The following is a 57,245-nucleotide window of genomic DNA, read 5'->3' as shown; positions in this document are numbered from 1 at the left end:
GGGTGGTTCGGGCATCAACACCAACGGCAAGACCAGCATCGACGTGCTGCCGCAAGGTTTGAACCTGGGCTACGTCAACGGCACCGTCGATATCCCCGGCATCGGCAAGATTCTTGACCTGAAAGTGCTGGCCCGGGCGTTGAAGAGCAAGGGCGGCACCAACGTGTTGTCGACGCCGAATCTGTTAACCCTGGACAACGAAGCGGCGAGCATTTTTGTCGGCCAGACCATTCCGTTTGTCAGCGGCAGTTACGTGACTGGCGGTGGCGGCACCAGCAATAACCCGTTCCAGACCGTGACCCGTGAAGAGGTGGGTTTGAAGCTAAACGTGCGCCCGCAGATTTCCGAGGGCGGCACGGTCAAGCTCGATATCTATCAGGAAGTCAGCAGCATTGACGAGCGGGCTTCGGCCAGTGCCAATTCGGCGGGGATCGTCACCAACAAACGCGCGATCGATACCAGCATCCTGCTGGATGACGGGCAGATCATGGTGCTCGGCGGGTTGCTGCAGGATGGCTACAGCCAAAGCAACGACGCGGTGCCATGGCTGGGCAGTCTGCCGGGGATCGGCGCGCTGTTTCGCAACGAACGTCGGGCGATCACCAAGACCAACCTGATGGTGTTTCTGCGCCCGTACATCATCCGTGACAGCGAGGCGGGGCGCAGCATCACCCTCAATCGCTACGACTTCATGCGTCGCGCCCAAGGTGGTTTGCAACCGGAACGCAGCTGGGCAATGCCGGACATGCAGGCGCCGCAGTTGCCGACGGCGGCGCAGGGAGTTCCAAGTTCGGTTCCGGCTTCGGGCCCCCGTGCGACCATCAAAGCCGTGCCGATTGAGGGAGGCCCGCGTCTGTGAGTCTCTTGCCTTACGCCTGGGCCAAGGCGCAGCGGATTTTGTTGTGCGATGGCGTGCTGACGGTGTGCCCGTCGACGCCGGGCTGGTCGATCAGTGAAGCGCGGCGTCAGTTTGGCGCGACCACGATTCAGCGGGTGCGCGATGACGAACTCGATGGCTTGCTCGCCAGCGCTTACGCCGATACCGGCAGTGCGGCGGCGGTGGTTGGCGCGGCGGAAAACGAAGTCGACCTCGACCGGCTGATGCAGGACATGCCGGAAATCACCGACCTGCTCGACACTCAGGACGGCGCGCCGGTGATTCGCATGATCAACGCCTTGCTCACGCAAGCGGCGCGCGATGAGGCCAGCGACATTCACATCGAACCGTTCGAAACCCATTCGGTGGTGCGCTATCGCGTCGACGGCACCCTGCGTGACGTGGTCTCGCCGCGCAAGGCTTTGCACGGTGCGTTGGTGTCGCGGATCAAGATCATGGCGCAGCTCGACATCGCCGAAAAACGCCTGCCGCAGGACGGCCGCATCGCTTTACGCGTGGCCGGGCGGCCGATTGATATTCGTGTTTCAACCGTGCCAACCGGGCATGGTGAACGCGTGGTGATGCGCTTGCTCGACAAACAGGCTGGGCGCCTGCATCTGGAAACGCTGGGCATGGACGCGCAGGTGTTGGCCAAACTCGATCACCTGATCCGCCAGCCTCACGGCATCGTGCTGGTCACCGGGCCGACCGGCAGCGGCAAAACCACCAGCCTCTACGCGGCACTGGCGCGGCTCGATGCAAGCACCAGCAACATCCTCACCGTGGAAGACCCGGTGGAATACGACCTGCCGGGGATCAGCCAGATTCAGGTCAACGCCAAGATCGACATGACTTTTGCCTTGGCGCTGCGGGCGATCCTGCGCCAAGACCCGGACATCATCATGATCGGCGAAATCCGCGATCTCGAAACCGCGCAAATCGCCGTGCAGGCGTCGCTGACCGGTCACTTGGTGTTGGCAACGCTGCACACCAACGACGCGGTGTCGGCGGTCAACCGCTTGATCGACATGGGCGTTGAACCGTTTCTGCTGGCGTCGTCAATGCTCGGGGTTTTGGCGCAGCGACTGGTGAGGCGGCTGTGCAATCAATGCAAGGAAGAAGACCCCACCGCGCCCGGCACCTGGCGCCCGGTCGGTTGCGCAAACTGCAATCAAACCGGCTACAGCGGCCGCACCGGCATTCACGAATTATTCTGCATCGACGACGACATCCGCACGCTGATTCACCAAGGGGCAGGGGAACAGGCCTTGCGCGCATCGGCCGCCAAAGCCGGGATGTTCAGCCTGCGCGAGGACGGTGAACGCTGGATCCGCAGCGGCGCCACCGCGCCTGAAGAAATCCTCCGTGTGACACGGGACGCCTGATGAATCGCTATCGTTTTGAAGCCGCTGATGCGACCGGCAAGATTGAATCCGGGCACCTTGAGGCGGACAGCCAGGGCGCCGCGTTCAGCGTTTTGCGCGGGCGCGGTTTGACCGCGTTGTCGGTGCATAAGGAAAGCAACGTCGCCCAGCACGGCGGCGGTGGATTGTTCAGCGCCAAGCTCTCGGACAACGATCTGGCCTGGGCCACACGGCAACTGGCGAGTCTGCTCGGCGCGAGCCTGCCATTAGAAGCCGCGCTGAGCGCTACGGTCGAGCAGGCCGAGAAAAAACACATCGCCCATACGCTCAGTGCCGTGCGTGCGGATGTGCGCAGTGGCATGCGTCTGGCTGAATCGCTGGCCGCACGACCTCGGGACTTTCCCGAGATTTATCGCGCGCTGATTGCGGCGGGGGAAGAGTCCGGCGATCTGGCGCAGGTCATGGAACGGCTGGCCGACTACATCGAAGAACGCAACAACCTGCGCGGCAAGATTCTCACCGCGTTCATCTATCCGGGCGTGGTTGGATTGGTCTCGATCGGCATCGTGATTTTCTTGCTCAGTTATGTGGTGCCGCAGGTGGTCAGCGCGTTTTCTCAGGCGCGACAGGATTTGCCGGGATTAACCCTGGCGATGCTCAACGCCAGTGATTTTATCCGCAGTTGGGGCTGGCTGTGTGCAGTGATCATGGCCGCCAGTTTCTGGAGCTGGCGCCTGTATCTACGCAATCCAGCGGCACGTTTGAGTTGGCATCATCGGGTGCTGAAATTGCCGCTGTTCGGGCGCTTCATTCTGGGTCTGAACACCGCGCGTTTTGCCTCGACGCTGGCGATTCTCGGCGGCGCCGGGGTGCCGTTGTTGCGTGCACTGGAGGCAGCGCGGCAGACGCTGTCCAACGACCGCTTGAGCCTGAGTGTCACTGAGGCCACGGCCAAGGTGCGTGAGGGTGTGAACCTGGCGGCGGCGTTGCGGGTGGAGAACGTGTTTCCGCCGGTGCTGATTCATTTGATCGCCAGCGGCGAAAAAACCGGTTCGCTGCCGCCCATGCTCGAGCGCGCGGCGCAGACCCTGTCGCGTGATATCGAACGGCGGGCGATGGGCATGACCGCGCTGCTGGAGCCGCTGATGATTGTGGTGATGGGCGGGGTGGTGCTGGTGATTGTGATGGCGGTGTTGTTGCCGATCATTGAGATCAATCAACTGGTCCAGTAGTGGTGCGTCTGAAGTATTGATGCTGTTTGGGCCGGCCCCTTCGCGAGCAGGCTCGCTCCCACAGGGGGAACGCATTTCAAATGTGGGAGCGAGCCTGCTCGCGAAGAGGCCTGTCCGGGCAACAAGAAATCCAGATTTTTTTCCAGGGCTTCAGCATCACCCGACCCTCAAAAGAACCATCCTCGGGTTCTCCTTTCTGTCATCTGCAACCACCCGCCACAGCCTCCAGCCCGATTCCGCCAAACCCCTGATCCAGACCCTGCGCTGCACCCGACAAACTCCCGAGAAAATCCCTTCAGAAACAGCTCGCAGCTCCCGAGGTTTTTTCCTTTATCTGTCACCGGAACCTGCGAATTTCTCAGTGCGACTTAACCAAGGCCAACGCTAGCGAGGGCCCCGGTGAGTCCTCCCAGTGTCATGCAAGTCACCCGAAAACCTGTGTTCACAACCTAGTTGAAAAGGAGATTCTTCATGTTCAAGCGCACTCTGATCGCAGCTTCCCTGACCGTCGCCGCTCTGGCTTCCGCTCAAGCCATGGCCGTTACCGGTGGTGGTGCAACTCTGCCTGCCGCTCTGTACAAAGGTTCTGCCGACAGCATCCTGCCAGCCAACTTCACCTACGCGGCTGTGGGTAGCGGCGCTGGCAAAACGGCTTTCCTGACCAACGTTGCCACTGGCTTCGGCGCCACCGGCACTGTGCACTTCGCCGGTAGCGACTCGGTACTCAGCGCTTCGGACATCAGCACCTACAACAGCGCGTTCGGTGCTTCGTACGGCCCGCTGATCCAACTGCCGTCGGTGGCCACGTCGGTTGCCATCCCTTACAAAAAATCCGGTCAGACCGCTCTGAACCTGACCAGCGCGCAACTGTGCGACGCTTTCTCGGGCACCGTGACCACTTGGGGCGGCCTGCTGGGCACTGCTGACACCACACCGATCCGCATCGTTTATCGCAACGTTTCCAGCGGCACTTCGGAAATCCTCACCCGTCACCTGAACGCTGTCTGCCCAACCAAGTTCACCACCAACTCGACGTTCGTCAACGCCCGTCCAGCCGGTTCGACCTTGCCGTCGAACTGGGTCGGCGTCGCTGGCACCGCTGACGTGGCGCCTACCGTTGCCGCTGTTGACGGTTCGCTCGGTTATGTCGGTCCGGATGGCGTAGACGCTACCAGCAACGCCCTGGTTTCGCGCATCAACAACGTACAGCCAACCTCGGCCAACGTTGCCCTGGCACTGGCTTCGGTGACTCCACCGGCGACCGCTGCTCTGGCCGCTGACCCGACTCGCTGGTCGCCAGTGGTGGCTAACCCGGCCATCGGTTACAAACTGGCTGCCTACACCAACCTCATCGTCGGTCAGTGCTACAAGGATGCAGCCGTGGCCAACGACGTGAAGGCGTTCCTGACCACTCACTACAACACCACCACCAACGACCTGGCCGTCAAGAACCACGGTTTCGTGACTGTGCCATCGGCCTGGAAAACCAAGGTGTATGAGACCTTCGTTTCCAACGCTACCGGTTACAACCTGAACATCAACAACACCAGCGTCTGCAACACCATCGGTCGTCCTTTGTAAGGCTCCCGATTCACACCGCAACACGAATGGCAGCCCCTTGGGGCTGCCATTTTTTTTGATGGCGCAGAACGGTCCGCCGCGAATACTCCCCCAACATGAAGTTTGTGTGACATCCGTTCGGTCGCGACCGCCGCCAACTGCCTATGACGTAACAGCAGGTTTTTGCACGCCTGCGGCATGTGTGGCAACCAACGTGTGGCAACCCAAAAGGATCTCGTAGTGATGCTCGCTCGCCCATCCCGTCGTACCAACGTCCAGTCGTTCAAACGTGAAGCCGTGGAGCCGGCGCTGTGGTTGCTCAAACCGCTGGCGCACGCGGTGGCGTTGTGTCTGGTGGCGGGCAATGCGCACGCAGCAACGGCGTTCAGCTCCAACTGGTTCGCTGCCAAGGGGGCCGCGCAGCAAGCCGCTGCCGCACGGCCGAGCACTGGCGGTTTGCCGGGGATGACGCCGCCACTGGCGCAGCAGCAGAAAGCCAACCAGCAATTGCAGCGCTCGATCCAGACCCTGAACAACACCGTCGCCGCGATTGCCGCGCAGCAGGCGGCGCAGGCGGCCGGTCGTGCCGCTGCGTTGGGCTCGGTGCAGTTTGTCCCGGACGGTCTGGGCGAGGGCGGTCTGAAGGTCGATAACAGCCTCACCCAAGGTTGGCAGAATGCCAAAGGCCCGCAGCAAACCCAGGCTGACGGCAAGACTACCGTGAAGATCGAGCAGACTGCCGACAAGGCCATCCTCAACTGGGAGACCTTCAACGTCGGGCGCAACACCACTGTCGAGTTTGCCCAGCAGGCGAACTGGGCGGTGCTCAACCGGGTCAACGATCCGAATGCGCGGGCGAGCCAGATTCAGGGGCAGATCAAGGGTGACGGCACGGTGATGCTGATCAACCGCAACGGCATCGTCTTCAGTGGCAGCAGTCAGGTCAATGTGCGCAACCTGGTGGCCGCGGCCGCCAACATCACCGATATCCAGTTCCGCGACCGTGGCCTGTATTTCGACAGCAGCGCCACTCAGCCGACCTTCACCGATGCCGCCGGCAAGGTGTTGGTGGAGCGCGGTGCGAGTATCACGACGCACAAACCGGCGACGTCGACCGATGCCGGTGGCTATGCCTTGCTGCTCGGCAGCGAAGTGCAGAACGACGGCAGCATCAGTACCGTCAAGGGCCAGACCGTGCTCGGCGCCGGTGATCGTTTCTATATCCGCAAAGGGGCGGGCACCGAGGGCAATGCGCTGTCGACCACGTTCGGCAACGAAGTCACGCCGGGCTTCAAGGCCGGCAACGTCAGCGGCAAGGTCAGCAACAACGGCTTGATCCAGTCATCTACCGGCGACATCACTTTGACCGGCCATGAAGTCGTGCAGAACGGCGTATTGCTCGCCAGTACGTCGGTGGCGTCTCGCGGCACGATTCACTTGTCCAACCCCGCGAGCGACAGCGGCGGCAGTGTCACCCTGGCGCAAGGCAGTGCCACGGCGATCATGCTCGACAGCAGCGACCTGACGGCGCTCGACAGCCAGCATCAGGCCGCCTTGAGCGCGGTCACTGCGAACAACCGGATTCGCGGCGATCAGTCGCGCATCGAGATACAGAGCGGCGGCAGTGTCGAGTTCCAGAACGGCTCGATCACCCTCGCCACCGGTGGCCAAGTGGCGGTGACGGCGCAGCGCCGCAGCCTGGTGCGCGATGGGGCAATGATCGATGTTTCCGGTGCCCTCGGCGTCAAAGTGGCGATGGAAAACAACAACATCAAGATCAACGTGCAAGGCAACGAGCAGCGCGACGCGTCGGTCAACCGCGACAAAGGCGCGCTCAACAGCAATGACATCTGGGTCGATGTGCGCGAACTGGTCTACGTGCCGGCCGGCACCAACGGCTATGCCACGGATCGCTGGTACACGGCCGGCGGATTGCTGGAAGTCGGCGGCTATCTCGGCACCCAGGCGCACAGCGTCGGCGAGTGGATGGCGCAGGGCGGCACGGTGAGTTTCGCCGGTAACGATGTGGTCACCGAGAAGGGCTCGTTGATCAATCTGTCCGGCGGCACCATGGACGTGCAGAGTGGCGAGATCCGCCAGAGCTGGCTGCGCGGTGCCGACGGCAAGCTGTATGAAGTGTCGCGTGCGCCGGGTGATCTGCTTTACACCGGGCTGTACAAAGGTTTCGAGGACAGTAGCGAACGCTGGGGCCAGACCCGCTATTTCTACAATCCGCTGATTGCCCCGCGTTCGCGTTTCGAGTCGGGTTACACCGTCGGGCGTGACGCCGGGCAACTGGTGATTGCCACGGCCAACGCCGTGCTCGAGGGGCAGATGCTCGGCGAGGTGTATCAGGGCGAGCGTCAGAATCAGGCGCCGAAACCGGTGCTTGATGGTTATGCGCAGAGTCAGACCGCGCTGGCGCGCCGCGCGCAATTGATCGTCGGCAGTTATGACCCTGCGTATGTGGCGGCCGCGGGCGGCGTGTTGTATGCGCTCAACCCGTTGCTGGATCAGGTGCAGATCGGCGGTCAACGGCCACTTGCCGGCACTGATCCGGACCTCGCCGGCGCCGTGTCGCCGGCGCGCCAGGGCAAGCTGTTTCTCGATAACGATCAGCTCAACGGCTTCCGTCTCGGTGCGCTCAAGGTGGCGGCCAGGGATCAGGTGGTCGTCGCTGGCGCGCTCAGCGTCGATACCGCTGGCGACATCACCCTGTATGCGCCGGATGTGCAGGTCGACGCTGACCTGACCGCGCGCAGCGGCAGCCTGCGTCTGGGCAACGTACTCAATCAGTTCAACGGCACCGTGAGCAGCGACACCCGACTCACGGCGAACACCGGCAAGCCGACGCAAGTGTCCGTGGCTGAAGGCGTTCATCTCGATACGCGCGGCGTGTGGAGCAACCTGCGCACCCAGCCCGACGATGGCGCCAGTCTGGCCTCGCTCAACGGTGGCTGGGTGTCGATCCGCAGCAGCGGCGATATCAATATTGGCGCCGGCAGCCTGCTCGATGTGTCGTCCGGCGGCGCGATCCTCGCCAACGGCAAGACCCGCGGTGGCAAGGGCGGTGACCTGACCGTGGAATCCAGCGCAATTTCCGCCCCCGGTCAATCGCACCTGCGCCTCGATGGCGAGTTGCGTGGCTACGGTGTCACCGGCGGCGGCACCTTGACCGTGCAGGCCAACAAGATCCTGATCGGCCAGACCGACAAAGCGTTGGCCGACAACACCCTGCGACTGTCCACCGATCTGTTCAACAAGGGCTTCTCCGCGTACAACCTGATCGGTTTGAGCGGCCTGGACGTCGCCGAAGGCAGCGTCGTTGACGTCAGTCTGCCGGTGTACCGTTTTGGCGACGCCGCGCCGAATCAGCTCAGCGGTGCCGACCCACACGCGGCGCTGGAGCTGTGGACGCCGGGGTTGTTCCAGGAAAACCCGACCCAGGGCGCGCTGACGCAACGCGCCGGTGCCAGCCTGACGCTGCAAGGCGGGGCCAGCCTGCTCAGTCTGATCGATGCGGCCAACAGCAGCCTGACCCTCGGCCGTGGTTCGCGCATCAGCGTCGACCCGGGGCAAACCATCAAGTTGCGCGGCGCCGGGCAGATCACCGTGGACGGTGAACTCAATGCCTGGGGCGGCACCATTGATATTCGCCAGCAACAGTTCGGTGCGATCAAACCGGCCACCTCCGATCAACTGGCCGAGCCGAACGCACACAACCGTTCGATCTGGATCGGTGAATACGCGCGGCTGGATGTGGCGGGGCGCGCGAACACCGCAGTGGATGCTTTGGGTCGCACCTACGGGCAGGTCGGCAAGGGCGGCAGCATCATCCTCGGTGGCGAGATCGACGCGAAGCTTGCCACGGCCACGGCCGCCGATGCCTACGTGGTGGTGCGCCAGGGCGCGCAGCTCGATGCGTCTGGCGCCGAGGCGCTGCTGGACATCGCCGGGCAGGGACTGACGCGTGTGACCACCGACGGCGGACGCATCGCCATCGGCTCTTACAATGGCTTGTTTATCGACGGCGATTTACGTGCGGCAGCGGGCGGTGTCGGGGCAGCCGGTGGTCGTCTGGAAGTGGCGCTGGAGACGCCGTTGTACGCCGATTCGGCGGCCAACAACGTGCGCACGCCACGCGAGTTGATTATCGACCAGACATCCACCGGGCAGACGCTGGCCGCCGACCTGCGCCCGGGCGAGGGTGACGACGGTTTGCGCTACGGTCAGGCCCGGGTGCATGCCGACAGCCTGATGGCCGGTGGCTTCGACACCTTGAGCCTGTTGAGTAACGGCCTGTTGTCGTTCGACGGTGACGTCAATCTGCACATGCAGCAAAGTCTCAGCCTGTACGCCGGGGCGCTGTCTCTGGCCGAGTCAGGCAAAGACACGGCCCGGGTCGATCTGAGCGCGCCATATCTGCGCTTGTCCGGTGTCGGCAGCTATTACAGCGTGGTCGGCAGCGTGCGCCCACGCCTGACGAACAGCCCGACCGGCCAACTCGCGGACGCCCGCTTCACGGCGTCGGCCAACTTGCTGGATCTGGGCAACGGTCTGTCGTTCGGGGCACAGGGTTCGATCCTGCAACTGAAGGCACCGGCCGCCGAATACAGCCGCCGTGGGTTTGCCGAGGTGAGTCTCGACAGCAGCGGTGATCTGCGCTTTCTGGCGCCGACCGATGGCGCGGATAAAAGCCGTCTGTGGACACCGGGTGACTTGAACCTGCGTGCGGCGCAGATTTATCCCGCCAGTGATGTGCAGGCCGAAGTGCGTGTGGGTTATCAGGGCGCGCAGTCGGTTGCCGAACATACCCTGCGCATCAGCGGCCACGGCGCGGCGCCGGCTGCGGCGCCTTATTCGGCGTTCGGCAAGCTGACGTTCTCGGCGGCGTCTATCGAACAGGGCGGCGTGTTGCGTGCACCGCTGGGCAAGATTGTCCTCGGCGACGACTTGTTGACCACCACCCGTGAGGTTCGTCTGCTGCCGGGCAGCGTGACGTCGGTCAGCGGTGCCGGGCTGGTCATGCCGTATGGCGGCACCACCGACGGCATCGACTACCGCTACGGCGGCAAGTCAGTGGTGTTGAACGGCGTCACCGGGGAAGCGACCGGCGTGTCGATGAGCACCCAATTCATCGATGTGCAGAGCGGTGCAGTCATCGATTTGTCGGGCGGCGGCGACCTGCGTGGCGCCGGTTTCATTTCCGGGCGCGGCGGTTCCACCGATGCCCGTTTCAATCCGCTGGTGCGCAACGCCATCGACGGCAGCTTCAGCCTGCCGGGGCTGGCGAGCAACCCGGTGTACGCGATCGTGCCGGGCAACCAGAGCACTTACGCGCCGGTGCTGGCCGAGGCAGGCGCGGTTGATCCACGGATCGGCCAGCAGATCACCCTCGGCGCCGGAGTGCCGGGCTTGGCGGCCGGTACTTACACGTTGTTGCCGTCGACGTTTGCCTTGCTGCCCGGCGCGTTCCGGGTCGAAGTCAACGGTCAGGCCACGCCGGGCGCCAGCACGGGTGTGTTGCCGATGCGCAATGGTTCGTGGACCGGCAGCGGGCAGATGTCGATTGCCAACACTGGCCTGCGCGACAGCCTCGCTCGACAGGTCATCCTGACCCCGGCGCAGGTGTTGCGCGGTTACTCGCAATACAACGAAACCAGTCTCAGCCAATTCATCCAGAGCGATGCCGTGCGGCGCGGGGTTCCCCGGGCGCTGGCCCCGCAGGACGGCAAGACCCTGGACCTGCGCCTGATTGACGGTGGCGAGCAGGACATCGCGTTGCAGTTCAATGGGCAGGCGCGGTTCGGTGCCGCGGCCGGTGGTCTGGTCGGCACGGCCGTGGTGCGCAGCGGCAACGCCCGCAGCAGCTTCGAAATTCTCGGCAGCGGGCAGGCACCGACCGAGGGCTTCAACGGTATTTCGCTGTACGCCGAAACGCTCAACAACCTTAACGCCGGACGTTTGACCCTTGGCGCGATGCCTACTGTCAGCTACAGCACCGCGGGCAACATCATTGGTTTCATCGGTGACACCTCCAGCATCGTCTTGCGTGACGGGGCGTTGCTGTCGGCGCCGGAAGTGCTGTTGCGCAGCAACTCGATCAATGGCGGCATCACCATCGAAGCGGGCGCCGGGATCAACGCCTTGGGGCGTGGCAACGCCGCTTATGACTCGACGGCCGGGTACATCTATCAGCCGGGCGCGTCCAGTGTGGTGGTGGTCTCGAACGGCTGGACCAATGTGCTGGCGCCGGAGGCGGGCGGCGGTTTCACCGGTGCCGGCAGCATTCGGATCGGCACCTGCGCCACGGCAGTTTGCGCCAGCCCGGCGCTGCTCTACTCAAACGGCAGCATCACCGCCGCCACGGATAATCAGTTCGAACTGGGTGAAGCCGTGCGTTTCGGCACGCGTCATCTGGCCCTGGCGGTGGGCGCGGTCAACGCTGGCAGCGCCGAAGCGTTGGCGGCTGCGGGCAACCGCGTACCGGCCGGCCTGACCCTGAACCAGAATGTGCTGGACCGGTTGCTGCGCGGTGATCGCCAGTTCGGCGCGCCGGCTCTTGAGACACTGAGCCTGACCACGCGTGATGCTTTCAATCTATACGGCAGCGTGACCCTCGATACCTTCGATGCGCAGACCGGTCAGAGCAAGCTGCAAAACCTCGTCCTCGCCACCCCGGCGATTTATGGCGCAGGCACGGCCGAAGATATCGCGACGATCCGCACCGCCAACCTGATCTGGAACGGTGCCACTCAGGACCCCGGCAGTGTGATCAGCGGCGGCGCCGGTACCGGCAGCGGCACCCTGGATATTCAGGCACAACGCATCGAATTGGGTTACGGCCCGATGCCACAGCCCAACGGCCTCGATCAGAACAATCGTCTGGCGCTGGGTTTTGCCAACGTCAACCTCAGCGCCAGCGAACGCATCACTGCCAACCACAAGGGCAGCCTGGCGGTGTATCAACAGCAGGGCGCTTACGACCCGCTCAAGGGTTACGCCTACACTGGCGGCAATCTCACTTTGCACACACCGTTGCTGACCGGTGAGGCAGCGTCGGTCAATCTGCTCAAGGCCGGCAATCGTCTGACGCTCAGCGGTGCCGGTGCTGCGGGTGTGGCCGATGCCCTCGGTGCAGAGTTGAATCTGCAAGCCCGCGACATCGTGCTCGACAGCCGCATCGCGTTGGCCAGCGGCAAGCTCACGGCCAAGGCCGAGCACGACTTGACCCTCGCTGGCGGCGCGCAACTGGACATGGCCGGACGCACCTTGCCGTTCAATGACGTAAGCAAGTACAGCTGGGGCGGCGACGTGTCGTTGTTGAGCAACAACGGCAACATCCGCCAGTTCGCCGGGTCGCGCATTGATCTGTCGGCGAAAAACAATCAGGCCGGCAACCTCAGCGCCGTTGCCTTGGAAGCGGATGCTGGCATCGTCGATCTGCAAGGCGAGATTTTCGGCGCCAGCAGCGGCTATTACGATGCCGGCGGCACGCTGGTGCCGTACAAGGCTGGGGGCGTGGACATTCGCGCTCAGCAGTTGGGCGGTGATGCCAGCGCGCAGTTCGCGGCACTCAACCAACGCCTGAATGCCGGGCAGGTGTTCGGCAGTCGCAGCTTGCAACTCAAGCAAGGCGATTTGCTGATTGGCGATGGGCTCAAGGCTGGCGAGGTCAATGTCTCGGTGGACAATGGCAGCCTGACAGTCAACGGCTTGATCGATGCCAGTGGCGAACGGGTCGGCAGCATTCGGCTGTCGGCGCAGAACGGCCTGACCCTGGCCAGCAACAGCGTGCTCGATGCCCATGGTCGGGTGTTGCGCGTCGACAGTTACGGCAAGATCATCGACGCGCCGAACCGGGCCATGGTCGAGCTGAATTCCGGGGCCGGTGTCTTGACCCTGGCGTCCGGCACGCGCATCGACTTGCGCCATGGTACTGATGCGGTGCCGGGGTTCCTCGCCGGTCAGCATGACCAGATGCTGCGCGGCACCGTGGAACTCAACGCGCCGCGTCTGGGCGCCGGCGACATCGCCATCGATGCCAGCGGCACTGTGAATATTCAGGGTGCGCGTTCCATCGGCCTCAATGGTGTGCGCCGCTATGATGATGCGCGTGATGGTGTCGACCTTGCGGTCAGCGGCCGGCCTTATCAGGTGATTGATCAGGCCCTGGTCAGCCGTATCGACGGCGACAACAGCACGTTCGTCGACGCTGCGCTGAACAACGCCGATCTGTTGCAACGCAAACTGGCCGGCCTGAACAATGCGGCTTACGCCGATGCTTTCCACCTGCGCCCTGGTGTCGAGATTGCCAGCAAGACGGCTGACGGCGACCTGGTGGTGGAGGGTGATATCGACCTGTCGCGTTACCGCTATGCCAGCCTCAACCCGCACACGCGCAAGGTCGATGGCGTCTACGGTTCCGGTGAATCCGCCAGCCTGGTGATCCGTGCCGGCGGCAACCTTGATATCTACGGCAGCATCAACGACGGCTTCGCGCCGCCACCCGAGACGGTCGACGATGCTGGCTGGAAGCTGTTGCCGGGTGTACAGCCGTTCGGCGGTGATCTGGTGGTACCGGGGACCGGGGTAACGTTGGCGCCGGGTACGCAATTCCCGTCGGGCGTGACCCTCAATTACGACCTGCCGATTCAGGCGACGACGCTGGTCAGCGGCACGCTGTTGCCGGTGCAGGTGGAACTGGCGGCGCCTTATACCTTCAGTGCCGGCACGGTGTTGGCGGGGGCGGTGCATGACGCCTCGGGTAATCTGCTGTACGCCGCCGGGACGCTGTTGAGCAGCGATGTGACCGTGCCCGCCAGCAGCCGTTTGGGTGCGGGTATTCGCTTGAACCGCAACACCGCGTTGCAAGCCATGAACTGGCCCAAAGGTGTGCCGTTGCCGGGCGCCTTCGATGCCGACACCGGCAGCAGCAAGCATTTGATGTTGAGCAGTTCGCTGGCGCTGTTGCGCGGGTCGTTGATTCCGTCGATGACCAATGTGGTGCTCGCTGACGGTGTCGCATTCATCGAGTTGCGCGCTTTGAATGGCGCCAGCCAGGGTGCCAACTGGGCAATCGCGCCGATGTTGCCGTCGGGTAGTGCTTCATGGTCGATCCGCGCGGTGGCGGGGGCTGATCTTTCCGCCGCCGATAGTCGTGCAGTGAAACCGCTCACCACCGAAGGCAATTTGCGCCTCGCGGACACTCATTACGGGGCGAAGATCACCGAAGGCAATCCACGCGCGGTGTGGTCGGAAACCAACCAGTATGGTTTCCCCGCCTTCGAACCGGTGCCCGAGGAATACCTGATTCTCTGCGAAACCGATCCCGGTGCCTGTGCACCGATGGCGCGCTGGACCTGGGCCCCCGGCAACCAGTTCGGCTTTCAGGATTACGCGCCGATTCCCGAGGAATACCTGACGCTGTGCGATAGCTATCCCGAGGTGTGCGTCGAAAGCAATCCGGCGAAAAGCGCCAGTATTCACAGCCAGATGTTCAGCGTCTTGCGCACCGGTACCGGTGATCTGGATTTGATCGCCGCCGGTAACTTGAGCATGGCCTCGCCGTTTGGTGTGTACACCGCTGGCACCCAGTCGGCCGATGTCGATCCGCGCTTCAATCAGAAACGCGCACACCTGTCTGATAACGGTTCGGTGCTGGGCAGTGCCGGTGGCGACGTTGAAAAATGGGTCGACGGTGGCGCCGACAGTCTCTATCAGGCCTGGTATCCGCAGTTCGGTGGCAATCTGACGGTCAATGCCGGCGGCTCTGTCTCCGGTGACACCCTCGGGCGCAAGGCCGCGAATAGCGGCGGCTACCGTGAGCAGGTGCCAGGTGTCGCGGTGGGCAATTGGTTGTGGCGCCAGGGCGATGGCAGCAGTGACGTGCCGACCGCATGGTGGATCAACTTCGGCAGTTATGCCACTCAGCCGCTGCCGGATGCCGACATGGACGCGGCGCCGTACCTGGTGGGTTTTACCGGTTTCGGTACCTTGGGCGGTGGCAACATCAGCCTGCGCGCCGGTGCGGACGCCGGCATGCTCAAACCGATGGGGGATGCGCGGACCAACCCACGCAGTCAGGGGTTGATCGTGGCGGTGGGCAGCAGCGGTCGTGTCGGCAGCGACGGCAGTCTGCAATTGACCGGTGGCGGCGACATGGACATTCGTATCGGTGGCACGCTCAATCCGTCCCTGCAAGCGCGCGCCGGCAACGATGGGATCACGCCGCCCAAGCACGATCTGCAAGGCGCGTTGATCAACCTGCGCGGCGCGGCACAAGTCAGCGGCAGCGCGGTGGGCGGGATCAATCTGCAATATGGCGCCAACAGCGTGTTGCATGATGCGCGCGAAACCCGTGCGCTTGATCCGTTTACCGCAACCACCAGCAATGCCTCCGGCGGGCTTGTACTGATCCCCGGTGACTCGGGCATGCGCATCAACACCCGTGGCGATCTGGTGCTTGGCGGCGCAGCGGACCCGGGCCGGGTGCGCTTGCAGAACGCCACGCCGCTGTTTGACGAGGCGGGGAACGTCAGCCAGGGCGGGATTTTGAGCGGCTTTTCGCTGTGGACCGAGCACACGGCCATCGATCTGTTCTCGGCCGGTGGCAATCTCACCCCGAGTACCCAATTGGCCGAGACCGACACCAACGGGCCACTCAAAGGGCAGAACACCTCGCCAACCGACAGCCGTTTCGTCTATCCATCGATTCTGCGCGCAGTGGCGGGGCAGGGCTCGATCTACGCCGGTTCGTCGGCGGCTTACAGCGTCGGCAACACCGCCCCGGCGACCGCCTATTCGCTGTTGTTGGCGCCGTCGGCGTCGGGTCAACTGGAACTGCTGGCCGGTGATTCGATTTATGCCGGTGGCTATGCGATCAACCAGTCCGGGGCCAGTCCACTGGCGATTGCCACGCCGTTCGCTCCGGCGCTCAACGGCTATGCCAGCAACTCGGCGCAAACGCCGTTTATTTCCAACAGCGGCAGCGATGGAGTGCTGGCTGAACCGAACCTGCGTTATCCCTTGTTCGCTTTCGGCAGTAACTCGTACGCCGGCCTCAGCGATGTCATGGGCCCGGCGCGAATCTACGCGTTGACCGGTGACCTGGTCGGTATCCGCAGTGGCGAATCGTTGCGGGCGAGCGATTCGCTGCGCACCTGGTACGAAGCGGCAGGGCCGGTGTGGATGATGGCCGGTCGCGATATCGTCGCCTCTGGCACCAATCTGGGCCAACCGACGATTTCGCCGAAGGATGGCGTCGGCACCAGCAAGGACACGATCTACTCTACCGGCAACCTGTTCGTGCACAACGACCCGAGGGATGTATCGAAAGTGTCGGCCGGTCGCGACATTCTCTACAGCAGCTTCGACATCGCCGGTCCCGGCACCCTTGAGGTCAATGCCGGGCGCAACCTCCTCATGGAGGACCGGGCCAGCATCACCAGCCTTGGCTCGTTGCTGGCTGGTGATCAGCGGACGGGCGCCAGCGTGGTCTTGCAGGCGGGCGTCGGCGCGCAGGGGCCGGATTATTCACGGTTCATCGCGCGCTACTTGAACCCGCAGAACGTCGCCAGTGCGGATGCCTCTCTCAGCGCGCAACCGGGCAAAGTGGTCAAGACTTACCTCGACGAATTGCAGAGCTGGCTGACCTTGGGCTACGGCTTCAGTGGCAGCGCAGAGCAGGCGCAAGCGTTCTACGCCGCACTGCCGAGCAGCGCACAGGCGGTTTTCGCGCGGCAGGTGTATTTCGCCGAGTTGCGTGCCGGTGGCCTGGAATACAACGATGTCGACGGCCCCCGTCAGGGCAGTTACCTGCGCGGTCGCAATGCCATTGCCGCGCTGTTTCCAACCACTGATGTGGCGGGCAATCCGATCCGTTACGACGGCGATATCACGATGTATGGCGGGGCAGGGGTCAAGACCCTGTTCGGCGGCGACATCCAGATGCTCACCCCGGGCGGCGGTCAGGTGTTCGGCATCGAAGGCGCGGCACCGCCGTCCACGGCGGGGATCATCACTCAGGGCTCGGGCAACATTCAGCTCTATTCGCAGGGCAGCATTTTGCTCGGCCAGAGCCGGATCATGACCACCTTCGGCGGCTCGATTCTCGGCTGGTCGGCCGAGGGCGATATCAACGCCGGTCGCGGCTCGAAAACCACCGTGGTCTACACCCCGCCGAAACGGGTTTACGACACCTGGGGCAACGTCACACTGTCGCCATCGGTGCCGAGCACCGGCGCCGGTATCGCCACGCTCAACCCGATCGCCGAAGTGGCGCCGGGCGACATCGACCTGATCGCGCCGCTGGGCACCATCGATGCCGGCGAGGCAGGGATTCGTGTCTCGGGCAACGTCAACATCGCCGCGCTGACGGTGGTCAATGCCGCCAACATTTCGGTGCAAGGCAAGGCGACCGGTGTGCCGGTGGTGTCGGCGGTAAATACCGGCGCGATCACTTCGGCCAGTTCCGCCGCATCGTCGGCGACGCAAGCAGCAGAGGACGTCGTGCGTCAGCAGCAAGCGGCTTCGCGACAGAATCAGGCTTCGGTGTTCACCGTGCAGGTGTTGAGCTTTGGCAACGAACAGCTCGCGCCTTCACGTGATGGCGCCAGCCGCGCACCTGCGGCGGGCTACAACCCGAACAGCCCGGTGCAGGTGTTGGGCGCCGGGACGCTGGATGAACAGGCGAAACAGCAGTTGACCGAGGAGGAGCGCGGGCAACTGACGCTGTAAAAGACTCTCGTGCAGTACGTTTGGGCGACCTGTTGGTCGCCCTTTTTTATATTTATGAGGTTCGTGGGTATTGTTGTCTGGTGTGGACTAACGTCAGTATTTTGATGCGCCCGTTCACTCGATAGACCAGCAGATAGTTTGGATTGACCACCATTTCCCGGGTGCCTGGCACTCGACCGGATCTGTAACCATAAGGGATTGATGAAAGCCTTTGCGTTGCTGCACCTACCTTGTGCTGCAGAGCCGCTGAAGCGTTGGAATTGTATTGTTCAATGTAATCGATAATGTCAGCCAGATCGTCCAGAGCCTGATCGCTCCATTCAAGCGGCAGCGCGTCGATTCTTGCGTTTCTCTTCTAATAATTGGTCGAGCCGCACCATGGCTTCCTCATGGGGAATGCCCGGGCGAGGATCATCCAGTGCAGCCTGCACCTTGGCACGAAACCAGCGATCGTAGCTCTCGGCCTCTTCTTCGGATTCGAAGTCAGAGTAAAACGGGGAAAGTAATATGCTCATAGTGATCTCCGTGATCAATCTCGGCAGTCTAAGGGGGGAACGGCCCGTTGTCGTCACTGGCTGACGATGCACCCCATGAGCCCTTGAGGAACCATGGGATAACGGAGCCCAGTATCTGCAAGCGCCCCCTTTAAATCTGCCAGACGTTTCCCCCCGTTGTCCGGTAATCTCGACCGCCGCTGTAGGCGTATTCCACCCATGCGGTTTTCAGGTTTTCAGGCTACAAATCCAGGTGCGCTTTCCTACAAATGCACTCAGAACGCATAGGGAATACTCACCTTCGCCCAAAGCATTTCACCTTCCGGCCGGTTCTCCACATCAAACTCCTTGGCCCAGCGAATCTCCGCGCTGGCGTACTTGAGAAAGGTGAAGTGCAGCGCCGGGCCAATCGCGAACACCTTGCCACGCACACCATCATCGACGTCCTGCCCGGCGAACTGCACGGTGTGGCCGAACTGTTTGTCGTCGGTGGTTTGTTGGAGGAAATAGCCGTTGACGCCGAGCATCAGGTCGTCGGTGATCTTGTAGCTGGCTGAATAGTCGAAGTGGAAAATCTGTCCCGATTTGTAGTCGGTGTCCTTGTTCTTCTCGTTGAAGCTGTAGGTGGTCTTCATCGAGACTTCGGTCTTGTCCGTCGGTAACCAAGTGAAGGAGAACAGCGGCTTGTAGGTGTAGAAATTGTTGCTGGTGTTGGCCAGCCGATCGACGCTGTATTCGCCAGTGGGTACGGTAATTTCAACAGCGGCGCCGAGGGTCAGGTTTTTGCCCATGTCCCACAGAATGATCGGCGCGACGGTGGTATCGCCCATGCCTTCGCGGGTGTCGCTCAAGCCGAACACCGAGACTTCCTGCTTCAACCACGGCTGGGCGATGTAACCGGCCAGGCGTCCGCCGAACACGCGCACGGGGCTTAAATAATCGAGACGCGGAATCACCGCGGTGGATTCGATTTCGACATTCGGCACCTTGCCCCCCAAGGAGCTGATGTTGAGCTTGGTCGATTTGTAATGGTTGTAGTAGAGGTTGAACGCGACCATGTTCTCCGGAAGGCTGTCGACTTCCAGCGGCAGCATGAAGAAACCGTCGGTGCCGGGGCCGATGTTGTCGACGCCGGCTTCGGTGGCCAGCGCCGGTACGGTCACGGCGCAGCCCAGCAAGGAAAGGGTCAGGCGCAGGGGCAATGTCGCGCGGTTCGGGTGCATATCCGTCCTCATTATTATTGTGTTTTGGCCGCAGCGCCGGCACGCAGCACGCCCGGCACTATAGAAATAAGCGCTTGGCGCCCGGCGGGGCAGGGTATTGGCGGACAGTTAGGGGGACTTCTGCGGACAGTCGGCCAACCCTGTGCTAACTTCCTTCGACATAACCGGTTACAAAAATAACAATCAAGCGTGATCCGGAATGTCAGCCCCCATGAACGTAAAAGTCCAAGACCCGACCTTTGAATTGGCGCTGGTCTCGCCGTTTCTTTTGCAAACCCTCGCTGAAGTCGCGCAGAACAAAGGCATCGAGCCAGAAAGCCTGTGCCGTGGGCTGGGTTTCACCCTCGAAGACCTGCAGGATCCGACGCAACGGATTTCCTACCGTCAGGCGGTGGCAATGATTCAACGCGCGCTCAAGGCGCTGCCCAATCAGGGCCTTGGCCTGTGGGTGGGTGCACAGAATGTGCTTGGCACACTCGGTTTGCTCGGGCACGTGCTGTCGTTGTGCAAAACCCTGCGCGATGCTTTTGCCTTGGGCATCCGTCATCAACACACCTCTGGCGGGATTGTGGTGTCCAGCGTCGATGTGGTTGGCGAGCAACTGCATCTCGATGCCGAGTGCCGCTTGCCGTTTGCCGATGTGCAGGTGTTCGCGGTCGAGGAGTTTTTCGCCAGTTTGCTGGTGTATGGCCGAGCGTTGGCGGGGGCTGATTTCAAGCCGATTGCCGTGGAATTCATGCATGCCGCGCCGGACTATCTCAGTGAATATCAGCGCTTGCTGGGGCCGGAGGTGCGCTTCGGCTGTCTGCACAATCGCATGCTGATCGACGTGCAGTGGCTGGACGTGAATCTGCCCAATCACCATGCTTTGGCGTTGCGTCAGGCGGTTGCATTGCTGGAGCTGGAAGCGGCGCAGGTGCATCAGAAACTCGATCTGATTCAGGCCGTGGAACGGGCAATTGCCAGGGATCTGAGCAGTGGCAGTCACATTGAAAAGATTGCCGGCGATTTGAACATGAGCAGTCGCACATTGCGCCGGCGCTTGACCGAGCATGCGTTGACGTTTGAAGCGTTGCTGGAGCAGGTGCGGCAGGCGCGGACGATGAGTTTGCTGGGCAATCCTGATATGCCGATCGAGCGGATTACCGAGGAAGTCGGCTACAGCGATGTGCGCAGTTTTCGCCGGGCGTTCAAGCGCTGGACGGGGATGAGCCCGAGTGCTTGGCGTAATGACGCTAACCCTCACCCCAGCCCTCTCCCGGAGGGAGAGGGGGCCGACCGCGGTGTCTTGTGTCATGCATCGACCTGAAAGATTTTTGTCGATTATGGATTCGGTACAGCACTTTCAAGTCGGCGTAGCTCTTCAATATCCCCGAATCAGTTCCCTCTCCCTCCGGGAGAGGGCTAGGGTGAGGGGCTTTTGACTTTCCATCCAAACCCCCACAAATCCTCCGGCCACAGGTAAACTCCCGCGCACTTTCCCAAGGAGTTCACATGAGTTACTACCAGCCGGGCATTCTCGCCACCCCAGTTCCTGCGCAAGCACGTCACCTGTTTTTCGCCCTTGAATCGGTTGAAGCCCTGCCGCAGGCGATCGACAACCTGATCAATCAGGTGGATGGCAAGTCGGCGGTGGTCGGTTTCGGCGAATCCCTGGCCAAGGCCCTCAACGTGCAGATCGACGGCCTGCGCAGCTTCCCGGCGATGACTGGCGTTGGCGTGGAAAACCCGTCGACCCAGCACGCGCTGTGGGTATGGCTGCACGGCGTCGACCGGGGTGAACTGCTCAACCGTTGTAACGCCCTCGAAGCCGCTCTGGCGCCAGCGCTGCGCCTGGTCGAGATGCAGGAAGCCTTCCGCCACAAGGACGGCCACGACCTGACCGGTTACGAAGACGGCACCGAAAACCCGCACGACGAAGCGGCCATCGCTGCTGCCCTGCAAAGTGCCGGCACGGACGGCATGGTCGGTGGCAGCTTCGCCGCGATCCAGCAGTGGCAGCACGACCTCAAGGGTTTCCACACACTCTCGGCCGACGACAAAGACAACATCATGGGCCGTCGCCTCAGCGACAACGAAGAGATCGACGACGCGCCAGTCTCCGCCCACGTCAAACGCACCGCGCAGGAAAGCTTCGCGCCTGAGGCGTTCGTCGTGCGCCGCTCGATGCCGTGGATCGAAGGTGATCGCGCCGGTTTGATGTTCCTCGCTTTCGGCTTCTCCCTGGACGCTTTCGAAGCGCAACTGCGGCGCATGAGCGGCCTGGAAGACGGCATCACCGATGGCCTCTATCGCATCAGCCGCCCGATCACTGGCGGCTACTACTGGTGCCCGCCGCTGAAGGACGGTCACCTCGATCTGCGCGCTCTGCGCATCGGCTAAAGGAAGAGATATGGACGTGGTGCGCTGGGGCATGATCGGTTGTGGCAGCGTCGCTGAACGCAAGAGCGGGCCGGCCTTCTACAAGACGCCCGGTTCGGCGCTGGTGGCGGTGATGGGCCGACGCCTGGAGGCCGTGACCGACTACGCCGCGCGCCACGGCATCGCCCGCGTCTACACCGACGTCGATGCACTGATCAACGATCCCGAGGTGGACGCGGTGTACATCGCCACGCCGCCCGACAGCCACCACGCCTACAGCCTGAAAGTCGCCGCCGCCGGCAAACATTGCTGCGTGGAAAAACCCATGGCGCTGAATGCCGGGCAAAGCCGCGACATGCAGCAGGCGTTTGCCGAGGCGGGTGCCCACCTGTTCGTTTCCTACTACCGCCGTTCGTTGCCGCGTTTTGCGCAGGTGCGGCAGTGGTTGCAGGAGCGGCGCATCGGTGATGTCCGGCATTTGAGCTGGACCCTGACCAAAGCGCCGTCAGCGGTGGATCTGGACGGCAGCAATAACTGGCGCACCGATCCGGCGGTGGCCGGTGGCGGCTACTTTGCCGACCTCGCCAGCCATGGCTTCGACCTGTTCCAGTACCTGCTCGGCGACATCGTCGAAGTCGCCGGATTCACCGCGCGTCAGGCCGGGTTGTATGCGGCGGAAGATGCCGTCAGCGCCAGTTGGCGGTTCGCCTCCGGCGCGCTGGGCATGGGCTGCTGGAGCTTTGTCGCGGATCGGCGTGAGGATCGGGTCGAGATCATCGGCAGCCTCGGGCGGATCAGTTTTTCCGTGTTTGATGAGCATCCCGTGCAATTGCATGCCGATGAAATCATTAGCCTGGAAATCCCCCATCACCAACACATTCAGTGGCATCACGTGCTGGGCATGAACGCTCACATTCGTGGCGATTCACAACATCCCGCCGTCGCCGAGCAAGCGCTCAAGACCGATTGGGTCATGGATCAGATTCTCAAACGCCACTAATCCTCCATGCGTACACCGTCCCCTGTGGGAGCGAGCTTGCTCGCGAAAGCGTCCTGTCAGTCAATAATTTGGTGACTGATACACCGCCTTCGCGAGCAAGCTCGCTCCCACAGGGAATCGCGTGTGTCCTGCATCTAAGGTTATGCCCAAACAATATTTCTCAACCTTGTCATAACAACCCTAAGATCACGTCATAACTCGTTATAACAAGCGATCCCGTGATGACCGATAACGTTCTCTCCCTCAGTAGCGTCCCGCTGCACACCCAACTGCGCGACGTCCTCCGCGCGCGCATTCTCGACGGCGAATACCCGCAAGACAGCCAGATGCCCTCCGAAAGCGAACTCGGCGCGTTGTTCAAAGTCAGCCGCATCACCGTGCGCCAAGCCTTGGGCGATCTGCAAAAGGAAGGGCTGATCTTCAAGATCCACGGCAAAGGCACCTTCGTCGCCAAGCCGAAAACCTTCCAGAACGTCAGCAGCCTGCAAGGCCTCGCCGAGTCCATGACCGGGCGTGGCTACGAGGTGATCAACCGCCTGCGCAGCTTCAAATTCATCCCGGCCGACAAGCGCGTCGCCGAACGTTTACAAGTTGCCGAAGGCGAAACCGTGGCGCAGATCAAACGTGTGCGGCTGATCAACCGTGAGCCGATCTCGCTGGAAATCACTTACCTGCCCAAAGCCGTCGGCGAGCGCCTGGAGAAGGCCGATCTGGTCACCCGCGACATCTTCCTGATCCTCGAAAACGACTGCGGCATCGCCCTCGGTCACGCCGATCTGGCCATCGACGCGGTGCTGGCCGACAGCGACCTGACCCAGGCGCTGAACGTCGAAGCCGGCTCGCCGATCATGCGCATCGAGCGTTTGACTCACGACGCGCAGGGCCAGCCGCTGGACTTCGAACACCTTTACTACCGTGGCGATGCGTTCCAGTACCGCCTGCGGATCGACCGGCAAAAAGAGGAGCAGGCATGACCCGCAACGTTCTCGAACAGGAATACGACATCGTCGTCATCGGCGGCGGCACCGCCGGGCCGATGGCCGCAATCAAGGCCAAAGAAAAGAACCGCGATCTGCGCGTGTTGCTGGTCGACAAGGCCAACGTCAAACGCAGCGGCGCGATCAGTATGGGCATGGACGGCCTGAACAACGCGATCATCCCCGGCCACTCGACGCCGGAGCAGTACACCAAGGAAATCACCATCGCCAACGATGGCATCGTCAATCAAGCCGCCGTTTACGCCTACGCGACCCACAGCTTCGAAACCATCGAACAGCTCGACCGTTGGGGCGTGAAGTTCGAGAAGGACGAAACCGGCGATTACGCAGTAAAAAAAGTCCACCACATGGGCGCCTACGTGCTGCCGATGCCGGAAGGGCACGACATCAAAAAAGTCCTCTATCGCCAGTTGAAACGTGCGCGGGTGAGCATCACCAATCGCCTCGTGTGCACGCGGTTGCTGACCGACGAGGAGGGCACCGTCAACGGGGTGATGGGCTTCGACTGCCGCACCGCCGACTTTCATGTGATCAAAGCCAAAGCGGTGATCCTTGCCTGCGGCGCCGCCGGACGACTCGGCCTGCCATCGTCGGGTTACTTGATGGGCACCTACGAAAACCCGACCAATGCTGGTGACGGCTACGCGATGGCCTATCACGCCGGCGCTGAACTGGCCAACCTCGAATGCTTCCAGATCAACCCGCTGATCAAGGATTACAACGGCCCGGCCTGCGCCTATGTCACCGGCCCGCTGGGCGGCTATACCGCCAACAACAAGGGCGAACGCTTCATCGAGTGCGACTACTGGAGCGGGCAGATGATGTGGGAATTCCACCAGGAACTGGAGAGCGGCAACGGTCCGGTGTTCCTCAAACTCGATCACCTGGCCGAGGAAACCATCCAGAACATCGAGGAAATTCTGCACAGCAACGAGCGCCCGAGTCGCGGCCAGTTCCACGCCAATCGTGGCACCGATTACCGCACGCAAATGGTCGAAATGCACATCTCCGAAATCGGTTTTTGCAGCGGTCACTCAGCTTCCGGTGTGTGGGTCAACGAGCGCGCCGAGACCTCGGTGAAAGGTTTGTACTCGGCGGGTGACATGGCTGCCGTGCCGCACAACTACATGCTCGGTGCGTTCACCTATGGCTGGTTCGCCGGGCACAACGCGGCGGACTTTGTCGCCGGACGCGAGTTCACCGAGCTGGATGGCGAGCAGATCGAAAAGGAAAAAGCCCGGGTCTACGCACCACTGGATCGCGAACACGGTCTGCCGCCGGCACAGGTCGAGTACAAACTGCGACGCTTCGTCAACGATTACCTGCAACCGCCGAAAGTCACCAAAAAAATGCAGATCGGCCTGCAACGTTTCAGCGACATCGAACGCGATCTCGAGCAGATGAAGGCCAACAACGCCCACGAACTGATGCGCGCGATGGAAACCAGCGTGATTCGCGACTGCGCCGAAATGGCCGCGCGCGCCTCGTTGTTCCGCGCCGAAAGCCGCTGGGGCCTGTACCACTATCGCGTCGATCACCCGCAACGCAACGACAGCGAGTGGTTTTGCCATTGTCATCTGAAGAAGGGCGATGACGGCCAGATGACCAGTTTCAAGAAAGCCGTCGAGCCCTACATCATCCCGCTCGATGCCGAGGAAATGCAGGCGTACGACCGCTTGCGGGTCGGCGCTTTTGCCGCTTGATACATCAATAAATCAAAGAGTCCGAACCATGGCCTATCAAGCTCAGGAAATCTTCTTTCGCTCCAACGCCCCCGTCACCGTGGACGAGGACAAATGCATCGCCGAAAAGGGCTGCACCGTGTGTGTCGACGTTTGCCCGATGGACTTGCTGGCGATCAACCCGGCGACGCAGAAGGCCTACATGGCGTTCGATGAATGCTGGTACTGCATGCCGTGCGAGAAGGATTGCCCGACGGGTGCCGTCAAGGTCGACATCCCCTATCTCCTGCGTTGAAACCCGGACCACTGTGGGAGCGAGCCTGCTCGCGAATGCGGTGGGTCATTGCGTAATGATGTCGACTGATACGCCGCTTTCGCGAGCAAGCTCGCTCCCACAGTGGATCGAGTTACTGCACAAATTGAATACGCCAGAAATCCTGTGGGAGCGAGCTTGCTCGCGAAGAGGCCACCCCAGACAACCCAAAGCCATCCGGAAAACCCCGGACGCTGAATTGAAAAACACCCCTCGTTTCCCACCGCGCCCTGATCGCGGCGGAGACGAACTCAAATAAATGATTCGAGGGGAAACAACCATGTTGCGTGCAGCAATCGCCGGTCTGGTACTGGCTTCGTTTACCGTCTCGGCCTCGGCCGAAACCATCCGCATCGCCATCGGCACCCAGGACACCACCATCAACTGCGCCGCCGGCGGCTTGTTGATTCGTGAACTCGGTCTGCTCGACAAATACCTGCCCCACGACGGCGCCTACAAAGACGCCAAGTACGACGTGCAGTGGAAGAACTTCACCAGCGGCGCACCGCTGACCAACGAGATGGTCGCCGGCAAACTCGACTTCGGCGCCATGGCCGATTTCCCCGGTGCGTTCAATGGTGTCGCGTTCGAAACCGCCGGCAAACACAGCCTGTTCATCAGCGTGCTGTCGGGCAGCATCAAGGGCAGCGGTAATGGCATCGTTGTGCCGAGCGCGTCGGGCGTGCAGGCGCTGAGCGAACTCAAGGGCAAGACCATTTCTGTGCCATTCGCTTCTACCGCGCACGGCATGTTGCTGCGTGCCGTGGCGGCGCAGGGCTGGGATCCGCTCAAGGACGTCAACATCATCGCCCAGCCACCGGAAGTCGCAGGCTCTGCGCTACAGGCCGGCAAGATCGACGCTCACGCCGATTTCGTGCCGTTCGCCGAACTGTTCCCGAGCCGTGGTTTCGCCCGCAAGATTTACGATGGCGCCCAGGCCAATGCGCCGACGTTCCACGGTGCGCTGGTCGATCAGGCGTATGCGAAGAAATACCCAGAGATTGTCGTCGCTTATCTGCGCGCCAGTATTGAGGCCAATCAACTGCTCGCCGCCGAGCCTGAGAAGTACAGCGAGCTGATCGCCAAAGTCACCGGTGTCGATGCTGAGGTGAATTACCTGTTCCACGGTCCGCTCGGCGTGCAGACCCGCGACCTGAGCTGGAAGCTGGAATATCGCCAGGCGGTCGGCACGGCTATCGATACGTTGAAGTTGCTGAAGAAGGCTGATCGCGGGCTCGATCTGAACAACTTCATTGACGATCAATACATCCGTGCGGCGTTCAAGGCATCGAATCTGGATTACACGGCGCAATTGGCCAATTACGCGCAGACGCCGTTGAAGGCTACGGATGCGGCGACGGGCAAAGCGATTACTGACGTTAGCCATGTTGCCGAGATTTGGGTGCGGGGCGAGGACAAGGTGCGCCAGTACGCGTCGGCGGAAGCAGCCTTTACTGCGCTGGCTGCTTTGAAGCAGGAAGGCAAAAACGTCCGTGCCGTGTATGCACAGGCCAGTGATAGCGGGATCAAGTTGCTCGCGGAGCAGGCTTGGTTTGCCAGTGATGGCAAGGGACGGTTGAGTGCGTTTTTGCTTAAGGGTCAGGCCCAGCAATATGCCTCGGCGCAGGGCGGCAAGGTTTTTGATTTTACTGATGCCACTACCCAATCCGTCGCTGCGCGATAAAAACAGATCAAGAGCCCCTCACCCTAGCCCTCTCCCGGAGGGAGAGGGGACTGATCGCGGTGTTTGGGCGAGGTACGCCGACTTGAAATACCGAGTTGAACTCAGGTTTTGAAAAGACGCTATCGAGCCGAACTCAGGTTTTGAAAGGCATGAAGATCGGCTCCCTTTCTGGCCGAACTCAGGTTTGCAAGCAACGAAGATTGGCTCCCTTTCTCCCTCGCCCCCCTTGGGGGGAGAGGGCTGGGGTGAGGGGGGAAAATATCAGCCACCACACAGATCCATAACCGGAAACCCGATCCATGAATTCACCCACCCTACGCTGGACATCAAGAGCCGCCTCACTGCTGCTCTGCCTGCTGTTCTGGCAACTCGCCGCCAGCCACCACTGGAACCTCGGCCTCATCACCTTCGCCAACGTGCCCACCCCTTTGGCCGTCATCGAAGCCGCACTCGGTTTGGGCGACTCCGGCAAGCTCTTGCAACACCTGACCGCCAGCCTCAGCCGCGTCTTCGCCGGTTACCTCGGCGCATTGCTCATCGGCATCGCCCTCGGTCTGGCCATCGGCCGCTCGAAATGGGCCGAAGACCTGCTGCTGCCCCCCCTGGAAGTCCTGCGCCCAATCCCCGCCGTCGCGTGGATCCCGCTGGCGATCCTGATGTTCCCGTCCTCCGAACTGTCGATGGTCTTCATCACCTTCACCGGCGCGCTGTTCCCGATCCTGCTCAACACCGTGCACGGCGTCGAAGGCGTCGACCCGCGCCTGATCGCCTCAGCGAAAAGCCTCGGGGCAGGGCGCCGCGCGATTCTGCTGGAGGTGATCCTGCCCGGCGCCGCGCCAAGCATCATCACGGGTCTGGCGATCGGCATGGGCACCTCGTGGTTCTGTCTCGTCACGGCGGAAATGATCTCCGGCCAGTTCGGTATCGGTTACTACACCTGGGAGTCCTACACGATTCAGAACTATGCCGACATCGTGGTCGGCATGCTGCTGATCGGTGTGTTGGGCATGGGCAGCAGTCTGCTGATCAAACGCCTCGGCGGGCTGTTCACGCCCTGGCATCGACCGCGAGGAAAAGCCTGATGAGCATGATGCAAACCCCGGAAGGGCGGATCGACATCCGCCAACTATCCATCGTCCTCGGCGCAGGGCGGGAAGCGTTCGAAGCGGTACGGGAACTCGATTGCCAGATCGAACCGGGCCAGTTCGTGTGCATTCTTGGTCCGTCCGGTTGCGGCAAGTCGACCTTGCTCGGTGCCTTGGCCGGGCATCTGAACGCGCATGCCGGCAGCCTGAAAGTCGATGGCGCGGCGGTGTCCGGTCCGTCACCGCAGCGCGGCATGGTGTTCCAGCACCACACGCTGTTTCCCTGGCGCACGGTGCGTGACAACGTCGCCTTCGGCCTGAAAATGCGTGGCATCGGCAAGGCCGAACGTCATCGCGCCGCCGACGATATCCTCAAACTGGTCGGCCTCGAAGGCTTCGCCGAACGCTGGCCCGATCAACTTTCCGGCGGCATGCAGCAACGGGTGGAAATCGCCCGAGTGCTGGTCAATCGCCCGCGCCTGTTGCTGATGGATGAGCCGTTCGGCGCGCTAGATGCCTTGACCCGGCTGAACATGCAGGAACTGCTGCTGGACATCTGGACGCGGATCCGCACCACCGTAGTCTTCGTTACCCATGACATCGACGAGGCGCTGTTCCTCGCCGATCGCTTGCTGGTGATGAGCGCGAGGCCGGGGCGAATCATCGAAGATTTGCGTCTGGATTTCGCCCGGCCACGCACCAGCGAGCTGGTCACCAGCCCTGAGTTCTCGCGCCTCAAGCGCCACTGCCTCGACCTGTTGCGTCACGACGATGACCGACCGCTGCCGCGCCTCAATCCGCTCGGTCTGCCTCCTGAAAACCCTTTGCCGCGATTTGCCCTATGACCTCTATTTTTGCTGTCACCGATAACGATGAAATCCTTACCCTGCAACCGCGCCTGACTGCTGAAGATGCTGGTGTGCGACGTATTGCGCTGATCGATCTGGCCGATCTCGAAGAGCCGGATGGCTTGCTCTGGCTGGTCGATCGCCTCGGCCAGGATCCCGCCGAGGAAGTCCGCGCCGAAGCCGCGCGGTTGCTGGAGGCCTGGGAAGATGCTGAGGTCGTGCAGGCCTTGTGCGAGGCGCTGACTGATCCGTCGCCCGCCGTGCAAGCCGCCGCCGCGCAGAGCTTGAGTCTGCTCAAGACTGAAGCAGCGGGGCGGGTGATTCTGCCGTGGACGAATCACGCCGACGTCAGCGTGCGCATCGCCGCATTCCGCGCCTTGCGTGAACTGCGTTTCGCCGATGCTGCGCCGGCCGCCGTCGCGGCATTGAACGATGCCGACGCCAGCGTTCGCCGTGAAGCGGTCGGCGTGCTCGGCTGGCTCAAACAACTCGACGCTTTGCCAGCCCTGGCGCGATTGGCCAGCGCCGACCCGGACACCGAAGTGCGCCGCGCTGCCACCGGAGCCCTGGGCCTGGCCTCCAGCGCCGAAGTCCTGCCAGCCCTGCGCCAGGCCTTGCAGGACAACGCCTGGCAAGTGCGCGAAGAAGCCGCGACAACCCTGGGCAAGGTCGGCCACATTGACGCGGGCTCAGCGCTGGTTGAAGCCTTGAGCGACGACTACTGGCAAGTGCGCCTGCGCGCCACCCGCAGTCTCGGTCGTTTGCAATTTGCCCCGGCACTGGACGCGCTGATCGACACCCTCGACCATCGCATCAGCAACCTGCGCAAAGAGGCCGCGCTGGCCTTGGGCGAGTTGAATGATCGCGGCGCCGTGGCCGCGTTGCAGGCCGCGCAGGACGACGGCGACCCGGAAGTGCGCAAAGCCGTGCGTATCGCCCTGAGTCAGCTGCAATGAACCCGCTGTCGGTGAGCAATTCGCAGAGCGAGCAGACGTTACGCCTGAACTGGCCGGATGGCCGTGAAACCCTGCTCAATCACGCCGAACTGCGCCGCCAGTGCCCGTGCTCGCAATGCCGCGCGTTTCGCCTCAAAGGCCTGACGCCCATGGTCGATGACCGCGTGCGCCTGATCGAACTCAACCCCCAGGGCTACGGCGTGCAACTGGTCTTCAGTGACGGCCACCAACGCGGCATCTACCCGTGGGCCTATCTGGCAAACCTCAGCTCTTAGGTTCACCAAAATCAACTGTGGGAGCGAGCTTGCTCGCGAAAGCGGTGGACCTGTCGACATCAGTTTTGACCGGCCTACCGTATTCGCGAGCAAGCTCGCTCCCACAGGGTTTTGCAGTGTCTTTTCGCTTATTGGGCGGCCGTCATTGAAGGCCGGCACCCATGAAAAATATCCAGCCCCGGCTCATACACCGACGTCTTCACCTCAAACAACCCCAGCACCGAATGAAACAGGTTGTCGTGGCTCAAATCCGCCTGCCCGGTCTTGCCTTGCAGACACCCACGATCAATCCCTTCACTCGCCAGCGTGCCGGCGCCAAACCACATCACCATCGGCACATGCGTCTGCGCTTCCGGCGCCAGCGCATACGGCGCCGCGTGCAGGTACAAACCGTTCTCACCCAGCGATTCGCCGTGATCGGAGACGTACAGCATCGAGGTATCCAGGGTGGCTTGATTGCGTTTTAGCAATTCGATGACCTTGGCGAGGAAATGGTCGGTGTAGAGAATGGTGTTGTCGTAGACGTTGACCAGTTCATCGCGGCTGCAACTGCCCAACTGGTTGGTGTGGCAAATCGGTTTGAAGCGCTCCATGTCTTTCGGATAGCGCTCGTAGTATTCCGGGCCGTGGCTGCCGTCCGCATGCAGGACGATGATCGCGTGGCCCTTGAGGCTGTCGATGTAGCTTTGCAGATCGGCCAGCAGCGCCTCGTCGAGGCAGTTGTTGCCGTCGCAGAATGGCCCTGGCTGTTTCTTCGAAATATCGCGATTGGGCACGCGCAGGCAGGTGCCTTTGCAGTCGCTGTTATTGTCCAGCCACAGCACTTGCACGCCGGCACGCTGGAGGATGTCGAGCAGGCCCTCGTAGGTTTTGCCTTTCTTGTCGCTGTAATCCTCACGCGGGAACATCGAGAACATGCACGGCACCGAGACCGCCGTCGACGTGCCGCAGGAATGCACCTGAGTGAAATTGAGGATGTCGAGTTTGCTCAGTTCCGGATTGGTCTCGCGTTCATAGCCGTTCAGCGAGAAGTGATCGGCGCGCGCGGTTTCACCGACCACAAACACCATCAGCGATTTCTTCTCGCGGCTCGCTGCCTTGGCGCTCATCACCGCGTCTTCGCCGATGGCCTGCACCACAAAGTGCTTTTTGATGCCCAGGCGTTGTTTGCTGTATTTGCTGATCGCGTAGATGTAGTTGGTCGGGTTGATGAAGTGGGTCAGCTTGTCTTCTTCGCGAAAGATCGGCGCGTAGGTCGAATAAAACGCGCCCACCGACGCGGCGATCACCAGCACACAGGCGACGATCACCAGAATCTTGTTGAGCAAACCACGAAAGAACGGCCGATAACTCACCGGCCAGCGCCAGATCAATGCCGCTGGCAACACGCCGAGCAACAGCAGGTAAGCCAGCAGTTTGCCGTTGAACAGCGCGGTGGCTTCGGCGGGATTGGTTTCGAAGACGTTCTGGATCATCACCGTGTCGATGGTGATGCCGTATTCGTTCATGAAATACGCGGCGCACGCCGAGAGCAGGGCGACCACGGTGAGTACCGGTTTCAGTATCCAGCGGAACGATACCAGGGTCAGCAGCAGGGTGATCGCCGCCCAAAGAAACAGCCCGAACGAGGCGAAAAACGCCACTTTTTGCGCGCCTTGCAGGGTGATCAGCGTGCCCAGCGCCTTCCAGGTCGCCAGGTTGTACAACGCCACCAGCGCCAGGGAAAACAGCAGCACCAGTCGGGTAGGAGTGATGGACGGTAAACGCAGTCCGTTGCCCAAAGCCATGTCAAACATTCCTCTACATGAATAGAAAACCACGCGGTTGCGCGGGTAACTGTAGAAGAACATTAGTAAAAAATTCGTAAACATCCTGTAACAACTACCGAGCTGGCTCACCCAATCAAAACTGTGGGAGCGAGCCTGCTCGCGAAGGCGATGTGTCAGTCAAGATTGATGGCGACTGTTCCACCGCTTTCGCGAGCAGGCTCGCTCCCACAGGTGAACGGCGTTTTTTCAGAAGGATTTGCTGACGCTGGCCACGACGGTGGCGGTGCAGACGTCTTTGAAGCCCCAATTGCTCAGGCACTGGGTTTGCGACAGATCGGTATCGATATAACTCAACCCCAACACCACCCCCGCCAGATTGTGGGTGACTTTGACTTCCCACTCCCGATAACTGTCCTCAGCCTGCCCGGACGCCGAGTACAAATGCGCATCCTTGAAATCCATATTGCCGTAACGCAACTTCAATCCTGAGTCGTACGGCAACTCGGTTTCATAACCGATGTAGCTGTACAGCGAACTCTGTTTGCTATCGATCCCCGGCGCATCGCTGGAGTAATACGCCGCCAGTTTCACCCCGTACACGCCGAGAATCCCGTAGACCTCGCTCTGGTTGAACTGGCTTTCCTTGGGGTAGGCGTACTTGATGTAACCCAGATCGAGGCTGACCGCCTCGGTCGCCTGCCACAGCCAGCCGCCGTAGTAATCGACTTCCTGCCGGGTTTTCAGGCCACCGCCGAAATCGACGTTGGAACTCCAGGCGCCGAGGTACAAGCCGCTGCTGTGCGCGAGGGTCAGACCGGCCTGCACGGCAGGGTCATTCTGGGTTTGTGAAATGCCACGGGTGCGGTAATCGCTGGCCAGATTCAGGTCCACCACCAGCGCAAAGTCATCGTTCAAAGGAATCGCAAAACTGCTCAACGGCAGTACGCTCAAGAAACTCAGGGCGAACAGGGGCAAGGCTTTCATGTGAAGTCCCGATGTTGTGATTATTTTTGGGCAGTACGAAAACTGTGGAGGGAATGCAATTTCAGCCACCCTCACAGACCCTGTGGGAGCGAGCTTGCTCGCGAAGGCGGTGGGTCAGTCAGTGAAGATGTTGAATGGACTGGCCTCTTCGCGAGCAAGCTCGCTCCCACAGGGTGGGATGGTTGTTGCTATTTTGTGGCGGTGTAGACCTGACGGCCGCCGAACCAGGTTTGCAGGACCTGGGTGTCATGCAGGGCCTTGTTGTCGACGCTGAACACGTCACGATCGAGGACGATAAAGTCCGCCTGCTTACCCGGCGTCAGCGAGCCGATCTGTTTTTCCAGGCCAATCGTGCGCGCCGCATTAACGGTGTAGGCATAAAACATGGTGTCGCGATCCAGACGTTCATCGGCATTGAGCACGCCCAACGGCCCGACGCGGGTGATCGCCTGCGCCATGGCGTTGAACGGATTCGGCGTCGACACCGGCCAGTCACTCGCGCCGGCAATCGTCGCGCCCTGTTTCAGCAGCGAATGCGCCGGGTACTGATAGCGAAAGGCGAGGGCGCTGACGTAGGGCTTGATCATGTCGGTGGTGTAGTCGTCGGCGCTGGCCCACAGCAATTGCATCGAGGCGATGACGTTGAGCGGTTTGAAACGGGCAAACTCTTTCGGGTTGACCATTTGCAAGTGAGTGATCGAGTGGGTCACGCCGCTCTGGCGATCCTTGCGTGCCTGGGCGATGCCGTTCAGCGACTCACGCACGGCGCGGTCGCCGATCGCGTGGATATGCACCAGCCAGCCGCGCTGGTCGATGGCGCTGACCAGTTCGCCGAAATGCTGCGGGTCGATCAGCAGTTCACCCTGTTTGTGCGAGTTGCTGTAGGGGTCGATCATCGCCGCGCTTTGCGCCGGGAATTCGATTACGCCGTCGGCGAAAATCTTGATGCCGGGCAGGGTCAGGTTGGGAATGCCCTGAAATTGCTGGCGGACCTTGTCCAGCGTGTCGAGGTCGGCGGGAACACTTTTTGGGTTGGCCACCAGCAGCGCGGTGACGTGCACGCTCATGTCGCCGCTTTCCGACAGCGCTTTATAGGCCGGCAACACGCCGACAGTTTTCTCGGTGGGCTTGAGGGCGAACACCGCTTCGCCCGGCGCAGCATTGGCCGCCGGGTCCATCCACGCGGTGATGCCGAGGCTGTTGTTGTAGCGCACCGCGGATTTTGCGGCCTTCAACATGTCGGCGGGGCTTGGCACCGGCATTTTCGAGGCGACCCGGTCCCAACCGGCATCGACCACAAAACCGTTCGGCTCACCGCTGGCGAGTTTGCCGATGGTGTCTTTTTCCGCGTCGGGCAGGGTTTTCAGCAGGGCCGAATCAATCCCTGCGCGCTTGAGCATCACATTGTTGGCCCACGCGGTGTGGTGGTCGCTGCCGATAAACACCACTGGCACGCTGGCCCATTCGCCGCTGTTGAAGGTTTTGCCCAAGGCTTCGGCTTGCGCCCAGTAAGCCGAACTCATGCCGGCGATGCTCAGCACATCGCCGTGTTTGGCCTTGCCGTCTTCGCGCCAGTCGCGCAAGCGTTTTTGCAGCTCGTCGAGGGCGACGACTTCGTCTTCCATGTTCGCCGAGACCATTTCCAGTCCACCGAAAATCGCGTGGGAATGGCTGTCGATCAGGCCGGGCATCAGCGCTTTGCCCTTGAGGTCGATCACTTGAGTACCGGGTTCGATCAAGGCCTTGATCTGCGCGTCGGTGCCGACTTTCAGCACTTTGCCGTTCTCTACGGCCAGCGCCTGCACCTTCGGTTGCGCGCGGTCGGCGGTGAAAATCTTGCCGTTGAGCAGCACCAGATCGGTGGCGGCCATGGCTTCCATCGAGGCAAAACTTACGGCGAGTACCAACAGCTTCGGGATGAATCTTTTCATTGAAGATTTCCTTGTTATTGCGTCTGATGGCGAGATTAGTGGCTGGCAGCGGCTGACAGAACGCCTCCCTCACGAAAAACGTTTTTGCCTGAATGGAAAAAGCATGGACAAGTTGGGTGCATTGAAAATGTTCGTGGTCACCGCGCAGCTGGGCAGTTTCAGCCGCGCCGCCGAGCAGTTGGGCAAGACCCCGTCGGCGCTGACCAAAGCGGTCAATCACCTGGAATCGGAGCTCGGCGCACGGCTGTTCGAGCGCAGCACGCGGCGGATTCTGCTCACCGAAATCGGCCGGGTGTACCTGGAAACCGCGCGGCTGGTGTTGCAGCGGCTGGACGAGGCCAGCGAGGAAATCGAGCAGTTGCAGCACGGCTTGCGCGGCAGCCTGAAAATCACCGCGCCGCTGGCGTATGGGCGGGCGTTTCTCGATCAGGTGTGTGACGGCTTTTTGCAGCAATACCCGCAGATCAGTTTGCAAGTGGACCTGTGCGATGCCTTCGTCAATCTGCTGGAAAGTGGCTACGACCTGGCGTTGCGTGAGGGCCACGATGATTTGCCGGGCCTGATTGCGCGGGTGGTCGGCAGCAATCGCCTGGCCTTGTGCGGCAGCCCCGAGTACCTCGCGCGCAAGGGCTTGCCGGTCAATCCGCAAACCCTTGAACAGCATGAGTGGCTGCTTTATCAGCACCCGTTGCTCAGCCGCGAATTCTGGTGGGCCGAGCGTGACGGCCAGCGTTTGAGCCTGGCGCAACCGGCGAATCCGCTGTTGCGCAGTGACAATTACGACTTGCTGCTGGCCAGTGCTCTGGCCGGGCGCGGTTTGCTGCACACGCCGCTATGGAGCGCCGCGCCGTACATCGCCGACGGGCGACTGGTGCGGGTCATGGCCGATTACGAGATTGATCCGGACACCTTCGGCCCGCACATTCTCGCGGTCTACCCGAGTCATCGCCGGGCCACGGCCAAGGTCGTTGCGTTCATCGATTACATCGCAGCATTTCTCGCCGAACGCGGCTTGAGCTGACTGGCGGCGCTTGTCAGGAAAATCCTACAGGAGTACAAATGTACTCCATGACCAATCTGACTCCCCGCCGTACCGCCATCCTGACGTTTATCCGCGATCGCATCGCCGAACACGGTCAGCCCCCAAGCCTCGCTGAAATCAGCGAGGCTTTTGGTTTTGCCTCGCGCAGCGTGGCGCGCAAGCACGTGCTCGCGCTCACCGAAGCCGGGTTTATCGAGGTCAACCCGCATCAGGCCCGCGGCATTCGCCTGCTCGGGCAACCGCCACGCCCGGAACTGCTCGATATCCCTGTGCTCGGCCGTGTCGCTGCCGGTGCGCCGATTGGCGCCGATGCCGACATCCATAGCCGCTTGCTGCTCGACCCGGCGCTGTTCTCGCGCACGCCCGATTACATGCTGCGGGTGCAGGGCGATTCGATGATCGAAGACGGCATTCTCGACGGCGATCTGGTCGGCGTGCGGCGCAATCCCGAGGCGCTCAACGGCCAGATCGTCGTGGCGCGGCTCGACGGTGAAGTCACCATCAAACGCTTCGAACGGCTCGGCGATGAAGTGCGGCTGTTGCCGCGCAACCCGGCGTATCGGCCGATTGTCGTGCGCGACGATCAGGACCTGGCCATCGAAGGCGTGTTCTGTGGTCTGGTGAGGCAAGGCTGATGGGCGCCGTCGTTGCGTTGGATACGCTGTTCAATGGCGGCCAGGTCTGGAAGGGCCGGCCTGCGCCACCCGCCGCCAGTCCGCAACCGACCGGGCACGCCGCGCTGGACGCGGCATTGCCCAGCGGTGGCTGGCCGGAAGCGGCGTTGAGCGAAATCCTCTTGGCTGGCCCCGGTGTTGGCGAGTTGCAACTGGTCTGGCCGACGCTGGCGCGGTTGTCAGCCGCGGGCGAGCGCATTGTGCTGGTGGCGCCACCCTTCGTGCCGTACCCGCAGGCGTGGGAAAACGCCGGGGTCGATCTGCGCCAGTTGTCGGTGATCCACGCCAGCGAGCGCGATGCCTTGTGGGCGGCCGAACAGTGTTTACGCTCCGGCAGTTGCGGCGCGGTGCTGTGCTGGCCGCACAAGGCCGATGACCGCGCGTTGCGCCGCTTGCAGGTGGCGGCGGAAACCGGCCAGACCCTGGCATTCGCCTGGCGGCCGTTGAGCGAAGCGGTCAACCCATCACCGGCGGCGCTGCGCATTGCCATCGACGCCAAACCTGCGCAGTTGCGTGTGCTCAAGTGCCGTGGCGGGCTCGCGCGTGCGGCGCCGATTGCCTTTGCCGTGGGGCACTGAGGTCGCCATGCGCTGGGTGTGTATTCTGTTTCCGCAATTGGCCCTCGACGCCGTGCTGCGTCAGCGTCCCGATCCCGATGAGCCATTGGTGCTGCTCAACGGCCCGGCCCAGCGCCGTGTGCTGCAAGCGGTCAACCCGGCGGCGCGCAAACTCGGTTTGCGTCCCGGCCAGTCGATGACCGCTGCGCAGGCGATGAGCAAAGGTTTCGCCACCGCTGATTACGAGGCTGCCGAGGTCGAACACTGGCAGCAGTTTCTTGCCGCGTGGGCCTACCGTTTCAGCGCGCAAGTCAGCGTGCATTACCCGCGCGCCGTAGTGTTCGAGATCGAGTCCAGCCTTGGGCTGTTTGGTTCCTGGGCGCAGTTCGAAGCACGCCTGCGCAAGGAACTGACCGAGCTGGGTTTTCGCCATCGCATCGTTGCCGCACCGAATCCGGTGGCGGCGCGGGTGCTGGCCAACGCCTATGACGGCTTGGTGGTGCCGGACGGCGAGGCCTTGCAGCATCACCTCGGCCAGTTGCCCGTCGACCGCGTCGGTCTGGAACCGGCAGTGGCCACAGCGTTGTCGCGCATGGGCCTGCGTAACCTCAGTCAGGTGCAGAGCCTGCCGCGTCAGGCGCTGGCCCGGCGTTTCGAGGCGCAGATGCTCAAACACCTCGACACCCTGTTCGGTGCGCGGCCGTTGGCGCTTGAGTTTTACTTGCCGCCGGATCGTTTTGATGTACGCATCGAGCTGAATTTCGACGTGCAATCGCATCAGGCACTATTGTTCCCGTTACGGCGTTTGACCGGCGATCTGTCGGCGTTCCTCTGCGGGCGTGACAGCGGCGTACAGCGTTTCGACCTGCATCTGGAACACGCCGGGTTGCCGGACAGTGTGATCAAGGTCGGCCTGCTCAGCGCCGAACGTGATCCGGCGATGCTCTTCGAACTGGCGCGTGGACGCCTGGAGCAAGTGCAGGTCGAGGCGCCCGTGCGCGGCTTTCGTCTGCGTGCTGAGGATCTGCCGAGTTTCGTCCCGCAGTTTCAGGAATTGTTCGATGACCGTCCGCAACAGACCTTGCCGTGGGAGCAATTGCGCGAACGCTTGCGTGCACGCTTGGGCGATGACGCCGTGCAAGGGCTGCGCTTTCAGGCTGATCATCGTCCGGAGTGCGCGTGGCAGCACGGCGTGGATAAACAACGCTGCAGCGGGTTGCCGAGCGTGCAGCGTCCGGGCTGGCTGCTCGGCGAGCCGCAAAGCGTGGTGGAAGGTTCGGCGCGGATTCTCATGGGCCCGGAGCGCATCGAATCGGGCTGGTGGGACGGTGACGATGTGCGCCGCGATTATTACCTGATCCAGAACCGCGCCGGCCAACAAGGCTGGGCTTATCGCGCGGTGGGTGAGGGCGGTCCGTTGTGGCTGCAGGGCTGGTTTGCATGAACGATGGCTATGCCGAACTGCACTGCTTGTCGAACTTCAGTTTCCAGCGCGGTGCGTCCAGTGCGCTGGAGCTGTTCCAGCGCGCGAAAAAGCACGGCTATCAGGCATTGGCGATCACCGATGAATGCACGCTGGCCGGGATCGTCCGCGCCTGGCAGGCAGCGAAATCGGTTGAGCTGCCGCTGATCATCGGCAGCGAAATCCGTGTCGAAAACGGCCCGAAGCTGCTGTTGCTGGTGGAGAATCTGGCGGGCTATCAGGCGCTGTGCGGCTTGATCACCCGCGCGCGGCGGCGCACGCAAAAAGGTCAGTATCAGGTGCTGCGCGAGGACTTCGACGAAGCGCTGCCGGGATTGCTGGTGTTGTGGGTGCCGGACTCGCTTGATCAGGTGGAAGAGGGCCGTTGGCTGCGGCAGACCTTCGGCGAACGCCTGTGGCTGGCGGTGCAGTTGCATCGCGGCCAGGACGATCAGCAGCGGCTGGCGGCGTTGTTGGGGCTGGCCGCCGAGTTGCAGATTCCGGCGGTGGCCAGCGGTGATGTGCACATGCATGCCCGTGGCCGGCGCGCCTTGCAGGACACCATGACCGCGATCCGCCATCACGTGCCGGTGGCCGAAGCCGGGCTGCGTTTGCACCCCAATGGCGAGCGGCATTTGCGCAGCGTCGAGGTGTTGCGCGAGTTGTATCCGCAGGCCTTGCTGGATGAGTCGGTGAGTCTGGCCCGACGCTGTACGTTTGATCTGGGCGAGTTGCGTTATCAATACCCCAAAGAACTGGTGCCGGAGGGGCACAGCGCTAGTTCCTGGTTGCGTCATCTGACCGAAGAAGGCATCGCCTGGCGTTGGCCCAAAGGCCCGCAAGCGAAAGTGCTCAAGCAGATCGACGATGAACTGCAACTGATCGCCGAACTCGGCTACGAAAGCTACTTCCTCACCGTGCATGACGTGGTGCGCTTCGCCCGTGACCAGCAGATTCTGTGTCAGGGCCGTGGTTCGGCGGCCAACTCGGCGGTGTGTTTTGCCTTGGGCATCACCGAAATCGACCCGGATCGCACCACGCTGCTGTTCGAACGCTTCATGTCCAAGGAGCGCAACGAGCCGCCGGACATCGATGTCGACTTCGAACACGAACGCCGCGAAGAAGTCCTGCAATACGTGTTTCGTCGTTACGGTCGTGGTCGGGCGGCGCTGACCGCGGTGGTCAGCACCTACCACGCTGCCGGTGCGGTGCGCGACGTGGCCAAGGCCTTGGGCCTGCCGCCGGATCAGATCAACGCATTGGCTGATTGCTGCGGCCACTGGAGCGATGAAACGCCGCCGGTCGAGCGTCTGCTCGAGGGCGGCTTCGACCCGGAAAGTCCGGTGTTGCGGCGGGTGCTGAGTCTGACCGGGCAACTGATCGGTTTCCCCCGGCACCTGTCGCAACACCCCGGTGGCTTCGTGATTTCCGAGCAGCCGCTGGACACGCTGGTGCCGGTCGAGAACGCCGCCATGGCCGAGCGCACGATCATCCAGTGGGACAAGGACGACCTCGACGCGGTCGGCCTGCTCAAGGTGGATATCCTCGCCCTCGGCATGCTCAGCGCAATTCGCCGTTGCTTCGATTTGCTGCGCCGTCATCGCAATCTCGATCTGAGTCTTGCGACGATTCCGGCTGAAGACAAACCGACCTACGACATGATCAGTCGCGCCGACACCATCGGCGTGTTCCAGATCGAGTCCCGTGCTCAGATGTCGATGCTGCCACGCCTGAAACCGGCGAAGTTCTATGACCTGGTGATTGAGGTGGCGATTGTCCGGCCGGGGCCGATTCAGGGCGGGATGGTCCATCCGTACCTGCGCCGGCGGAATAAAGAAGAAAAAGAAACCTATCCGTCGCCGGAGCTGGAAGTGGTGCTCAAACGTACCCTCGGCGTGCCGCTGTTTCAGGAACAGGTGATGCAGATCGCCATTGTCGCCGCCGACTACAGCCCCGGCGAGGCCGACCAATTGCGCCGCTCGATGGCCGCGTGGAAACGCCATGGCGGGCTGGAGCCGCACAAGGAACGCCTCGCCGCCGGCATGAAGAAAAACGGCTACACGCCGGAGTTCGCCGCGCAGATTTTCGAGCAGATCAAAGGTTTCGGCAGCTACGGTTTTCCCGAATCCCACGCCGCCAGTTTCGCCTTGCTGACCTACGCCAGTTGCTGGCTCAAGTGCCACGAACCGGCGGCGTTCGCCTGTGCGCTGATCAACAGCTGGCCAATGGGTTTCTACAGCCCGGACCAGATTCTCCAGGACGCACGTCGACATCAGTTGCAGATCCGCCCGGTCGACGTGCGCGCCAGTGACTGGGATTGCAGCCTGGAAACCACCACGGCGGCGCAACCGGCGATTCGCATGGGCCTGCGCATGATCAAGGGCTTTCGCGAGGACGATGCCCGGCGCATCGAGGCGGCGCGGGCGCGCGGGGCGTTTGCCGATGTTGCCGATCTGGGCGAACGCGCCGCGCTCGACAGTCGGGCACAGGCGTTGCTGGCTGATTCTGGAGCATTGCGCGGTTTGGCCGGGCATCGGCATCGGGCGCGCTGGGAGGTCGCCGGGGTGCAGAAACAACTGGGGCTGTTTGCCGGGTTGCCCAGTCAGGAAGAGCCGGACGTGGTGCTGCCCAAACCGAGTGTCGGGGAGGATCTGCACGCGGACTACACCACGATTGGCACCACGTTGGGCCCGCATCCGCTGGCGTTGTTGCGCGGTGAGCTGAAGGCGCGGCGCTGTCGCAGCTCGCAGGAATTGCTCGACGTCGAGCACGGCCGGCCGGTGAGCGTTGCCGGGTTGGTCACCGGACGGCAACGACCGGGCACTGCCAGCGGTGTGACCTTTGTGACCCTGGAAGACGAGTTCGGCAACGTCAACGTGGTGGTCTGGCGCGATCTGGCCGAGCGTCAGCGGCAGGTGCTGGTCGGCTCGCAATTGCTCAAGGTCGATGGCCGCTGGGAGCGCGAAGGCGAAGTGCGCCACCTGATCGCCGGGCGTCTGAGCGACCTCAGCCCGTTGCTCAATGGCATCCGCGTACAGAGCCGCGATTTCCACTGATCCCTTTCCCAAGCCAAACACAAAACCAAGTCAGACACAAAACCCTGTGGGAGCGAGCTTGCTCGCGAAGGCGGTGCTTGAGCCAAATATTCGTTGAATGACGAAACGCTTTCGCGAGCAAGCTCGCTCCCACAGTGGGTTTGCGTAAAGCCAAGGCAGCCAATTCATTGGCGTCAAAAAAGTCTGTCGCGAATGATGGCACTTTGTCATAATGCCGCCCCTTTTCAACTCCCGCCGCGCATTGCCGTGGTGGGACATCCCCGTTTTTCAAAAGGAATACTCAGTGAGAATGATCTCCCGGATGCTGGTTTCCGGCGTGGCGATTGCCGTGCTCGGCACGATTGCCGGCACGCTCGCCGGTTGCGCCACCGAAAGCTCCCGCGCACTGCCGGTGGCCAAGGTGGAAAGCGCCACTCAAGTCTGGACCGGCGTTCGTGTACCCATGGCCGTGGGCAAGTTCGACAACCGTTCGAGCTACATGCGCGGGATCTTCTCCGATGGCGTCGACCGTCTCGGCGGCCAGGCCAAGACCATCCTCATCACCCACTTGCAGCAAACCAACCGCTTCAGCGTGCTGGATCGCGACAACATGGGCGAAATTCAGCAGGAAGCCGCGATCAAGGGCCAGGCCCAGCGTCTGAAAGGTGCTGATTATGTGGTCACTGGTGACGTCACCGAGTTCGGCCGCAAAGAGACTGGCGATCACCAGTTGTTCGGCATTCTCGGCCGTGGCAAGACCCAGGTGGCCTACGCCAAGGTCAACCTGAACATCGTCAACATCAGCACCTCCGAAGTGGTCTATTCGACCCAGGGCGCCGGCGAATACGCCTTGTCCAACCGCGAAATCATCGGCTTTGGCGGCACCGCTGCCTACGACTCGACCCTCAACGGCAAAGTACTGGATCTGGCCATGCGCGAGGCGATCAATCGTCTGGTCGATGGCATGAACGCCGGTGCCTGGAAACCGGGCAACTGATCGACGCCCATTGCAAGGAGCAACATCCATGAATCTGACTTTGTCGCGCGCGCTAATGGCGCTGACGCTGGCCGCCAGCGCCTTGCTGGCCGGTTGTGCCTCCGGTCCGCAAACCCTGTATCAGTGGGAAGGCTACGAACCGCAGGTGTACGAATACTTCAAAGGCGAAGAGCCAAAAGAAGCTCAGGCTGAAGCGCTGGAACGTGACCTGCAGAAAATCCGTTCCACCGGCAAGGCTGTGCCGCCGGGCTACCACGCGCACCTTGGCCTGCTCTATCTGAGCATGGGCAAGGACGATCAGATGGTGCAGCAGTTCAACACCGAGAAAACCCTGTTCCCCGAGTCCGGCACGTACATGGACTTTCTGCTTAAAAACGCCAAGACCGGAGGCGCGAAATGATTGCGCGTACCTTGAAGCTGTTCGCCGCCGGTCTGGCCCTGACCGTGCTGGGTGGCTGCGTCGCGCCCAAGACCGTGGATTATTCGGCGTACAAACAAGCGCGGCCGAAGACCATTCTGGTACTGCCGCCGTTGAACACCTCGCCGGATGTGAAGGCGTCGTACAGCCTGTTGTCGCAGGTGACGTTCCCGCTGGCCGAGGCCGGTTACTACGTGCTGCCGATCGCGCTGGTGGACGAGACGTTCCGCCAGAACGGCCTGACCACCCCGGACGATATTCATCAGGCACCGCCGAGCAAACTGAAGGACATCTTCGGTGCGGACGCGGCGCTGTACATCACCGTGAGCGAGTACGGCACGCGTTACATGGTGATCAGCAGCGAAACTGCGGTCACTGCGACGGCGAAACTGGTTGACCTGAAAAGCGGTACGACGCTGTGGACCGGTGCGGCGCGGGCATCGAGCGAGGAAGGCAACAACGGCAACGCCGGTGGGTTGATCGGCATGCTGATCACCGCGGCGGTGAAGCAGATCATCAACAGCTCGACCGACGCCGGCTACCCGATTGCCGGTGTGGCGAGCAATCGTCTGCTCTCGGCCGGGCACCCGGCAGGCCTGCTGTACGGCCCGCGCTCGCCGAAGTACGGCACGGACTAAGAAAACGACACAAGTCCCTGTGGGAGCGAGCCTGCTCGCGAAGGCGGTCTGTCATTCAAAGATTATTTGTCTGATATACCGCTTTCGCGAGCAGGCTCGCTCCCACAGGGGTGATGCGTTTCTCTGCTGGGTTATTTCGGGGTTGGCCAGCACCGCTCACCACCGCCCGGCGCCTCCGTCCACGCTTGCAACGAGCGGGTCGGCAAGTCGAAGTAATCGCGGGTGCGCGCGTAACCATGGCCACCCATGCGCCCGATCGCATCCAGGCCCAATTGATCGATGTACAGCGTCTTTGGGTCGATCAACTCATCGCGCACATGCGCCATCAACACCTCGCCAAAGATAATCTCCCGCGACTGACCGATGTTCAGCGCCATCATCCGCCGACACTCCAGCGCCACCGGCGCCTCACCGATGCGCGGGCATTTCACCGTGGTGCCGGCAATCGCCGTCAGCCCTGCTGCGGTCAACTCATCGAAGCCCGGCGCGAACGGCACGGCGCAAACGTTCATCGCTTCCACCAGCGCATCACTGACGATGTTCACGGTGAATTCCTGATTGAGCTGGATATTGCGCGTGGTGTCCTTAGGGCTCTGATCGCCATAATTCTCCACACCCAACGCCAGAATCGGCGGATCGGCCGACAATGCATTGAAGAAACTGAACGGCGCAGCATTCACCCGGCCCTCGCCATCAATGGTGGTGACCAGCGCAATCGGCCGGGGCACGACGCTGCCGATGAGGATCTTGTATTTTTCCCGTGGGCTGAGCTGGCTGAAATCAAAGCTGTGCATGGCAGAAGTCTCTAAAAAAGTGGATCAATCGCGCTCAACGGCGCGTCGGCGCTGTAGTCATCGGCGAACGGAATGGCCGGCTGAAACAGGGTTTTCCAGTCCGGTCGAGCGAAGGCCCGGTCGCTGTGGCTGCGCATGAGTTTTTCGAATTGGCGTTGCGCTTGGCGTTGCAGGGCGGGGTAGTCAACGCCGCTGACCTGACCGTCGTGCATCACGCAACGACCGTCGATGTAGCTGGCGATGCAGTCGTCGCCGCGCCCGGCCAGCAGCAGGTTTTTCAAAGGATCGAACAGCGGCCCCAGGTGCAGGCCGCGCAGGCTGAACACGGTGATGTCGGCTTTGGCGCCGGGTGCCAGACGACCGAGGTCATCACGGCCCAGCGCCCGCGCGCCGCCGAGGGTCGCGGCGTTGTACAGATCGAGGCTGCTGGTCAGCGCCGAGCCACCCTCCATCAGCCGCGCGATGTTTAAACCGTGGCGCATGTTTTCCAGCACGTCTGCCGGCCACGTATCGGTACCGAGGGCAAAGTTGATGCCCTTGGCCCGATAGCGGCCGAACGAATTCAATGCCTCGCCATCACGGGCGAACACCAACGGGCAATGCACCAGACTCGCGCCGCCATCGATCAGTCGTTGCAAATCATCATCGCCAGCGCTGTAGATACCGTGTGGCAGCAGGCTGCGCGGCGTGAGCAAGTCCAGTTGCTGCAACCAGCCCAGCGGCGAGGTGCCGCGCAATTGCTCGACCATCGCCACTTCGCTGAGCGCCTGACAGCAATGCAGGCGCATCGGCGCATTCAGTTCGCGGCTCAGCGCCGAGGTGCGTTGCAGCAGCGCGGGGGTGCAGGTCTGGATGCGATCGGGCAGCAGTGCGCCGCGAATCAGGCCGCCATGGGCGCCGTCGAAATCCTTGAAGAAGCGTTCAGCGGCATCAAGTCCGGCCAGCCCGCGAGCCTCGTCCCAGTGATGGCCGAGGCTGCCGTCGGCGCGCCAGTAGCTCATGCCGCTCATGTAGCAGGGGCCGAGGTACGTCCTTAAACCGAGTTCGCCCGCCACACCGGCGACAGCGGCAAACTCGTCGTAGGTTTCCGCCCACTCGCGGTAGTACATCGAGGTGATCGGCATCGCCGTGGTGATGCCGTTGCGGATCAACTGAGTGAAGGCGTAGCGGTATTTGAAGACCTCTTCTTCCGGGCTGTAAGTCTCACGCGGGCCGGCGGTCAGATACTCGGACGACCACATGCGGCCCATGCTGCGTTCGTCGCCGTTATCCAGGGTCAACACGGTGGAGTCGAGATCGCCCAGTGCATCCAGATCAATGAAGCCGGGACCGATCAACGCGTTGCCGTAGTCGATCCACTGATCCACCGGTCCCGCATAACCGCGCCCGACAAATTCGATGCGCGAGCCGGCAAACACCACTTCGCCGTCGCGCCACAGCACATGCCGCGTGCCGTCGAAACCGACCACGCAACTGGCGCGCAGACCGATGCGTTTCACAGACGGCTGCTCAGCAAGCGGCCACCTTCGGCGATCAAAACACCGGCGCGATAGACCTGCCGCAATGGCCGCGCAACCACGGCTTCGCCAAGGGTTTCGACCGGCATCAGCAAGAAGTCGGCACGCTGACCGAGCGCGAATCCGTAATTCTCGATACCCAGCGCCCGAGCGCCATTCACCGTGGCCGCCTCGAACGCCGCCGCCAGTTCATCGTCCTTGCCCAGATCAAAACGAAACGCCAGCAACATCGCCCGTTCGAGCATGTCGCCATTGCCCATCGGCGACCACGCATCGCGGATGCCATCGGAACCCAGGCAGACATTCACGCCGGTTTCGCGCAGGGCCATAAACGGTGGAACAGCGGTGTCGGCTGGTGCCGAACTCATTAGCGAAATCCCTAACGCCGCCAAACGCTCAGCGACCGGTTTGACCTGACTCCACGGCAGCATGCCGAGGCAATAGGCGTGGCTGATCATGACCCGGTTTTGCAAGCCGAAACGCTCGGTGTAATCGGCGATCAGCGCGATCTGCCACAGGCCCAGCTCACCTTTGTCGTGCAGGTGAATGTCCACGCCACGGCCAAATTCAGCCGCCAGTTTGAAGACGAAATCCAGCTGCGCAATCGGGTCGTTGTCGATGCCGCACGGGTCGAGCCCGCCGACGTTCTCCACGCCCAGCGCCATCGCCTCGCGCATCAGCTCGGCAGTGCCGGGGCGGCTGATCAGCCCGGTTTGCGGGAACACCACCAGTTGCAGATCGATCAGGTCTTTGTAGCGCTCGCGCAGTTGCTGCATGGCCTCGACGTGGCGCAGGCCGAATTCCGGATCGATGTCGACGTGACAGCGCATCGTCAGCGAGCCTCGCGCGATGCAGTTTTCCAGCAGAGCGCCGGCGCGTTCGGCGATGGGGGCGGTGACTTCACGGAGGATACGGCGTTCGTTGCTGATGTAATCCTTGAGCGTCGGCCCGGCGCTGTTCGGGCGCCAGGGTTGGCCATAGAGGGTTTTGTCGAGGTGGACGTGGCTTTCGACCAAGGCTGCGGTAAGCAACTGGTGTTGGCCATCGATATCGCTGGCGGCCAACGGCGCGTTGGTAGCGGGGCGGCGTTGGGTGAACAGGCCGTTTTCGATCAGCAGGTCTTCGGCGGGGGCGCCGTAGGGGCGTACGTTGCGGAGCCAGTGTGGCTGGGTCATATCAACCTCTGTGTTCTTTGAATTTTTTCCCTCACCCTAGCCCTCTCCCGGAGGGAGAGGGGACTGAATGGGGGATATTGGAGAGATACGCCGACCTGGAAGTCCGGCTGTGAATCCAAAACTGACCGGTTTGCAAGCTCAGCTGTAAATCCATAATCGACTCGGTTCATCAGGTCGGCGTAAGTCGCAAGACACCTCGGTCAGTCCCCTCTCCCGGAGGGAGAGGGGACGGAATGGGGGATATTGGAGAGATACACCGACCTGAAAGCTCAGCTGTGAATCCAAAACTGACCGGTTTGCAAGCTCAGCTGTAAATCCATAATCGACTCGGTTCATCAGGTCGGCGTAAGTCGCAAGACACCTCGGTCAGTCCCCTCTACCTCTGGGAGAGGGCTAGGGTGAGGGCAGCGGACTCAGCTCAACCCTTGAGCTTCGACCAAATGCGGTCCTGCAGCTCCCGCGCCTTGTTGCTGCATTCCTTCTCAGGCCGCAAACGTGAGGCGTATTCGTCAGGCATGTTGATCGCGTCCATCACCTTCCACTTAGGATCGAGCAATTGATCACTCTGAATCCCGTTGGCATACGCAATCGCGTTGGACACCGCCGCGGCGTTCTCTGGCTTCATCATCCAGTCGATAAAGATTTTCGCGTTACCCGGATGCGGCGCGCTCTTCGGTACGGCGAAGTTGTCCTGAAACATCGCCAGACCTTCACGCGGATAGACGTACTTGATCGTGCTCTTCTGCAACGTGGCCCGCGCTGTAGAACCGTTCCAGTTTTGCATCATGATCACTTCGCCCGAGGCCATGCGGTCGACGGTGTTGTCAGAGCTGTACATCTTCAAAAACGGCTTCTGCTTTTGCAGCAACTCCAGAATGCGCTTGGCGTCCTGCGGGTTTTCGCTGCACTCGTCGACGTTCAGATAATGGCTGGCGGCGTTGATCACGCTGCTCGACGTATCCAGCGCAGCGAGCTGCCCTTGCAGCTCTTTGCGCGGTTCGAAGAACTCTTTCCACGAGTCATCCAGTTTGCCGCCCGGCACCCGCGCGCTGTCATAGGAGAACCCGGTGGTGCCCCACAGATACGGCGCCGAGAACTTGCGTCCCGGGTCGAAACTCGGGTCGCGGAACGGCCCTTTGACGTACTGGAAATTGCTCAGGCTCGGCGTGTCGATTTCCATCAGCAGGTCCTGCTTGATCAGCGTCTGCATGATCGACTGCGACGGCACGATCACGTCATACGCGGCGCCGCCGGCCTGCAATTTGGCGAGCAAAGTTTCGTTGCTGTCGTAGCCGTCCATGGTCACCTTGATGCCGGTTTCCTTTTCGAACTTGGCCAACAAATCGACCGGGTAGTAATCGGTCCAGTTGTAGAAAAACAGCTCTTTCGGCTCGGCAGCGTGGGCGCCGAACGCGGCGAAACAACTCAGGGCCAGACCGGACATTGCCAACCGCATGCTTTTGACTTTCATGAGAGCGCTCCAGATTTAAGGTTGTTTACCGCGTTGGCCCAGCCAGAAGGCCAGCACCACCAGGACAATCGAAATCACCAGCATCAGCGTCGAGATCGCGTTGATTTCCGGCGTCACGCCGGCCTTGATCGCCGAGAAGATGTACACCGGTAGCGTCGTCGAACCGGGCCCGGCGACGAAAAAGGTCATGATGAAATCGTCGAGGCTGACCACGAACGCCAGCACCGCACCGGACAACACCGCCGGCCACAACAGCGGCAAGGTCACGCGGCGGAACACCTGCCAAGGATTGGCGTAAAGATCGTTCGCCGCCTCCAACAGGCTCTTGTCCAGATCATTGAGCCGTGCGCGAATCGGCAAGTAAGCGAAGGGAATGCAGAAACCGATGTGCGCGACGATCACCGTCAACAAGCCGAGCTTGATGCCCAACGCCATGAACAGCAGCAGGGTGGCCACAGCGGTGACGATCTCCGGCAGGATCAGCGGCAAGTTGATCCCGCCCTCGACCATTTTCTGCCCGTAGAACGGCCGGTACGTGGCCAGTGCCGCGAGCAGGGCAATCGCCGTGGCGCAGACCGTGGCAATGGTGGCGACGATGATCGAATTCAGCGCCGCCGTCTGGATCGACGGGTTGGCCAGAATCCGCCCGTACCAGGCAAAGGAAAACTCGGTCCAAACCGTCGCCGAGCGGTTGGCGTTGAAGCTATAGGCGATCAACACGAAGATCGGCAGGTACAGATAAGCGAGGATCAGCAGGCTGATTTCGCGGGTTGCCGGGAGTTTTTTCAGGTGCAGGGAAATCATGCTTTCGCCCCCCGATTAATGGTCTTCGCCGCGCGGCGGCTGTACAGCGCGTAAAGCACCAGCGACACCAGCAGAATCGCCAGCAACAGGAACGACAGCGAACTGCCCAGCGGCCAGTTACGCGCGGTGCCGAACTGTTGCTGGATCAGGTTGCCGATCATCAAAGTCTTGCCGCCGCCGAGAATCGCCGGGGTGATGAAGGCGCCGAGGCTCGGCACAAACACCAGCAACGCGCCGGCAATCACGCCCGGCATCGACAGCGGCAGAATGATTCTGCGCAAGGCGTGCCAGCGATTGGCGCCGAGGTCGTAAGCGGCTTCGACCAGACGCCAGTCGAGTTTCTCCAGCGTCGAATAGATCGGCAAAATCATGAACGGCAGGAAGCTATAGACCAGACCGACGCTCACCGCGAAGTCGTTGTAGAGCAGGGTGATGCCGCCGGCACTCGGCAACAGCGCGTTGAGGCTTTGCGCGACCCAACCGTGTTCGCGGAGGATGATCAGCCACGCGTAGTTGCGGATCAGCAGGTTGGTCCAGAACGGAATGGTGATCAGCAAGACCATCAGGTTGCGTCGGCGCGGGGTCAAGCTCGACATCCATAACGCCACCGGAAAACCAAATAGAAAGCACAACACGGTGGTGCCGCCGGCCTGCAGCACCGAGCGCAACAGCGCCTGGGCGTAGACCCAGTTCAGCTCCAGTTCACCGTCGAAACCTTCCTGGAAAAACAGCTGCACGTAACTTTGCAGTTGCCATTGCGCTTGCCAGTCGACGCCGCCGTAAGTGTTGCGCGGCAGCAAACTGATGTAGCCCATGATGCCCAGCGGAATGGCAATCAGGGCGAGCAGGGTCAACACCACCGGGCTGAGCAACAGCGCGCGGTTGAGGGCAGGGGAAGTGCTGCTGACGCTCATCTCAGGCCTCCATCAACAGGCAGGCGTGCGGTGGCAGATGCACGGCGACACGCTCGCCGACCGCGCGGCCTGGGTTCAGGCCTTCGTTGTTTTCGCGCAGCATGACCTTGATGTCGTTGTTCAAGCGGCACTGGTACAGCGTCGCGGTGCCGACGTAGAGCACCGCTTCAATGACCCCGCGCAGGTGATGCGGCTGGCTGACGTCGACCAGTTGCGAGCGCTCCGGGCGGAACGCCAGTTGTACGCTGCTGCCGGCGAAGGTCTGCTGCTGACACGGGATTTCGATCGGCATGCCGTTGGGCACGAAGAGTTTTTCGTTGTGCTCGCCGTGTTTGAGCTGGCCGGGGAGGAAGTTGATGTCGCCGATAAACTGCGCGACGAAACGGTGTTTGGGGTGTTCGTAGATATCGGTCGGGGTGCCGATCTGCAGGATTTTGCCGGCAGACATCACGGCGATGCGGTCGGACAGGGTCAGTGCTTCTTCCTGATCATGGGTGACGAAAATGAAAGTGATCCCGGCTTCTTTCTGTACGCGCTTGAGTTCGACCTGCATTTCCTTGCGCAGCTTGAGGTCGAGCGCTGACAGCGGCTCGTCGAGCAGCAGCACTTTCGGTTTCGGCGCCAAGGCCCGGGCCAGAGCCACGCGCTGCTGCTGGCCACCGGACAATTCAGCGGGTTTGCGTCCGGCCAGATGCTCCATTTGCACCAGCGCGAGCATCTCGTTGACGCGATCGGGGATCAACTTGCGCTCAAGACCCTGCATCTCGAGCCCGAAGGCGATATTCTGCGCGACACTCATGTGCGGAAACAGCGCATAACTCTGGAACACCGTGTTGACCCGACGCTTGAACGGCGGCAAATCGTTGACCGGTTCGCCGGCCAGACGAATCTCGCCTTCACTGACGTGTTCGAAGCCGGCGATGGTCCGTAGCAAGGTGGTTTTGCCGCAGCCAGAGGGGCCGAGCAGGGTGAAGAATTCGTTGTCGGCGATGTTCACCGAAACATTGTCGAGGGCCGGCGCGAGGCCTGGATCATCGGAGTACCGTTTTGAGACGTTGCGCACTTCAATTGCTATTGGTTGACCCATAATGGTGCAATCCTCTATTTATTGTATGCAATATCTGAATGCAATTTAGAAATACCCGGATTAATCTGCGGGTGCAACCCCCTTTTTCCATGGCCGCGCATCGCCAGGGGATGGTTGCCCGACGCTAAAGGAGTGTTCGAATGACCGAGAAGAAACTGGAAACCACGGTCGACCGCGTCTACCAAGGGGTTTACGAGGCGATCAGCAAGCGTTCGTTGCGCCCGGGAATGAAGTTGGGCGAGGCTTCGCTGGCTGAGTTATTTAATGTCAGCCGCACGTCGGTGCGCGCCGCATTGAAGCAATTGGAGGCCGATGGCCTGGTCACCACCGAGCCCAATAAAGGTGCATCGGTGTCGTTGCCGAGCAATGAAGAGATCCGTTCGCTGTTCGAAACCCGGCGCCTGATCGAGATCGGCATCGTCACCGAACTGTGCCGGCGCAAGGACAGCGCGGCGATGCAGGACCTGCGCGAACACCTGTTGCTGGAGGATGAAGCCCACGCTGCCGGTGACCACGAACGGCTGATTCATCTGCTCGGCGAGTTCCACATCAAACTGGCACGCAGCCTGAATAATCCGGTGTTGCTCGACTGGTTCCAGAAGCTGATTTCCCGCGCGTCGCTGTATGCCGCCGCGCTGGATGACGACAGTCACGAGGTCTGCCGCGATGACGAACACCTGCGCCTGATCGAGTACATCGAGGCCGGCAATCAGAGCGCCGCGATCGAACTGACCTGCATGCATTTGAATGGCATCGAAAAGGCCATTCTCGACGTCGCCGCGAAGATGAAAACTGGCTACCATCCGCTCAAGCACCTGATCGGGGTCTAGTCCCCGGGCGCGGATGAAATCGGCTATACCTCTTATGAAACCAATGCGACTGAAGACGCTCGAAACAGACGGGCGTCGCGTCGTTCTGGCGTCGCGATTTATCGGGCAATCACCACAGGACACTGAGTCAGTCGATGCAGTTTTTATCCGATAGCCACGGTTGTGATGGCTGGAAAGGCGAGATGGCCAGGCGCATTTGTGCGTTCGACTGGGGCCATACCGAACTGGGGTCACTGGACACCTGGCCTGCCAGCCTGTGCAGCGCGGTGCAACTGATGCTGGCCTCGCCACTGCCGATGGTCATGCTTTGGGGCCGAGCCGGCTACATGATCTACAACGACGCCTATTCGATATTTGCCGGTGGCCGCCATCCGTATCTGCTCGGCTCGCCCGTCGAGTTGGGTTGGCCGGAAGTCGCCGAGTTCAACCGGCATGTGGTGGATACCTGCCTGGCCGGCGGCACCTTGTCGTTTCGCAATAAAGAACTGGTGCTGTTGCGCGATGGCGTCCCCGAAGACGTCTGGATGGATTTGTATTACAGCCCTGTGGCCAACGATGACGGAGCACCTGCCGGGGTGATGGCGATGGTGGTGGAAACCACTGAGTTCATGCACTCCGAGCGCCGGCGTCGGGCGGCCGAAAACGCTTACCGCGCCGACAACGAACGGGTGCGTCTGGCGCTCAATGCCGGGGCCTTGCTTGGCTCGTTTGTCTGGGACGTGAAAAACAACACGCTGTCGGCAGACGAGCGTTTCGCGCGCACGTTCTCGTATCCGCCGGATCACGACTTGAGCAACCTGGCGCAGGACATTGCCGAGTCGCGCATCCATCCCGATGACCACGCCTGGGTGCAAGAGCGAGTCGCCCATTCCGTACAGACCGGCGAGCCGTATAACGCCGAATACCGCGTCCAGCGCAGTAACGGCAGTTATCTGTGGGTGTTGGCCAGCGGCGGTTGTGAGTTCGACAAAGATGGCAAGCCGTTGCGCTTTCCCGGCGTATTGATCGACATCCATGAGCGCAAGATTGCCGAAGAATCCCTGCTCAAATTTACCCGCAACCTTGAACAGCGCGTGGGCGAAGAAGTCGAGGCACGGCTGGCGGCGGAAGAGCAGTTGCGCCAGTCGCAGAAGCTTGAAGCCATCGGTGGTCTGACTGGCGGCGTCGCTCACGACTTCAATAATCTGTTGCAAGTGATCGCCGGCAATCTGCATTTGCTCGCCCGCCATGAACCCGATAATGCCAACGTCCAGCGCCGCGTCAGTGCCTCGCTGGCGGCGGTGGAACGCGGTGCCAAGCTGTCCTCGCAACTGCTCGCATTCGCCCGGCGCCAGCCGTTGTCGCCGGCGGTGTGCAATCCGCAACAGATCTTCGACGGCGTCGGTGAATTGCTACAACGCGCGCTGGGCGAAACCATTCACATCGATGTGCAGTTGCCGCCCGCGCCGTGGCACATCAACGTCGACCGCAATCAACTGGAAAACGCCATTCTCAATCTGGCGATCAACGCCCGCGATGCGATGAAGGGTGAGGGCACCATTGGCCTCAGCGCTGCCAACGTGCGCCTCGACCGCGAGTTTTGTAGCGGCAAGGGCATCGTCCCCGGCGAGTTTGTCCGGGTTGCCGTCAGCGACACCGGCGCGGGGATCCCGGCGCAGATTCTGGAGCAGGTGTTCGAGCCGTTCTTCACCACCAAGGCTGACGGTCAGGGCACTGGACTGGGCTTGAGCATGGTCTTCGGTTTCGTCAAACAGAGCGGCGGGCATGTCGAGATTGCCAGCGCGGTCGGCGAAGGCACGCGCGTGCAGTTGTACTTCCCGCGCAGTTTGCGGCCGATCCTCGATGAGTCGCCCAACCTGCAACGGCAGCAGAGCGGGGGGCACGAGACGATTCTGGTGGTTGAGGACAACGACGCGGTGCGCGCCTCGGCGGTCGAGTTATTGCGTGAAGAAGGTTATCGGGTGCTGACCGCAGGCAACGGTGATGCGGCCATGCAGATGCTGCTGGAAGGCATCGAAGTCGAGCTGATTTTCACCGACGTGGTCATGCCGGGGCTGATCAAAAGCTCCGACCTGTTTGCCTGGGCCAAAGTGCAGACGCCGCCGGTGGCGGTGCTGTTCACCTCCGGGCACACCCGCGACATTATTTCGCGCAATCACCAACTCAGTCCCGACACACATTTGCTGAGCAAACCGTATAGCCCTGAAGCCATGCTGCAGATGATTCGCGTGGTGCTCGGTAGCTGAGCGTTGAACATTCCTTCACCAAGGCAGGTCGATGACTTCCAAACGCACCTCCAAAGCGCCCGCCGGCATGGTCCGAGTGCGCGGCGCGCGTGAACACAACCTGAAAAACGTCGATGTCGACATTCCCCGCGATGCGTTGGTGGTGTTCACCGGGGTGTCAGGTTCGGGCAAATCCTCGTTGGCCTTCTCGACCTTGTACGCCGAAGCCCAGCGCCGCTACTTTGAATCGGTGGCGCCGTACGCGCGGCGGCTGATCGATCAGGTCGGCGTGCCGGATGTCGACTCCATCGAAGGCCTGCCGCCGGCCGTGGCCCTGCAACAGCAGCGCGGCACGCCGAGCACGCGCTCATCGGTGGGCAGCGTGACCACGTTGTCGAGCCTGATCCGCATGCTCTATTCGCGCGCCGGCAGTTATCCGCCGGGGCAGCCGATGTTGTACGCCGAGGACTTTTCGCCGAACACGCCCCAGGGCGCATGCCCCGAATGCCATGGCCTCGGCCGGGTGTATGAAGTCACCGAAGCACTGATGGTGCCCGACCCGAATCTGACGATCCGCCAGCGCGCCGTAGCTTCGTGGCCACTGGCGTGGCAGGGGCAGAACCTGCGCGACATCCTCGTGACGATGGGCATCGACGTCGACATCCCGTGGAAAAAGCTGCCGAAAAAACAGCGCGACTGGATCCTCTTCACCGAAGAAACCCCGACCGTGCCGGTGTACGCCGGGCTGACCCCGGAAGAGACCCGCGTCGCCCTCAAGCGCAAGATGGAGCCGAGTTATCAGGGCACCTTCACCGGCGCCCGGCGCTACATCCTGCACACCTTCAGTCATTCGCAAAGTGCGTTGATGAAGAAGCGCGTTGCGCAATTCATGCTCGGCAGTCCTTGTCCGTTGTGTGACGGCAAACGCCTCAAGCGCGAGGCGTTGTCGGTGACGTTTGCCGGCTATGACATCGGTGAACTGGCGCAGATGCCGCTGCTGCAAGTGGCTGAAGTGCTGCGGCCGGTGGCGGCGCTCAGTTACCTCGAACACCCTGAAGAAACTGGCGACACCTTGAGCCATGCGCAAACCCGCGAGGCCCGCCAGCAGCGCGTCGCCCATGGCGCCAGTGGCCACGCCAGCGCACCGGATGTGCGGCATACGCCAAACCTCTCGCTGGAAAAACGCTTGGCCGCGCAGCGCATTGCCGAAGATTTGCTTGAGCGGGTCAGCACCCTGACTGATCTGGGCCTGGGTTATCTGGCTCTGGAGCGCAGCACGCCGACCTTGTCGTCCGGTGAATTGCAGCGCCTGCGCCTGGCGACGCAGCTGGGTTCGCAGTTGTTTGGCGTGATCTATGTGCTGGACGAGCCCTCTGCCGGTCTGCACCCGGCCGACGGCGAGGCGTTGTTCGAGGCGTTACAACGCTTGAAGGCTGACGGCAACACGCTGTTTGTGGTCGAACATGACCTGGAAACCATGCGCCGCGCTGATTGGTTGATCGACGTTGGCCCGGCAGCAGGCGAGCAGGGCGGGCAGGTGCTGTACAGCGGCCCTCCGGCGGGATTGTCCGCTATTAAAGAGTCGCAAACCCGCGCTTATCTGTTCGCTGAAACCCAGCGGCAAACCCGCGCCGCGCGCAAACCGACGGCGTGGCTGAAACTCGACGGCATTACGCGCAATAACCTCAACAACTTGAGCGCCGAATTTCCGCTGGGTTGCTTTACCTCGGTGACCGGCGTGTCCGGCTCGGGCAAATCGAGTCTGGTCAGTCAGGCATTGCTGGAACTGGTGGGCGCGCAACTCGGGCGGCCGACGGTGGAGCGCGAGCCGGAAGAACTCAGCCTTGAGGACGACGCGCCGCAGGTCAGCAGCGGCCAGGTGACGTCGGGGCTGGAGTCGATCAAACGTCTGGTGCAGGTCGACCAGAAGCCCATCGGCCGTACACCACGTTCCAATCTGGCGACGTACACCGGGTTGTTCGACAACGTGCGCAAGCTGTTCGCCGCCACGCCCGATGCAAAAGCGGCGGGGTATGACGCCGGGCAGTTCTCGTTCAACGTCGCCAAGGGGCGTTGCACGACGTGCGAGGGTGAAGGATTTGTCAGTGTTGAATTGCTGTTCATGCCCAGCGTGTATGCGCCGTGCCCAACCTGCCATGGCGCGCGTTACAACCCGCAGACGCTGGCGATTCTCTGGGACGGTTTGAGCATTGCGCAGGTGCTGCAACTCA

The 57,245-nt window shown here is 61.8% G+C and carries 39 protein-coding genes and 1 pseudogene (1 of these 40 only partly in view); 27 read left to right on the top strand and 13 right to left on the bottom strand.

From position 1 onward, the window contains the following. The 5 genes and pseudogenes from A8O26_RS26955 to A8O26_RS26935 form a co-directional block, all read left to right on the top strand. Nucleotides 1-859 (top strand): annotated as a pseudogene (locus A8O26_RS26955) (type II secretion system secretin GspD); the annotation flags it as partial. Further along, complete coding sequence (gene gspE, locus A8O26_RS26950; RefSeq protein ID WP_064120673.1) at nt 856-2,262, top strand: type II secretion system ATPase GspE; 1,407 nt, start codon at nt 856-858, stop codon at nt 2,260-2,262. The pseudogene A8O26_RS26955 and the gene gspE, both read left to right, overlap by 4 nt. Then, a complete protein-coding gene (gene gspF, locus A8O26_RS26945) occupies nt 2,262-3,473 on the top strand; it encodes a type II secretion system inner membrane protein GspF (protein ID WP_064120672.1) in 1,212 nt (403 codons plus the stop codon). The genes gspE and gspF overlap by 1 nt, the downstream gene beginning before the upstream one ends. A 471-nt stretch (nt 3,474-3,944) precedes the next feature. Continuing rightward, nucleotides 3,945-5,054, top strand: a complete 1,110-nt coding sequence (locus A8O26_RS26940; protein ID WP_064120671.1) for a substrate-binding domain-containing protein — start codon at nt 3,945-3,947, stop codon at nt 5,052-5,054. Nucleotides 5,055-5,276: 222 nt separating this feature from the next. Next, nucleotides 5,277-17,771, top strand: coding sequence for a filamentous haemagglutinin family protein (locus A8O26_RS26935; protein ID WP_064120670.1), 12,495 nt, complete (start codon nt 5,277-5,279; stop codon nt 17,769-17,771). Nucleotides 17,772-17,823: 52 nt separating this feature from the next. Here A8O26_RS26935 and A8O26_RS29600 read toward each other — a convergent pair whose 3' ends face one another. The 3 genes from A8O26_RS29600 to A8O26_RS26925 form a co-directional block, all read right to left on the bottom strand. Next, a complete protein-coding gene (locus tag A8O26_RS29600; protein WP_253757050.1) occupies nt 17,824-18,045 on the bottom strand; it encodes a type II toxin-antitoxin system RelE/ParE family toxin in 222 nt (73 codons plus the stop codon). Between the two features lie 46 nt (nt 18,046-18,091). Beyond that, nucleotides 18,092-18,286, bottom strand: coding sequence for a type II toxin-antitoxin system RelB family antitoxin (relB, locus tag A8O26_RS26930; RefSeq protein ID WP_064120669.1), 195 nt, complete (start codon nt 18,284-18,286; stop codon nt 18,092-18,094). Nucleotides 18,287-18,540: 254 nt separating this feature from the next. Continuing rightward, on the bottom strand, nt 18,541-19,488 hold the full coding sequence (locus A8O26_RS26925) for a SphA family protein (RefSeq protein ID WP_064120668.1): 948 nt from the start codon (nt 19,486-19,488) through the stop codon (nt 18,541-18,543). Between the two features lie 211 nt (nt 19,489-19,699). On the opposite strand from A8O26_RS26925, the gene A8O26_RS26920 reads away from it, so the two are divergent. From A8O26_RS26920 to A8O26_RS26870, 11 genes are all read left to right on the top strand, one after another. Further along, nucleotides 19,700-20,797, top strand: a complete 1,098-nt coding sequence (locus A8O26_RS26920; protein ID WP_064120667.1) for an AraC family transcriptional regulator — start codon at nt 19,700-19,702, stop codon at nt 20,795-20,797. A gap of 185 nt (nt 20,798-20,982) precedes the next feature. Next, nucleotides 20,983-21,870, top strand: coding sequence for a Dyp-type peroxidase (locus tag A8O26_RS26915; protein WP_064120666.1), 888 nt, complete (start codon nt 20,983-20,985; stop codon nt 21,868-21,870). 10 nt (nt 21,871-21,880) lie between these two features. Beyond that, a complete protein-coding gene (locus tag A8O26_RS26910; RefSeq protein WP_064120665.1) occupies nt 21,881-22,849 on the top strand; it encodes a Gfo/Idh/MocA family protein in 969 nt (322 codons plus the stop codon). A gap of 221 nt (nt 22,850-23,070) precedes the next feature. Beyond that, entirely contained in the window at nt 23,071-23,823 is a 753-nt protein-coding gene (locus tag A8O26_RS26905; protein WP_064120664.1) for a GntR family transcriptional regulator, read from the top strand. Then, nucleotides 23,820-25,550 (top strand): fumarate reductase/succinate dehydrogenase flavoprotein subunit, encoded by a 1,731-nt coding sequence (locus tag A8O26_RS26900; RefSeq protein ID WP_064120663.1) that lies wholly within the window; start codon nt 23,820-23,822, stop codon nt 25,548-25,550. Before A8O26_RS26905 ends, A8O26_RS26900 begins: the two co-directional genes overlap by 4 nt. 28 nt (nt 25,551-25,578) lie before the next feature. Beyond that, nucleotides 25,579-25,824, top strand: a complete 246-nt coding sequence (locus A8O26_RS26895; RefSeq protein ID WP_003225615.1) for a 4Fe-4S dicluster domain-containing protein — start codon at nt 25,579-25,581, stop codon at nt 25,822-25,824. 298 nt (nt 25,825-26,122) lie between these two features. Continuing rightward, nucleotides 26,123-27,526 (top strand): ABC transporter substrate-binding protein, encoded by a 1,404-nt coding sequence (locus A8O26_RS26890; protein WP_064120662.1) that lies wholly within the window; start codon nt 26,123-26,125, stop codon nt 27,524-27,526. A 299-nt stretch (nt 27,527-27,825) separates the two neighbouring features. Next, nucleotides 27,826-28,608 carry an ABC transporter permease gene (locus tag A8O26_RS26885; protein ID WP_064120661.1) on the top strand — a complete coding sequence of 261 codons (783 nt, stop codon included), beginning with the start codon at nt 27,826-27,828 and terminating at the stop codon, nt 28,606-28,608. Then, nucleotides 28,608-29,456 carry an ABC transporter ATP-binding protein gene (locus A8O26_RS26880; protein ID WP_064120660.1) on the top strand — a complete coding sequence of 283 codons (849 nt, stop codon included), beginning with the start codon at nt 28,608-28,610 and terminating at the stop codon, nt 29,454-29,456. Before A8O26_RS26885 ends, A8O26_RS26880 begins: the two co-directional genes overlap by 1 nt. Further along, nucleotides 29,453-30,415: a HEAT repeat domain-containing protein gene (locus tag A8O26_RS26875; protein WP_064120659.1), complete on the top strand. Its 963-nt coding sequence runs from the start codon at nt 29,453-29,455 to the stop codon at nt 30,413-30,415. Before A8O26_RS26880 ends, A8O26_RS26875 begins: the two co-directional genes overlap by 4 nt. Next, nucleotides 30,412-30,690: a DUF971 domain-containing protein gene (locus A8O26_RS26870; protein ID WP_064120658.1), complete on the top strand. Its 279-nt coding sequence runs from the start codon at nt 30,412-30,414 to the stop codon at nt 30,688-30,690. Before A8O26_RS26875 ends, A8O26_RS26870 begins: the two co-directional genes overlap by 4 nt. A 128-nt stretch (nt 30,691-30,818) precedes the next feature. Here A8O26_RS26870 and A8O26_RS26865 read toward each other — a convergent pair whose 3' ends face one another. From A8O26_RS26865 to A8O26_RS26855, 3 genes are all read right to left on the bottom strand, one after another. Next, complete coding sequence (locus tag A8O26_RS26865; RefSeq protein ID WP_064120657.1) at nt 30,819-32,477, bottom strand: phosphoethanolamine transferase; 1,659 nt, start codon at nt 32,475-32,477, stop codon at nt 30,819-30,821. Between the two features lie 228 nt (nt 32,478-32,705). Then, nucleotides 32,706-33,443 (bottom strand): TorF family putative porin, encoded by a 738-nt coding sequence (locus A8O26_RS26860; RefSeq protein WP_064120656.1) that lies wholly within the window; start codon nt 33,441-33,443, stop codon nt 32,706-32,708. A gap of 188 nt (nt 33,444-33,631) precedes the next feature. Next, nucleotides 33,632-35,374, bottom strand: a complete 1,743-nt coding sequence (locus A8O26_RS26855; protein WP_064120655.1) for an amidohydrolase — start codon at nt 35,372-35,374, stop codon at nt 33,632-33,634. A gap of 103 nt (nt 35,375-35,477) precedes the next feature. Here A8O26_RS26855 and A8O26_RS26850 point away from each other — a divergent pair, with 103 nt between their 5' ends. From A8O26_RS26850 to A8O26_RS26815, 8 genes are all read left to right on the top strand, one after another. Continuing rightward, nucleotides 35,478-36,395: a LysR family transcriptional regulator gene (locus A8O26_RS26850; RefSeq protein WP_064120654.1), complete on the top strand. Its 918-nt coding sequence runs from the start codon at nt 35,478-35,480 to the stop codon at nt 36,393-36,395. Nucleotides 36,396-36,433: 38 nt separating this feature from the next. After that, nucleotides 36,434-37,051: a transcriptional repressor LexA gene (lexA, locus tag A8O26_RS26845; protein WP_064120653.1), complete on the top strand. Its 618-nt coding sequence runs from the start codon at nt 36,434-36,436 to the stop codon at nt 37,049-37,051. Beyond that, nucleotides 37,051-37,668: a translesion DNA synthesis-associated protein ImuA gene (imuA, locus tag A8O26_RS26840; protein WP_064120652.1), complete on the top strand. Its 618-nt coding sequence runs from the start codon at nt 37,051-37,053 to the stop codon at nt 37,666-37,668. The genes lexA and imuA overlap by 1 nt, the downstream gene beginning before the upstream one ends. A gap of 7 nt (nt 37,669-37,675) precedes the next feature. Beyond that, nucleotides 37,676-39,091, top strand: coding sequence for a Y-family DNA polymerase (locus tag A8O26_RS26835; RefSeq protein ID WP_064120651.1), 1,416 nt, complete (start codon nt 37,676-37,678; stop codon nt 39,089-39,091). Next, nucleotides 39,067-42,165: an error-prone DNA polymerase gene (locus tag A8O26_RS26830; RefSeq protein ID WP_216637716.1), complete on the top strand. Its 3,099-nt coding sequence runs from the start codon at nt 39,067-39,069 to the stop codon at nt 42,163-42,165. Before A8O26_RS26835 ends, A8O26_RS26830 begins: the two co-directional genes overlap by 25 nt. Nucleotides 42,166-42,454: 289 nt before the next feature. Continuing rightward, nucleotides 42,455-43,141, top strand: coding sequence for a CsgG/HfaB family protein (locus A8O26_RS26825; protein WP_161986630.1), 687 nt, complete (start codon nt 42,455-42,457; stop codon nt 43,139-43,141). 28 nt (nt 43,142-43,169) lie between these two features. Then, nucleotides 43,170-43,541, top strand: a complete 372-nt coding sequence (locus A8O26_RS26820) for a DUF4810 domain-containing protein (protein ID WP_064120649.1) — start codon at nt 43,170-43,172, stop codon at nt 43,539-43,541. Continuing rightward, a complete protein-coding gene (locus A8O26_RS26815; protein ID WP_064120648.1) occupies nt 43,538-44,197 on the top strand; it encodes a DUF799 domain-containing protein in 660 nt (219 codons plus the stop codon). The genes A8O26_RS26820 and A8O26_RS26815 overlap by 4 nt, the downstream gene beginning before the upstream one ends. Before the next feature lie 131 nt (nt 44,198-44,328). Here A8O26_RS26815 and A8O26_RS26810 read toward each other — a convergent pair whose 3' ends face one another. The 7 genes from A8O26_RS26810 to A8O26_RS26780 form a co-directional block, all read right to left on the bottom strand. Further along, nucleotides 44,329-44,991 carry a flavin reductase family protein gene (locus A8O26_RS26810; protein WP_064120647.1) on the bottom strand — a complete coding sequence of 221 codons (663 nt, stop codon included), beginning with the start codon at nt 44,989-44,991 and terminating at the stop codon, nt 44,329-44,331. Nucleotides 44,992-45,002: 11 nt separating this feature from the next. Beyond that, the gene (locus tag A8O26_RS26805; protein ID WP_064120646.1) at nt 45,003-46,490 is read right to left on the bottom strand and encodes an amidohydrolase family protein; all 1,488 of its coding nucleotides are present in this window, start codon (nt 46,488-46,490) and stop codon (nt 45,003-45,005) included. Next, complete coding sequence (locus A8O26_RS26800) at nt 46,487-47,683, bottom strand: amidohydrolase family protein (RefSeq protein WP_064120645.1); 1,197 nt, start codon at nt 47,681-47,683, stop codon at nt 46,487-46,489. The genes A8O26_RS26805 and A8O26_RS26800 overlap by 4 nt, the downstream gene beginning before the upstream one ends. A gap of 418 nt (nt 47,684-48,101) precedes the next feature. Beyond that, nucleotides 48,102-49,154 carry an extracellular solute-binding protein gene (locus A8O26_RS26795; protein ID WP_064120644.1) on the bottom strand — a complete coding sequence of 351 codons (1,053 nt, stop codon included), beginning with the start codon at nt 49,152-49,154 and terminating at the stop codon, nt 48,102-48,104. 15 nt (nt 49,155-49,169) lie between these two features. Continuing rightward, on the bottom strand, nt 49,170-49,958 hold the full coding sequence (locus A8O26_RS26790) for an ABC transporter permease (protein ID WP_064120643.1): 789 nt from the start codon (nt 49,956-49,958) through the stop codon (nt 49,170-49,172). Next, the gene (locus A8O26_RS26785) at nt 49,955-50,872 is read right to left on the bottom strand and encodes an ABC transporter permease (protein ID WP_064120642.1); all 918 of its coding nucleotides are present in this window, start codon (nt 50,870-50,872) and stop codon (nt 49,955-49,957) included. Before A8O26_RS26785 ends, A8O26_RS26790 begins: the two co-directional genes overlap by 4 nt. Before the next feature lies 1 nt (nt 50,873). Next, the gene (locus A8O26_RS26780) at nt 50,874-51,959 is read right to left on the bottom strand and encodes an ABC transporter ATP-binding protein (RefSeq protein ID WP_064120641.1); all 1,086 of its coding nucleotides are present in this window, start codon (nt 51,957-51,959) and stop codon (nt 50,874-50,876) included. 140 nt (nt 51,960-52,099) lie between these two features. Here A8O26_RS26780 and A8O26_RS26775 point away from each other — a divergent pair, with 140 nt between their 5' ends. The 3 genes from A8O26_RS26775 to A8O26_RS26765 form a co-directional block, all read left to right on the top strand. Further along, nucleotides 52,100-52,789, top strand: a complete 690-nt coding sequence (locus A8O26_RS26775) for a GntR family transcriptional regulator (protein WP_008085895.1) — start codon at nt 52,100-52,102, stop codon at nt 52,787-52,789. 134 nt (nt 52,790-52,923) lie between these two features. Then, nucleotides 52,924-55,035, top strand: coding sequence for a PAS domain-containing hybrid sensor histidine kinase/response regulator (locus A8O26_RS26770; RefSeq protein ID WP_064120640.1), 2,112 nt, complete (start codon nt 52,924-52,926; stop codon nt 55,033-55,035). A gap of 31 nt (nt 55,036-55,066) precedes the next feature. Continuing rightward, nucleotides 55,067-57,245 carry the 5' portion of an excinuclease ABC subunit UvrA gene (locus A8O26_RS26765; protein ID WP_064120639.1) on the top strand. It continues 455 nt past the right edge of the window, so only the first 2,179 of its 2,634 coding nucleotides appear in the window; it begins with the start codon at nt 55,067-55,069; its stop codon lies off the right edge, out of view.

Origin of the sequence: Pseudomonas fluorescens (genome assembly GCF_001648775.1) — a bacterium.
GTDB lineage: Bacteria > Pseudomonadota > Gammaproteobacteria > Pseudomonadales > Pseudomonadaceae > Aquipseudomonas > Aquipseudomonas fluorescens_M.
The sequence above is the reverse complement of the archived record's forward strand: the minus strand, read 5'-3'. Positions and strand labels throughout refer to the sequence as shown.

Excerpts from the sequence above, each read along its gene's own strand:
- A8O26_RS26800 (WP_064120645.1), bottom strand. The coding sequence starts at position 47,683 with ATGACCCAGCCACACTGGCTCCGCAACGTACGCCCCTACGGCGCCCCC.
- A8O26_RS26775 (WP_008085895.1), top strand. The coding sequence starts at position 52,100 with ATGACCGAGAAGAAACTGGAAACCACGGTCGACCGCGTCTACCAAGGG.
- A8O26_RS26780 (WP_064120641.1), bottom strand. The coding sequence starts at position 51,959 with ATGGGTCAACCAATAGCAATTGAAGTGCGCAACGTCTCAAAACGGTAC.
- A8O26_RS26860 (WP_064120656.1), bottom strand. The coding sequence starts at position 33,443 with ATGAAAGCCTTGCCCCTGTTCGCCCTGAGTTTCTTGAGCGTACTGCCG.
- A8O26_RS26920 (WP_064120667.1), top strand. The coding sequence starts at position 19,700 with ATGAACGTAAAAGTCCAAGACCCGACCTTTGAATTGGCGCTGGTCTCG.
- A8O26_RS26815 (WP_064120648.1), top strand. The coding sequence starts at position 43,538 with ATGATTGCGCGTACCTTGAAGCTGTTCGCCGCCGGTCTGGCCCTGACC.
- A8O26_RS26855 (WP_064120655.1), bottom strand. The coding sequence starts at position 35,374 with ATGAAAAGATTCATCCCGAAGCTGTTGGTACTCGCCGTAAGTTTTGCC.
- gspF (WP_064120672.1), top strand. The coding sequence starts at position 2,262 with ATGAATCGCTATCGTTTTGAAGCCGCTGATGCGACCGGCAAGATTGAA.
- A8O26_RS26940 (WP_064120671.1), top strand. The coding sequence starts at position 3,945 with ATGTTCAAGCGCACTCTGATCGCAGCTTCCCTGACCGTCGCCGCTCTG.
- A8O26_RS26900 (WP_064120663.1), top strand. The coding sequence starts at position 23,820 with ATGACCCGCAACGTTCTCGAACAGGAATACGACATCGTCGTCATCGGC.
- A8O26_RS26785 (WP_064120642.1), bottom strand. The coding sequence starts at position 50,872 with ATGAGCGTCAGCAGCACTTCCCCTGCCCTCAACCGCGCGCTGTTGCTC.
- A8O26_RS26865 (WP_064120657.1), bottom strand. The coding sequence starts at position 32,477 with ATGGCTTTGGGCAACGGACTGCGTTTACCGTCCATCACTCCTACCCGA.
- A8O26_RS26790 (WP_064120643.1), bottom strand. The coding sequence starts at position 49,958 with ATGATTTCCCTGCACCTGAAAAAACTCCCGGCAACCCGCGAAATCAGC.
- A8O26_RS26870 (WP_064120658.1), top strand. The coding sequence starts at position 30,412 with ATGAACCCGCTGTCGGTGAGCAATTCGCAGAGCGAGCAGACGTTACGC.
- A8O26_RS26820 (WP_064120649.1), top strand. The coding sequence starts at position 43,170 with ATGAATCTGACTTTGTCGCGCGCGCTAATGGCGCTGACGCTGGCCGCC.
- A8O26_RS26770 (WP_064120640.1), top strand. The coding sequence starts at position 52,924 with ATGCAGTTTTTATCCGATAGCCACGGTTGTGATGGCTGGAAAGGCGAG.
- A8O26_RS26890 (WP_064120662.1), top strand. The coding sequence starts at position 26,123 with ATGTTGCGTGCAGCAATCGCCGGTCTGGTACTGGCTTCGTTTACCGTC.
- lexA (WP_064120653.1), top strand. The coding sequence starts at position 36,434 with ATGTACTCCATGACCAATCTGACTCCCCGCCGTACCGCCATCCTGACG.
- A8O26_RS26880 (WP_064120660.1), top strand. The coding sequence starts at position 28,608 with ATGAGCATGATGCAAACCCCGGAAGGGCGGATCGACATCCGCCAACTA.
- A8O26_RS26795 (WP_064120644.1), bottom strand. The coding sequence starts at position 49,154 with ATGAAAGTCAAAAGCATGCGGTTGGCAATGTCCGGTCTGGCCCTGAGT.
- relB (WP_064120669.1), bottom strand. The coding sequence starts at position 18,286 with ATGAGCATATTACTTTCCCCGTTTTACTCTGACTTCGAATCCGAAGAA.
- A8O26_RS26915 (WP_064120666.1), top strand. The coding sequence starts at position 20,983 with ATGAGTTACTACCAGCCGGGCATTCTCGCCACCCCAGTTCCTGCGCAA.
- A8O26_RS26825 (WP_161986630.1), top strand. The coding sequence starts at position 42,455 with ATGATCTCCCGGATGCTGGTTTCCGGCGTGGCGATTGCCGTGCTCGGC.
- A8O26_RS26925 (WP_064120668.1), bottom strand. The coding sequence starts at position 19,488 with ATGCACCCGAACCGCGCGACATTGCCCCTGCGCCTGACCCTTTCCTTG.
- A8O26_RS26935 (WP_064120670.1), top strand. The coding sequence starts at position 5,277 with ATGCTCGCTCGCCCATCCCGTCGTACCAACGTCCAGTCGTTCAAACGT.
- A8O26_RS26905 (WP_064120664.1), top strand. The coding sequence starts at position 23,071 with ATGACCGATAACGTTCTCTCCCTCAGTAGCGTCCCGCTGCACACCCAA.
- A8O26_RS26910 (WP_064120665.1), top strand. The coding sequence starts at position 21,881 with ATGGACGTGGTGCGCTGGGGCATGATCGGTTGTGGCAGCGTCGCTGAA.
- imuA (WP_064120652.1), top strand. The coding sequence starts at position 37,051 with ATGGGCGCCGTCGTTGCGTTGGATACGCTGTTCAATGGCGGCCAGGTC.
- A8O26_RS26835 (WP_064120651.1), top strand. The coding sequence starts at position 37,676 with ATGCGCTGGGTGTGTATTCTGTTTCCGCAATTGGCCCTCGACGCCGTG.
- A8O26_RS26885 (WP_064120661.1), top strand. The coding sequence starts at position 27,826 with ATGAATTCACCCACCCTACGCTGGACATCAAGAGCCGCCTCACTGCTG.
- A8O26_RS26875 (WP_064120659.1), top strand. The coding sequence starts at position 29,453 with ATGACCTCTATTTTTGCTGTCACCGATAACGATGAAATCCTTACCCTG.
- A8O26_RS26850 (WP_064120654.1), top strand. The coding sequence starts at position 35,478 with ATGGACAAGTTGGGTGCATTGAAAATGTTCGTGGTCACCGCGCAGCTG.
- A8O26_RS26895 (WP_003225615.1), top strand. The coding sequence starts at position 25,579 with ATGGCCTATCAAGCTCAGGAAATCTTCTTTCGCTCCAACGCCCCCGTC.
- A8O26_RS26810 (WP_064120647.1), bottom strand. The coding sequence starts at position 44,991 with ATGCACAGCTTTGATTTCAGCCAGCTCAGCCCACGGGAAAAATACAAG.